This window comes from Streptomyces sp. NPDC016309 (assembly GCF_043077235.1).
Taxonomy (GTDB): Bacteria; Actinomycetota; Actinomycetes; order Streptomycetales; family Streptomycetaceae; genus Streptomyces.
The window spans coordinates 399,522-453,403 of record NZ_JBIBSG010000001.1; the positions used below are offsets into that span (position 1 = coordinate 399,522).

Genomic DNA, 53,882 nt, shown 5'->3' on the forward strand with positions numbered 1-53,882 from the left:
CGCAGTGCGGCGCCATCCGCGACGTGCACCCCACGGGCAACCCGCTGGAGGACCTGCCGGCGACGGAGCGCTTCGGCTTCACGATCTCGGACGTCGAGGTCACCTACCGGGGTGTCTGCCCGAACTGCGCCTCCGCCTGACATCCCGTTCCGTACGACAAGGCCCCCGGACGCCATCGCGCCGGGGGCTTCGTCATGACCGGGCCGGCGCACGGATGTGCCGATGCGCCGCCTCGTGTGCCGATGCCGCCGCCCGCCCGGGAACGCCGAAGGCCCGGATCCTGAGGATCCGGGCCTTCGGTTTCAGTAGCGGGGACAGGATTTGAACCTGCGACCTCTGGGTTATGAGCCCAGCGAGCTACCGAGCTGCTCCACCCCGCGTCGATGAACACAACCTTACGGGACCGCGTGGACCAGCGCAAATCCATAAGCCCGCCTTACCGAAGAGGCCCCCTGGCAGGGCCGCCCGCCTCTCCAGGGGCCCCGCCGGCGCCGGGGGCACCGCCCGGGGGCGGTCAGGCCGTGAGTTCCTGGTGCAGGGCCTCGCTGAGCCGGGCGGCGCGCTCGGCGACCTCCGCCGGGCCCAGCTCGACGGCGCGCGCGCACCAGCGGCGGCCCTCGGTGAGCTCGCCCCGGCGGGCGGCGAGCAGTGCCAGGCGCAGGGCGGCCCGGCCGTGGCCCGCCCGGGCGGCCCGGGACCACCAGAGCGAGGCCTCCCGCTCGTTGCCGTCGCGGGCCAGCAGCAGGCCCAGGTTGAAGGCGCCGTTGCGGCTGCCCGCCTCGGCGGCCTCGCGGTACCAGCGCGCCGCCTCGGCGCTGTCCCCGCGGGCGGCGGCCAGCATGCCGACCCGCACCTGGGCGCGGCGGTGACCCTGCTCGGCCGCGCGCTCGTACCACTCCTCGCACTCGCTCTTGGGCGCCTGGGGCTCGCCCAGCGCGGGCGGCCCGGCCGGCGCCTGGCGGGCGTCGAGCACGGTGGCGAGGCGGAACGCGGCCTCGGCGCTGCCCCCGCCGGCGGCGCACCGCAGGTGGCGCTCGGCCTCCTGCTCGTCGCCGTCCCGGAGGCGGGCGATGCCGACCTGGAGGGCGGCCTCGGTGTGGCCGGCCGCGGCGGCCCGCTCGTACCAGCTCAGCGCCGTCGCGTCGTCGTCCCGGCCCGCGTGGAGGATGCCCAGGTTGAACGCGGCGTCGACGCTCCCCGCCTCGGCGGCCTTGGAGAACCACGGTTCCGCGCCGTTCGGGTCGCCGCTCTGGAGGAGCAGGATGGCCAGGGCGTTGGCGGCCTCGCGGTGCCCCGCGTAGGCGGCGCGGCGGTACCACTGCTCGGCCTGGGCGACCCGGTTCTGGGCGGCGAACAGCAGCCCGAGGTTGTACGCGCCGTTCACGTCGCCCGCGTCGGTGGCCGCGCGGTACCAGCGCTCGGCCGTCTGGTGCTCGCCGCGGGCAGCGTGCAGGGCGCCCAGCGCGTTGGCGGCGTTGCCGTCGCCGTCCTGGGCGGCGCGCAGCCACCAGACGGCGGCGCTCTCCTCGTCGCCCGCGTCACGGAGCAGGAATCCGAGCGCGCAGGCGGCGCGGGACTCGCCGTCCTTGGCGGACGTCAGGTACCAGCGGCCGGCCTCCTTGAGCTCGCCGCGCCGTTCGAGGATCGCCCCGAGGTGCAGGGCGGCCCGGCGGTGACCGCGGGCGGCTGCCTGGCGGTACCACTGTTCGGCGGTCTCGGTGCCCGTGGCCGTGCCGGTGGCGGGGTCGTCGGCGGGGCGCGCCTGGGCCCTGCGCTCCAGGGACCTGGCCAGGCGGTACGCGGCCTCGCGGTGGCCCTGCTCGGCGGCGGCGCGCAGCCACCGCTCGGCGCCCACGTCGCTGCGGTGCTCCAGCAGGTCGGCGAGGGCGTACGCGCCGAGGGCGTGGCCCTGCTCGGCGGACTGGCGCAGCCAGTACTCGGCCGCCGGCTCGTCGCCGCGCTCGCGGTAGTGGCGGCCCAGGGCGTGGGCGGCGGCGGCGGACCCGGCCACGGCGGCGATGCGCCACCAGCCGGCGGCCTCGTCGGCGTACCCGCGCTGATGGAGGAGGACACCGAGGTTGTTGGCGGCGGCGCGGTCGCCCTCGGCGGTGGCGCCGCGCAGGTAGGGCTCGGCGCTGTCGAGGTCGCCGCGGCGCAGCAGCAGGGCTCCGAGGACGCTCATGGCGGCGGTGTCGCCGTTCTCGGCGGCGCGGCGGTGGCGCTCCTCGATCTCCACGGGGTCGCCGGACTCGGCGCTGTCCATGGCGGTGGTCTCCATGGCGGCGTCGCTCATCACATCCGCGGCGCTATCGGTGTACCGCTGCACAAACCGCCCTGTTTCCAACAGAGTTGCCCTGTCCCCCATAATTCCCATCGTCGCACCACCTGCTACCCGCGTACACCTGGTATACCGCAGCCAGTGAGGTCACTTCAGCGTTTTGTCGACATGCCCACAGGGAGACAAGTCAAACACGTCTCACCTCAACTGCCCCCCTCAGGGCCGTTCTTCACATGAGCCCCGGGACGTCCCCGCGACCGGATCCCACCCACCCGGACTCTCCTGCCCGGGGGAGGACGACGGACACGACAAAGGCCCGGATCCTGTGAAAGGATCCGGGCCCCTGTCTTCAGTAGCGGGGACAGGATTTGAACCTGCGACCTCTGGGTTATGAGCCCAGCGAGCTACCGAGCTGCTCCACCCCGCGTCGTTGTGTCACTACCGTATCACGACCCGGAGGGCCCCCCGCCCGCCCCTGGGGACGGGCGGGGGCGCCGGTGGTTCAGCCGCCCGTGGCGGGCTTGGCCGCCCCGGCCGTACCGGCGCCGGCCGCGGGCTTGGCCGCCCCGGCCGCGGGCTTGCCGTCGGCGTTCTTGCCGGCGTCGGCCTTGCGCTGGGCGTCGGCGTCCGCGACCCGCTGCAACGCGGCGGCCAGCTCGTCCTGCGCCTTGCCGTACGCGGTCCAGTCGCCCTTCTTCAGAGCCGCCTCACTGTCCGCGAACGCCTTCTGGGCGTCCGCGATCGCCTGGGCCAGCGCGGCGTCACCGGTGACCGGGGGCTTGGTCGGGTCGCTCGGCGGCGGCGTGGTCGGCGTCTCGCCCTCCACCCCGAAGACCGCGTTCAGCGCCTTGGCGAGGTTGTCCTCGAACACCGTGGTGTCCTTGGTGGTGTCGCCCTCCGGCTGGTCCGCGTCCACGTACGACACGGCCACCTTCCGCATCAGCGGGTAGAGAGCGTTGCGGCCCTGCGCGTAGATCGGCTCGACGTACAGGAAGCCGCCGTCCAGCGGCACCGTCAGCAGGTTGCCGTACTGGATGTCGGAGTCGGCACCCTTGAGGTCACGCACGAACTGGGCCACGGAGGGGAGGCTGTTGAGCTTGTTCTGCACCTGTGCCGGGCCGGGCACGTCCTGCGTGACCCTGAGCAGCCTTATCCGGCCGTAGTCCTTGCTGTTGGCGTCGGCGTCGACCGCCATGAAGCCGCCCAGGTTGGGCCGGCCGTTCGGCGTGAACGTCGTCGTCAGCGCGAACTCCTGCTTCGTGTCCCCGGGCATCTTCATGCTCAGGTAGTACGGCGGGACCGCGTTGCCGTCCTTGTTCGTCGGGTCGTCCGGCACCTGCCAGGCGTCACTGCCGCTGTAGAACTGCGCGGCGTCCTGGACGTGGTAGCGGGTCAGCAGCTCGCGCTGGACCTTGAACATGTCCTGCGGGTAGCGCAGGTGCTCCCGGAGGTCCGCCTTGATGGCGCTCTTGGGCTCGACCGTGCCGGGGAACGCCTTCATCCAGGTCTTGAGGACCGGGTCCTTGGTGTCCCACTGGTACAGCTTCACCGTGCCGTCGTACGCGTCGACGGTGGCCTTCACGGAGTTGCGGATGTAGTTGACCTGGTTCTGCTGGGCCACGACCGCGCGCGTCTGGTTGCCGGCGGTGAGGGAGTCCGTGGTGGTGTCCCCCAGCGTCGTACGGGACGCGTACGGGTAGCCGTTCGTGGTCGTGTAGGCGTCGACGATCCACTGGATGCGGCCGTCGATGACCGCCGGGTACGCGTCACCGTCGATGGTCAGCCAGGGGGCGACCGCCTCGACACGCTGCTTGGGCGTGCGGTTGTACAGGATCCGCGACCCGTCGCCGATGGCACCCGAGTAGAGGATCTGGGGCTCGCTGAAGGCCACGGCGTAAGCGGCCCGGTTGAACGCGTTGCCGAGGTTGACCCCGCTCTTGCCCTGGTAGCTGGTGGTCTTCTCGCCGTTCTCCTCGTAGTCGAGCTCCTTCTGCGGGCCGCCGACGATCGAGTACTGCTCGGTCTTCTCGCCGTAGTAGATCCGCTGCTCGTACTTCGGGGTCTGGCCGCTGGTGGGCAGGCCGGACTCGGTGAAGACCGGGGAGCCGTTGGCGTCGGTCGCCGTACCCGTGGCCATGATCGCGCCGTAGCCGTGGGTGTAGGTGAAGTGGTCGTTGATCCAGTTCCGCTTCGGGATGCCCCTGATGTTGAGCTCCCGCAGACCGATGACCGTGTCCTTGCCCTGGTACCGGTCGACGTCCAGCGTGGTCGGGAACTGGTAGTACTTCCGCCGCTGCTCGAGCTGCTGGAAGGTCGGCGACACGATGTTGGGGTCGACCAGGCGGTAGCTGGCGGCGGAGTCGGCGTCCGCCCGGAGCTTGTCCTTGGCCTTGACCGTGGACTTGCCGGAGTAGTTCTCCGGCTTGGTCTGGTCGATGTCGTACGCCTTGCGCGTCGCGTCGATGTTCTTCTCGATGTACGGCGCTTCCTTGGCCTGCTCGTTCGGCTGAACCTGGAACTTCTGCACGATCGCCGGGTAGAGGCCGCCGATCAGGATGGCCGACAGGACCATGAGGCCGAAGCCGATGACCGGGAGCTGCCAGGTGCGGCGCCAGAGCGTCGCGAAGAACAGCACGGCGCAGATGACGGCGATGCAGAAGAGGATGGTCTTCGCGGGCAGGTAGGCGTTGGCGTCCACGTACCGGAGGCCGGTCCAGTTGCCGGTCGCCTTGAAGTCGCTGGACTTCACCGCCAGGCCGTACCGGTCGAGCCAGTAGGCGACCGCCTTCAGCGAGACGAAGACGCCGAGCAGCACCGAGAGGTGCCCGGTCGCCGCCGCGGTGGCGCGGGCGCCGGGGCTGGTGATGCGCAGGCCGCCGTACAGGTAGTGGGTCAGCGCGGCGGCGATCAGCGACAGCACGGTCGCGGCGAAGCCGAAGCCCAGCAGGAACCGGTACCAGGGCAGGTCGAACGCGAAGAACGACACGTCCAGGCCGAACTGCGGGTCCTTCTGCCCGAAGGACACGCCGTTGACCCACATCAGCCAGGTGCGCCACTGACCGGAGGCGGAGGCACCGGCGATCAGCCCGATCAGGGCCGTCAGCGCCAGGAGCACCCACTTCTTGTACGGGGCGAGCCCCATCCGGTACCGGTCCAGGCTCTGCTGCTCCAGCGACATCGCGCTCAGCGGCGGGCGCAGCCGGTGCGCGAGCCAGATGTTCAGTCCCACCGCCACGGCCATCAGCAGGCCGAAGACGGCGAACAGGCCGATCTTGGTCCAGAGGGTGGTGGTGAAGACGGACGAATAATTGACCGACCTGTACCACAGCCAGTCCGTCCAGAACCCGGCGAACATGACGAAGAGCATGGCCAGGACGGCCAGCACACCCAGTGTCATGAGCAGGGTACGGGCCCGCCGGGACGGCCGGCCGACTCTGATCCGTGGCCCGGTCGGGCCTCCGCCGCGGTCCGGCATCTGGAAAGCCAACGTGCGCCCCTCGAGTTCGCGGTCGTGTGGTGTAGCAGGCCCAGCGATCGTAGAGCCCACTGATGCAACTTACTGAGGCTTTACCTAGTTCCCGCCTCGGGGTCGAAAGGAGGCAGGATATTGACCATGTCCAACGTTTCCCCCTCAGGCCCCCCGATGGCCGCCAGCCCGCTGACCCGCGCGGTGCTCGAGATCGACGAGTACGCGTCCGGCCTCGGCTGGGACCAGCCGGCCCGGCTCTTCGCCCTCGTCGACACCGCCCGGCTGCGCTCCCAGGAGCCCGGCCTGGCCGCCCAGCTCGGCCTCGGCGCCGATGAGACGGCCGCCCCGCTCACCCCGATCGAGCAGGACGAGATCCCGGCCGGCCGGCCGCTCGACGAGTTCCTCGGCACCATCGCCTGGCCCGACGCCGTGGCGGGCTGCGCGATGACGGTGGAGCGGCTGATGCTCCCGCCGTCCGCCGAGGCCTCCGTCCCGGACGGCCTCGACGAGGCGGGGCTGGCCAAGTGGGTCGCCGCCCACCCGGACCGCCAGGAGGTCCGGATGACCGTGGCGGTCCTCCGCGACGGTGCCCGCGAGTCGGCCCTCCGGCTGCGGGAGAAGGACTCCCCCACCGAGGTCCTCACCGGCGCCGACCTGGTCCCGGGCCTCGCGGAGGCGCTGGCCGCCACGTTCGAGTCCTGAGGCGGCGGCCCCCGGAGCCGGTCGGCGGGGGCCCGGCCGGCTCGGGGGGGGCGGCCCGCCCGCGGCGGTGCGGCATGGGGGCGGCCGCGCGGCGCGGCGGTGCCGTGCGGCCCGCGCGCCGGCCGTTCAGCTCTTGGAGCAGCCGGGCAGGCCGGTGGTGGTGCCCTTGCGGAGCTTCTCCAGGGACGTCATCGCGTCCTTGATCGTGTCGACCTTGACCAGGGTGAGTCCGTCCGGGATGTCGGACGCCGCCGCGGCGCAGTTGTCGGCGGGCGTCAGGAAGTACCTGGCGCCCGCGTTCCGCGCCCCGACGAGCTTCATCTCGATACCGCCGATCGGACCGACCTTGCCCGTGTCGTCGATCGTGCCGGTGCCCGCGACGAACTTGCCGCCGGTGAGGTCCCCGGGGGTCAGCTTGTCGACGATGCCGAGGGAGAACATCAGGCCCGCGCTCGGGCCGCCCACGTCGGCGAGCTTGATGTCGACGGCGAACGGGAAGGTGTGGTCGGTCCCGGCCTGGATGCCGACGATCGCCCGGTCGCCCTCGTCGGAGGTCTTGGTGGTGATGGTGACCCGCTCGGTCGTGGCGGGCTCCCGGCCCGCCTTCTCGGCGGCCGCCGCGTCCTTCGCCGGGACGATGGTGAAGACGACGGGTTCCTTCGGCCGGTGCTTGGTGACGAGCTTCGCCACGTCCTCCGGCGCCTTGACGGCCGTGCCGTCCACGGCCTTGATCACGTCACCCGCGTGCAGCGTGCCCTCGGCGGGGCTGTCCTTCTGGACGGAGGAGACGATCACGCGGGAAGCGACCGGGATGCCGAGCTGTCCGAGGGCGGCGACCTTGGCGCTCTCCTGGGACTGGCTGAACTCCTCGGCGTTCTCCTGGGTCGACTGCTCCTCGGTCTTGCCGTTGGGATAGAGCGTGTCGTGCGGCACCACGACGCTGTCGTGGGCCAGCCATCCGTAGACGGCCTCCACGAGGTTCATCCGGTAGTCCGCACCGGTGACCCTGACGGTGGTCATGTTGAGGTGACCGGTCGTGGGGTAGGTCTTGTGGCCGGAGATCTGGAGCACCGGCTCGCCGTCCGCCTCGCCGAGGGTGTTCACCGTCGGTCCCGGGCTCATCTCCGAGTAGGGCACCGGAAAGAACACTCCCGCGCAGAGCAGCGCGATGAGGACGAGGGTGGAGGCGAGCATCGTCGCGGTGCGGCGTGGCATGGAACGACAGTACGGGACGCGCGTGTCCGTGCACCCCCGGGGCCGGTCCGTACGGGGCGGCCGTGGGGGTCAGGCCGTACCGCTGCCGGTGTGGGACTTCTCCATCACCTCGCGGAAGCGCGCGTAGCCGGCCAGCTCGGCCACATCACCGGTGGTGCGGTCGCGGGAGGCCCAGCTTCCCCATATCGCAGCACCGATGGCGGCGAAGAGCGGAATCAGCAACCAGGCGAGAACTGCCATCGCGACCTCCCGTCCCCATGTTCACAACGCACTGACCGATCAGCAGATTAACCATCCGTCTGTTCAACGCTCGTGCCGGGGGTCGGGTTACGCAAATCGGACGCCTGCCCACCGTCCGGAACCGGACGGCCGTGGATTCCCGGGGCTCAGCAGGCGCCGACCCACTCCTCGGTGCCGTCGGAGAAGCGCTGGTGCTTCCAGATCGGCACCTCGTGCTTCAGGTCGTCGATCAGCTTCCGGCACGCCTCGAAGGCCTCCGCCCGGTGCGGGCACGACACGGCCACGACGACGGCCAGGTCGCCGACCGTCAGGTCGCCGACCCGGTGGACCGCCGCGAGGGCCCGCACCGGATAGTCCGCGACGACCTTCTCCGCCACCCTGCGCAGCTCGGCCTCGGCGGTGGGATGGCCGGAATACCCCAGGGCGTCCACGTCGGCGCCGCCGTCGTGATCGCGCACGGTGCCCACGAAGAGGGCGGTCCCGCCGGCCGCGTCGTCGCCGACGGCCCGGAAGACCTCGTCGAGGGAGAGCGGGGTGTCACGGATCGCCAGCAGCCGGATCGGGTCCGCCGCCGCGCGCTCGCCGGGGTGGTCGTACATGGGTGCCATACAGCCATCGTGCCGCACCGCACGGACATCACGGAATAGCGTTTTCCCCCGGCCCGGCCCCGCGCCCCTTGGAGCCTCCTACAGACACCCGCCCCGGCCCGGCCCCGGGCCCCCGGTGCACCCGGGGGCCCGGCCGCCCCGCCGGGACGGCCGCGCGGGGACTACAGGCCGCGGCGCTTGCGGGCGCGGCGGACCAGGGCGGCCGTGCCGAGCAGGGCGACCGTCGCGCCGGCGGCTCCCGCCGCGGTGGCGTCCTTGCGGCCGAGGCGTCGGCCGGCGACCGTGTGGCGGCCCTCGACCTCCTCCAGGAGCGCGGCGAGGACCTCCTCGTTGGTCCACCGCGGCCGCCAGCCCGCGTCGTGCAGCCGCCCGACGCTGACCACCCACGGGTGCATCGTGTAGGCCAGGTCACCGGCCGGCGAGGGGGTGAGCCCGATCCGGTGGAGCCGGGCGGCCGCGCCCAGGGCGACGGCGGAGGGCAGCTCCATGCGGCGGATGCCGCTCAGCTCCTCGACCTCCTCCTGCTCCAGCCAGCCGTCGCAGCCGACGGCGAACTCGCCCTCGACCTTCTCCAGCGCCGCGTACTCCAGGGCGCTGACCAGGTCCTCGACGTGGCAGAACTGCCAGGCCGGACGTGATCCGGCGACCACCAGCAGCCGGGGCGACTCGAAGTACCGGGTCAGGGCCGTGTCCGTGCCGCCCACCAGGACGGCGGGCCGGACGACGGTGACGTTCAGACCCGGGTGGGCGCGGGGCGCCCGGCGGGCCAGGCGCTCGATCTCCAGCAGGTCGCCCACACCGGTGGCCTCGGCGGTGGCCCGGAGCTCGGCGTCCTCGGAGAGCGGGATGTCGTTGTCGGGCAGCGCCCCGTACACCATGGCGGAGGTGCACAGCACCACCCGGTGCACGCCCGCGGCGGCCGCGGCGGTCAGCACCGTCTGCGTGCCGCGCACGTTGTACGCCGTACGGGCGGCCGCGTCGGTCTCCAGGTCGAGGTCGAGCGCCAGGTGCACCACGACGTCGGCGCCGCGCAGCTTCTCGGCGATCGCCGGGTCGCGCACGTCCAGGACGTGCCACTGGGCCTCGGAGACCTCGCCCCGGCGTTCGTCGATGGCGACGACCTGCTTGACCTCCTCGGACGCCGCGAGGCGCCGGGTGAGCAGGTCGCCGACGCCGGACGCGGCACCGGTGACCGCGACGACGGGGCCGCGGCCGGCGGACGGGATTCGGTTGTTTCGCCTCTGGCGAACTTCATCGTCGTGTGCTTCGGGAACCTGCGGATCTGGGGAACTCACCGGGCGTCTCCAGCGGTTGTCTTCAGTACGTACGTGTATGACGCGTACGTACCAGGTGGCGTCCATCCTGCCGCAGGCCATGAGCCGGTGGAGCACCGAGCCCACATCCGGCTCGGATGTCTACGCTGGTGGTGTTGTCGGGCAGCCGCCGTCGGCAGGAAGCCGGCGGCCCTACGAGCCGAGGAACCCCGTGAGTGACACCCCATTCGGATTCGGCCTTCCGCCGGAGGAGCCGGAGGACGGCGACGAAGGCAAGAAGAAGGGACCTGCCGAAGGTGGCAAGGGTGCCGGTGGCGACCCCTTCGGGATCGGCGGCATGCCGGGCGGCGGGGACAACCCGTTCGCCGCGATGTTCGGCTCCCTGAACCCCACGGACCTGGGGGCGGCCTTCCAGCAGCTCGGGCAGATGCTCAGCTATGAGGGCGGTCCCGTCAACTGGGACATGGCCAAGCAGATCGCCCGCCAGACGGTCTCGCAGGGCACGCCCGACGGCACCAAGGACGCGAGCGTCGGCCCGGGCGAGCGGTCGGCCGTCGAGGAGGCCGTGCGCCTGGCGGACCTGTGGCTGGACGGGGTGACGTCCCTGCCGTCGGGGGCGAACACCGCCGTGGCGTGGAGCCGCGCGGAGTGGGTCGAGGCGACGCTCCCCGCCTGGCAGCAGCTCGTGGACCCGGTCGCGGAGCAGGTCGGCGCGGCCATGGGGAACGTGCTGCCGGAGGAGATGCAGGCCATGGCGGGCCCGCTGATCGGCATGATGCGCTCCATGGGCGGTGCCATGTTCGGCCAGCAGATCGGTCAGGCCGTGGGCGTCCTGGCCGGTGAGGTGGTCGGCTCGACCGATGTGGGGCTGCCCCTGGGGCCGGCCGGCAAGGCCGCGCTGCTGCCGCTGAACGTGGCGGCGTTCGGCAAGGACCTGAGCGTCCCGCAGGACGAGGTGCGGCTGTACCTGGCCCTGCGCGAGGCCGCCCACCAGCGGCTCTTCGCGCACGTGCCGTGGCTGCGCTCGCACCTGTTCGGCGCGGTCGAGGGGTACGCGCGCGGGATCAAGGTCGACACCAGCAAGCTGGAGGACGCGGTCGGCGGGCTCGACCCGTCCAACCCGGAGCAGTTGCAGGAGGCACTCCAGCAGGGCATGTTCCAGCCGGAGGACACGCCGGAGCAGAAGGCCGCGCTGGCGCGTCTGGAGACGGCGCTCGCGCTGGTCGAGGGCTGGGTGGACGCCGTGGTGCACGAGGCCGCCAGGACCCGGCTGACGTCGGCGGACGCGCTGCGCGAGACGCTGCGCCGGCGCCGCGCCTCGGGCGGCCCCGCCGAGCAGACCTTCGCCACGCTGATCGGTCTGGAGCTGCGGCCGCGCCGGCTGCGGGACGCCTCGCGGCTGTGGGCGTCGCTCACGGACGCGCGCGGTGTCGACGGCCGGGACGGTCTGTGGGAGCACCCGGACATGCTGCCGACGGCCTCCGACCTGGACGACCCCGACGGCTTCGTCCACCGCGAGCACCTGGACTTCTCGGAGCTCGACAAGATGCTCGGCGAGGCCGCCGGCAACCAGGACCGGCCCGAGGGCGACGACAAGGGCGACAGCACGGACGACGGCAAGGACGACACGGACAAGTGAGCCTGCACGACGACGCCGTCCTCGTACTGAAGGCGTACGAAGGGCGGGAGGACCAGGCCGAGCTGCGGCAGGTCTACCTGGACCACCTGGCCGCCCACCCGGACGGGATGTGGAAGGCGTGCGGTGCCGGGCACCTGACGGCGAGCGCGCTGGTGGTCGACCCGGAGCGCGGCCGGGTCCTGCTGACCCTGCACAGGAAGCTGGGCATGTGGCTCCAGATGGGCGGGCACTGCGAGCCCGGTGACGGGACGGTCGCCGGGGCGGCGCTGCGGGAGGCCACGGAGGAGTCCGGGATCGCCGGGCTGACGCTGCTGCCCGGCGGGCCGGCCCGGCTGGACCGGCACCCGATCCCGGCGCCCTGCCACTGGCACCTCGACGTCCAGTACGTGGCGGTGGCCCCGGCGGACGCGGTGGAGGCGATCAGCGACGAGTCGCTGGACCTGCGCTGGTTCCCCTACGACGAGGTGGCGGCCGTGGCCGACACGTCGGTCGTGCGGCTGGTCGAGGCGGCCCGGGCGTCACTCTAGGCGGGTCTCCGGGCGCGGGTTCCGGGCGCGGGTTCCGGGCGCGGGTCTCCGGGCGCCGGTTCCGGGCGCGGGTTCCGGGCGCGCGTGAGGGGGCGGTCGCCGTGGCGGCCGCCCCCTCGTGGACGTCAGTTCCAGGCGTTGTTCTGGTTCTGGGCGTGGGCGCCGTGCTGGCCGACGCCGAACTGCGCGCCGAGGCCCTGCCCGATCTGGGCGTTCTGCGGCGGCATGACCTCGCTGGGCTGGACCAGCGCGAAGCCCTGGCCCAGGAAGCTCAGCTCCCAGCCCTCCCCGGTGCTGCCGCGCCGGCGGCGCACGTTGGACGAGTGGGTCTGCGCCTGCATCTGGACCCGCAGCGACGTCGACCAGGCGACGATCGCGTCGGCGTCGACGCTGACGTACTTGTCCGGCGTGACCTGCATCATCAGCGGCTGGCCGGAGGTCATCAGGGCCACCTTGCCCCGGCCGGAGATGTTCAGCTGGTACTTGCCGGAGCCGGAGATGCCGTACTGGCTGTCGACGGCGATCACTTCGGTGTGCAGCGTGGAGTCCAGCGCCAGGACGTAGGCGCTGTCCACGGTCAGGCCCTCTTGGTCGACGTCCACGACGTGGACGTACTGCGCCAGGTTGGCGAAGTAGACGGTGCCCTGCCCCGAGCAGCGCATGAGGTCCAGGCCCTCGCCGGTGTTGGCGCGGGCGCGGCGCTGGTTGTTGTTCTGGTACTCGCCGTCGAAGTCGATCAGGCCCTGGTACGCGACCATGGCGCCCTTGCGGGCGAGGACGTCGTCGTGCCCCGTGAGGGCGACCCGCAGGAGCTGCGGGTTCTGCACGACGTACCGGTCCTGGCTCTGCTGTTCGGCGTGGCTGAAAAGCGGGCTCTGCATGATGTGTTCTCGCTCCCCCTCAGCCCCGGACCCGCAGGCGGTCGGTGCTGTCCTCGCTCGGCTGTACGACGACGATGCCCTGTCCCGAGAAGGCCATCTGGTACGCCTCTCCGCTGCCCCGCCCGATCAGGGAGGAGGCCTTGAAGCTGCGCTTGCCCTTCACCTTGAGCGACGGCGACCAGGCCACGAGCGCGTCGGGGTCGACGTACGTCTCGTCCTCGCCCCGTCCGCAGTCGACGACGATCGGGGTGCCGCGCGAGGTGAGGGCGACCCAGCCGGTGCCGGCGAACTGGACGTTCCACAGGCCCTGGCCGGCGAACTTGGCCATGCCCTTGACGCGTTCGGCGCCCCACTGGAGGTGCGCGTCGAAGGCCAGCACATTGGTGCCGTTGACGGACAGGGCGTCGTTGTCGAGGTTGACGACGACGACGTCGGCGCCGTAGTCGGCGAGGTAGAGCAGTCCGTCGCCCGAGCACTTCATGACGGGCGCGCCCTCGCCGGTGACCCACTGGGAGGCGATCTGGCGGACGGCGGGCGGGTTGGGCTCGTACTGGACGAAGCCCTCGTAGGCGACGACGGAGCCGGTACGCGCGTACAGGTCCTGCCCGGAGGTCATGGCGACCTTGAGCATGGAGCGGCCGTGGTTCTCCATCCGGGCCACGACGGGGGTCGGGGCGTAGCCCGCGAGTTGCTGGTTCATTGTTCGGGCTCCCTCAGACCTCGTAGGGCTGGACGACGATGAAGTTGCCGGGTGCGCCCCGGAACTGGAGGTTGACCGTCTCCCCGCTGTGGCCGGGGTAGGCGTTGCGCCGGAGCCGGACCTGGCTGGAGAGGATCACCTGGGAGGCGGCCGACCAGGCGACCACCGCGTTGCAGTCGGCGAAGGTGGTCGGTGTCACCGGCAGGACGACCGGGACGCCGTGGGTCTTCACGACGACCGTGCCGGAGCCCTGGAACAGCATGGTGAACAGCGCCCCGCCGGGGATGCCGTGGCCCTCGATGCGGCGGACCTCGTACTGGAGCGACTCGTCGAAGGCGAGCACGTTCTCGGCGCTGACGCAGATGCCGTCGCCCTGGAGCTCGATCGGGTGCAGATGGGCGCCCTCCTCGGCGAGGAAGACCTGGCCGCGGCCGGTGCAGCGCATCAGCTGCATTTCCTGGCCGGTGGCGTTGCCGACGACGCGGCCGGCGAAACCGGCTCCCTTGTAGCCGAATTCGACCTTGCCCTGGTACATGACCATGCTGCCCTGGCGGGCCAGGACGGGGGTGCCGCCCATCGCGAGGTCGACCCGCATGAGCTGCTGGTTCTGCGGTGTCCAGCGCTGTCCGGTGGCCGTTTCGCGGTACTTCTGGAGTGCGGCGTCCAGTCCGGCGCCGCCCTGGGGCGCCCCGTGGGGCATGCCGCCCGGGGTCATGCCGGCGGGCGGCATTCCGGCGGGCGGCTGCTGACCGTAGGGCTGCGCGTACTGCTGCTGGCCGTAGGCGGCCGGGGCCTGCTGGCCGTACGGGGACGGGGCCTGCTGGCCGTAGGGCGGGGTCGTGCCGGGCGGGGGCGTCTGCCCGGGGACCTGACCGTACGGAGAGGGCTGGGACGGCTGGGGCGGCTGGCCGTACGGGGACGGCTGGTGCGGCGGGGCCGGCGCGGCCGGTGCCATGGGCGCGGCCAGTGTCGGCGCGCTGTGCACCGGCGCGGGCGCCGGGGCGGGAGCGGCCGGCGCGGGAGCCGGTGCCGGCGCGGGAGCCGGTGCGACGGGGGCGCCGAACGACGGGGCCGGCTGGGGCGCCTGGGGTGCGGCGGCCGCCGGGGCGCCGGGGGCCGCGAACGGGGGCGGGGCGAACGACGGCGCGGCGGCCTGCGGCTGCTGCTGCGGGGCGGCCGGCTCCTCCTCGGCGACCTCGCCGCCGAAGTTCTTCAGCAGCGCCTCCAGACCGCCGTCGAAGCCCTGGCCCACGGCGGCGAACCGCCAGACGTCCTTGAGGTAGAAGTCGCCGAGCATCACCGCGCGCTCGGTGCTGAACTCCGAGCCGTCGAACGCGTACCGGGCGACCTCCTCGCCGCCCGCGACGATACGGAGGTAACCGGGCCCCACTTGGGACATCTGTCCGGCACCGTCGATCGTCGCGGTGAAGGACAGCTTGTGGATCTGCGGCGGGACGCGGTCCAGCGTGACGCGGAAGGACTCGGTGTCCCCGGCCTGCGGACCCAGCAGCTGGATGGACTCCTCTGGCGACTTCGGCTGGTTGAAGAAGACGAAATACCGGTCGTCCGAGAGCTGCTCATTGGCGTCCAGGCCGAAGCAGCTGATGTCGAAGGTCAGTCCTGGAGCGGCGATCTGCACGCCCACGTACAGATCGGTTCCGGGTGTGAGATCGCTGATCTTGGCCTTGTGGCCCCGTTGGAATTCCCTGGCCATGCGTAACGACCGTCCCCCATCCCGATGTGTGAATCCGTCGCGCCAGGCTAACGGCTGGCGACGACAATGAGCCAAGTCGGGACTGTTTCGGTACAGGATCGGTGAACGTCACTCTCCGCGAGCGACCGGTGGGTGCGGCAGCCGGCCCGCCGCGACGACGCCCTCCAGGTAGCCGCGGGCGCGCTCGGTGCGCGGGTAGGCCTCGAGCAGCCGCCAGAACCGGGGCCCGTGACCGGGGACCAGCAGGTGCGCCAGCTCGTGGACGAGGACGTAGTCCACCACGTACTCCGGCATGCCCTGGAGGCGGTGCGACAGGCGGATGCTGCCCTCCGCCGGGGTGCACGAGCCCCATCTGGTGTTCTGATTGGTCACCCACCGGACGGAGGTGGGCCGCGCGCTGCCGTCGAAGTACTGGGCGGACAGGCGCTCCGCCCGCTCGGTCAGCTCCGCGTCACCGAGGACGCGCTTGCTCTCCTGCGCGGCCAGCTTGTCGAGCATCACGGTCACCCAGCGCCGCTCCTCCGCCTCCGACATCCGGGCGGGGATCAGCACGATCGTCCGGTCGCCCTCGCGGTACGCGGACACGGTCCTGCGGCGCCGGGAGCTCCTGCGGACCTCGACCGCACGCGTCCCCGAGGTGCGGGACGGGTCGCTGGTCGGACTGCGCTGTGGGTCGGCGGGCACGGCCCCGACGTTACCCGCTGTCAGCACGGGAAGTCCCGAGCCGGGAACGGTTCGCCGTTCATCCATCCACAGGCTGCACCATTTCAACGACTAATACCCCTGCCCTGTGGACAACTTTCCGCGACGACGACCGCGGCCGGGCATTCTGACGCCGAAAGATCGACGACCACCACGACCACCGGACCACCGCCGATCGCCGGGATGGCTGAGTTGGCCGATATGGCTGAGATCGCCGACGGCCGGGGCGGCGGGCCGGGCGGAGAGAGGCGGGGAGCGGAAATGATCACGGGGGCGGATATGCATCCGATGGTGAAGCCCGCGCTGCGGCGCGCCTGGCGGAATCTCCAGTACGTGCAGTTCGGCGCCGCACCGGCGCACGCGGTGGTGGTCGGCCCGGTGGACACGACGACGGGCAGCCTGCTCTCGCTGTTCGACGGCACGCGGGGGCTGGCGCTGCTGCGGGAGGAGGCGCGGGCCCTCGGACTGCCCGACGGCCGGCTGGAGGCGCTGCTGGACCGGCTGGCGGAAGCGGGGCTGCTGGACGACGCCACGGCCGGCGGCCCGGTGGCCGACGCGTCGTGCCGGGAGGACGACGCGGCCGACCGGCCGCGGGCCGACCTGGCGTCGCTGTCGGTCGTGCACCGTGAACCGGGCGCGGCGGCCCGGCGGTTGTCGGCGCGTCGGGGCATGCGGGTGCAGGTCAGGGGCGCCGGGCGGGTGGGTGCGGCCATCGCGGCGCTGCTGTCCGCGTCGGGGGTGGGCCGGGTGGAGGTGCTGGACGGTGGGCGGGTGGAGCCGTGGGACGTGGCGCCCGGCGGGCTGCCGGCGGAGGCGGTGGGCCGACGGCGTGACGCGTCGGCCCGGCGGCTGGTCGGGCTGTCGGCGCCGGGCGGGCGGGTGCCGCGGGCGGCGCCGGGCGGGCGGGAGGCCGGGTCGGAGCCCGGGCTGTCGCTGGTGGTGGTCGCTCCGCGGGACGGTCTGGCGGCGTACGCCCCGGACCCGGTGCCCGCGGACGACTGGGTGGCCACGGGCACGCCCCACCTGTACGCCGGGGTGATCGAGGCGACCGGGGTGGTGGGGCCGCTGGTGCTGCCCGGCGGCACGGCCTGCGCCGGGTGCGTGGAGCGGGAGCGGACCGACCGGGACCCGGTGTGGCCGAGAATGCTGGCACAGTGGCGGTCGGGCCGGCAGCACAAGGTGCCCGCGTGCGACCAGGGCCTCGCCGCCGCCGTGGCCGGGCTCGCGGCGGCGCACGCGCTGTCCTTCCTGGACGGGGACCTGCCGGCGAGCACGGGCGCCCGCTGGGAGGCGTCGCTGCCGACGCTGGAGTGGCGCTCGGAGCGGTTGCCGGCCCACGCGGAGTGCCCGTGCGGGGCGGCGAGGAGCGCGGAGTGGATGCGCCCCTCCGGGCCCGCGAGGGAGCAGGACACAATGGCCGGGTAACCGCGGTCGACGGTGCGACGCCGATGGCAGACGCGGCTCGGCAGTTCGGGAATTGGAGGGGCGCATGTCTGATCTTCCCCGGAAGGCGGTAACCCGTACCGTCAAGTTGGCCGCGTTGCCCCTGGGCTTCGCCGGCCGGGCCACATGGGGGCTGGGCAAGCGGATCGGTGGCAAGTCCGCCGAGATCGTGGGACGGGAGCTCCAGCAGCGCACGGCGGACCAGTTGTTCCGGGTGCTGGGAGAGCTCAAGGGCGGGGCGATGAAGCTCGGACAGGCCCTGTCCGTCTTCGAGGCGGCACTCCCCGAGGAGATAGCCGGGCCCTACCGGGCGGCGCTGACGAAGCTCCAGGAAGCCGCTCCGCCGATGCCGACCCGTACGGTCCACGCGGTGCTGGAGGAGCGGCTGGGCGGTGAATGGCGGGAGCTGTTCCTGGAGTTCGACGACAAGCCGTCGGCGGCCGCGTCGATCGGGCAGGTGCACCGGGCGGTGTGGCACGACGGGCGGGCCGTCGCGGTGAAGGTGCAGTACCCGGGCGCGGGTGAGGCCCTGTTGTCGGACCTGACCCAGCTGAGCCGGTTCGCCCGGCTGCTGGGGCCGCTGATGCCGGGCATGGACATCAAGCCGCTGATCACGGAGCTGCGCGACCGGGTGGCCGAGGAGCTGGACTACGGCCTGGAGGCGGAGGCCCAGCGGGAGCACGCCGAGGTGTTCGCCGCCGATCCGGACGTGGTGGTGCCGGGCGTGGTGCACCAGTCCGAGCAGGTGCTGGTGACCGAGTGGATCGACGGGATACCCCTGTCGAAGGTCATCGCCGACGGCACGCCCGAGCAGCGGGACCGGGCGGGGCAGTTGCTGGCGCGGTTCCTGTTCTCGGGGCCGGCCCGCACCGGGCTGCTGCACGCGGACCCGCACCCGGGGAACTTCCGGCTGCTGCCGTCCGGGGAGGACGACGGGGACGTGGCGGGCTGGCGGCTGGGCGTGCTGGACTTCGGCACCGTCGACCGGCTGCCGGGCGGCCTGCCGGAGACCATCGGGGTCTCGCTGCGCATGACGCTGGAGGGCGACGCCGAGGCGGTGTACGCGCTGCTGCGCGAGGAGGGCTTCGTCAGGGAGAACATCGATCTCGACCCGGACGCGGTGCTGGAGTACCTGCTGCCGATCATCGAGCCGGCGGAGGCGGACGAGTTCACCTTCACCCGGGAGTGGATACGGGGGCAGGCCGCCCGGATCGCGGACATCCGTTCCCCGGCCCACCAGTTGGGCAAGCAGCTCAACCTGCCGCCGTCGTACCTGCTGATCCACCGGGTGACGCTGAGCACCATCGGGGTGCTGTGCCAGCTGAACGCGACGGTGCGGCTGCGGGACGAACTCGAGTCGTGGCTGCCCGGCTTCCTGCCGGAGGACGACGTGGATCCGGCTCCCGCGGAGACGCGCGCCTGACCACGCCCCGGCCCGGTGGCCCTGTCCCGGGCCGGGCGCGGGCCGCCGGCCCGGGTCACCACCAGGAGGAGTCGAGTCTGCTCTCGATGGCTCTGAGGTGGGCCCGGGCGCAGTCGTCGCAGAAGTAGAGGCGGCCGCCGTTCTCCATGGAACAGGTCCAGGTGACCGGGAGGCTGTCGGCGGTCGCGCCGCAGCGGGAGCACACCACGCTCTGCGCTCCCGGCTGCGCGGGGGGAGGAGTCCGCTCGTTCACTACGAGACGATAACCCCGCCGGGTGGCCCGGGCCGTGCGCAACGCACCGCGGGGACCGGCCCGTGCGGACCGGTCCCCGTGTGGTGTTCAGTGCCGTGCCGGCACTGGGACGTGACTAGTTCATGACGGCCATGGCCAGCGCGCGGCGGGCGCGCATGGACACGCGCTCGGCGCGGCGCTGCATGCGCCGGGCGGCGACCAGGCGCAGGGCCTGGCGTTCCGCGTCGGCTTCCCGCAGGCGCTCGTGCATATGGGCACGGGCCAGGGCTTCTTGGATGAGTTGCATCTCACGGTTCCTGTTCTGACGCGAGGCGTTCGCGTTGATGGTGCTGACGGCTGGGGTCGCGGAGCCGAACGGCTCGCTGGCGGAAGAGGTCATCGGGGCCTGCTTCTGGGGATCGTGCGTGAGGGGGCGGTCGATGGTTCCGGCGCGGACGTTCATGCCGTGACCGGGTTCTTGCGCGGGCGGCCACGGGGCCGCTTGCGGGCGACGACCACGCCCTGGACGAAGAGCTCACCGCCCCAGACGCCCCACGGCTCACGCCGCTCCTTGGCGCCGGCGAGGCAGGCCTCCATGAGCGGGCAGGTGCGGCAGAGGGACTTGGCGTACTCCACGTCGGCCGGCGACTCGGCGAAGAAGACCTCGGGGTCGTACGAACGGCAGGGGACGGGTACGCCGAGGTTCTCGATGGCGTCGTCGAGCGCGGTGAGCGCGGTGAGGGGGGTCAAGGTGGGGTCCTCCGTGAGACCGGGCGGGGGGATCGTTTCGGAAGGCGGTACGGACGGGGCGTGCGCTTCGAGTTGCACGGTGTCTTTTTCCTCGTCTGGTCGGTCCGGCTGTTGGCCGGTGGGCTGGTACCGGGTACTGCGTCGTCCCGAGGCCCCTTCGGTCCGTTCCGCCCGTTCGGGCAAAACAGAAGGGCCGCGGATCCCGGGTGGGGTTCCGCGGCCCTGAAGGCGCCGGCCTGATCTGGGATCAGGCTGGATCACTCCAGGGTTCGAGCCCACGGAAGGCCCACATCGTGTGGTGCTGCTGCGTCTGCGTCTTGGTTTCGGCACCGGTCGCCGCAAAGGCATAGGCCTGGGCCTTGCCTGCTGCTACTCCTGCTTCCAGTGCCTCGGTCGGTCGCTCATTGCGCTCCAGGACGGGCAGGGCCGTCAGGAGGGCGGCGGGACGCACGGCTGCGAAGCCGGGCATACCGGTGCCGATGAGCGCCGAGCCGGAGAGGCCGAGCGAGCAGGCGGAGACGACCGAGCGATCGGTCATTTTGGCGGTGGTGCTGACGTTGCTGCTGGTGATGCTGATCACTGGAATCGCCTCCTCTCGGCGTCTCTGGGGGATCGGTCGGAACCGGTCCCGCGCGTATTCGGATAAGTACAGCACGAAGACGGGGCTTCGGAGAAGCCGCCGTTTCCGTGGTTAAGAACCTATGGGGCTTGACGGGGCGGGCGCAAACTATTTTTCCGACGAGTTTGGATCAGTCCTCGCCGTCACCCTCATCCACTTCCTGACCTGCGCAGATGGCGAGGACATCGGCGCCGAAGCGGTCGAGCTTGCGGGCGCCGACCCCGGAGATGCGGGCGAGCTCGCCGTCCGTGGACGGCACGGCCTCCGCGATCGCCATCAGGGTCTTGTCGGTGAAGACGCAGTAGGGCGGCTGGCCCAGCCGCCCGGCCTGCTCCGCGCGCCAGTCCCGCAGCCGCTCGTACAGGGCCTCGTCCATGTCGGAGGGGCAGTCCTCGCAGCGCATCAGCTTCATCTCGCCCGCGTCGGTGAGGGTCGCGCCGCACACTCGGCACCGCACCGGGCCGCGGCGCCCGCGCCGGGCGGTGGCCGTGCCTCCGCCGCCGCGCTCGACGCCCCCGCTCCCGCCCGCGCCCGCGGCACGGGCCCCCCGCGCGCCGGTGCCGGGGCGCAGCCCGGTCAGGAACCGGCTCGGGCGGCGCGAGGCGCGGCCGCCCGGGGAGCGGGCGAGCGCCCACGACAGCGTGAGGTGGACCCGGGCGCGGGTGACGCCGACGTAGAGCAGCCGGCGCTCCTCCTCGACCTGCTCGTCGGTCTTGGCGTACGTGATCGGCATCATGCCCTCGGTGAGGCCGACCAGGAACACCGCGTCCCACTCCAGGCCCTTGGCCGAGTGCAGGGAGGCGAGGGTCACGCCCTGGACGGTCGGGGCGTGCTGGGCGGCGGCGCGCTCGTCGAGCTCCGCGACCAGATCGCCGAGGGTGGCCCCGGGGCGGGCCCGGGCGAAGTCCTCGGCGAGCCGCACCAGGGCGGCGAGGGACTCCCAGCGGTCGCGGACCGCGCCGGAACCGGCCGGCGGCTCGGTGGTCCAGCCCTTGGTGGACAGCACGGCCCGCACCTGGGAGGGCAGGTCCTCCGCGTCGTCCAGCAGGGAGTCGTTGCCGCCCGCCCGGGCCGCGCCGCGCAGGGCGACGCCCGCCTCCCGGACCTCGGCCCGCTCGAAGAAGCGCTCGGCGCCGCGCAGCTGGTAGGGCACGCCCGCGTCGGCGAGGGCCTGCTCGTAGACCTCGGACTGGGCGTTGATCCGGTAGAGCACGGCGATCTCGCCGGCCGGGACGCCGGCGGCGATCAGGTCGCGGATGCGGCGGACGGTGCCCTCCGCCTCGGCGGGCTCGTCGCCGTACTCCGTGTAGACCGGCTCGGGGCCCGGGTCCCGCTGGGAGACCAGCTCCAGGCGGTGCTCGGCGGCGCGGCCGCGGGCCTGGGCGAGCAGCCCGTTGGCCAGGTGGACGACCTGGGGGGTGGAGCGGTAGTCGCGGACCAGCTTCACCACGGTGGCGTTCGGGTGCCGGGTCCGGAAGTTCAGCAGGTGGTCGGGGGTGGCGCCGGTGAAGGAGTAGATCGTCTGGCTGGCGTCGCCGACGACGCAGAGGTTGTCGCGGTCGCCGAGCCACAGGTCCAGCAGGCGCTGCTGGAGCGGGGAGACGTCCTGGTACTCGTCCACCACGAAGTGCTGGTACTGGCCGCGGATCCGGTCGGCGATGTCGTGCCGGTCCTGGAGGATGCCGACGGTCAGCAGCAGGACGTCCTCGAAGTCGATCGCCCCGCGGTCCCGCTTGAGCTGTTCGTACATCGCATAGATCTGGCCAATTTCCGCGGGGTCGCGCGGGGCGTCCCGATGGGCCTTGGCGACCGCGGCCGGGTAGTCGGCGGGGACGGTCTGGGTGACCTTGGCCCACTCGATCTCGGCCGTGACGTCCCGCAGCTCGTTGCGGTCGAGCCGGACCCGGCAGCGGGCACCGGCCTCGGCCACCAGCTGCACCTTGCGCTCCAGCAGCCGGGGCAGCTCGCCACCCACGGCTTTCGGCCAGAAGTACTGGAGCTGGCGGAGGGCGGCCGAGTGGAACGTGCGCGCCTGGACGCCGCTCGCGCCGAGCTGCCGCAGCCGCCCGCGCATCTCGCCCGCGGCCCGGTTGGTGAAGGTGACGGCCAGCACGCTGCTGGGCTGGAGGATGCCCGCGCGGACGCCGTACGCGATGCGGTGGGTGATCGCCCGCGTCTTGCCCGTACCGGCGCCCGCGAGCACGCACACCGGACCGTGCAGGGCGGTCGCCACCTCGCGCTGCTCGGGGTCCAGCCCGTCGAGCACCGCGTCGGCGTCCCGGGGCGGGGCCATGATCTGGCCGGCGCCCGGGGCCTGCGGGAAGAGAGTGGAGTGCGTTGCTGCTGTCACCCTGCCATGCTGCCAGGTCGCCCGGGGCGGACGGGACGGTCGTCCACAGGGCCCGCCCTCCGGTCGTACTTATCGGGAATGGTGGCGCCGCCCGGTACGTTCTGATTCCTGGTGCCCCGAGGCACCCCACCCGGAAGCGACCCCCGAGGAGCGACGACGATGCAGGGCAACCTGACGATGTACAGCACGACGTGGTGCGGCTACTGCCGTCGGCTGAAGAGCCAGATGGACCGCGAGGGCATCGCGTACACCGAGATCAACATCGAGCAGGACCCGGAGTCGGCCGCGTTCGTCGAGAAGGCCAACGGGGGCAACCAGACCGTCCCGACCGTCCTCTTCGCGGACGGGACGACCCTGACGAACCCCTCGCTGGCCCAGGTCAAGCAGAAGATCGGCGCCTGAGCGGACGGCCGGCGCCGGTGTGACGCCGCCCGAGGTCCGGCGTCACACCGCGCTGCCGGACCCCGGGCGGTGTCAGGCCGCGCTGCCGGGCCCGGGCGATGTCAGGCCGCGGTGCCGGGCCTCGGCAGCGGCTTGCCGTACCAGAGCTCGATCAGACGGGCCGCGATCGAGATCCCGTAGGGGGGAAGCACCTCGCCGGACTCGAACGCGGCCCCCAGCTCTTCCCGGGAGAACCAGCGGGCCTCCTCGATCTCGTCCCCGTCGACGTCGATCTCCGACGACGTGGCCCGCGCCATGAAGCCCAGCATCAGGCTCGACGGGAACGGCCACGGCTGGCTGGCGACGTACTCCACCTCGCCGACCGTCACCCCGGCCTCCTCGAAGACCTCCCGCGCCACCGACTGCTCGATCGACTCGCCCGGCTCCACGAAGCCCGCCAGGGTCGAGAAGCGGCCCTCCGGCCAGTGCACCTGCCGGCCCAGCAGCGCCCGGTCCTCGTCGTCCGTCACCAGCATGATCACCGCCGGATCCGTGCGAGGGTAGTGCTCGGCGCCGCACGCCGGGCAGCGGCGGATGTGGCCGGCGGCCGCGATCACCGTGCGCTCGCCGCAGCGGGAGCAGAACCGGTGCAGCCGCTGCCAGTTCTCCAGGGCCACCGCGTGCACCATCAGCCCCGCGTCACGCGGGGACAGCAGCAGCCCCGCCTCGCGCAGCCCGGCCGGCCGCGCGGACTGGTCCATGCGGCCCGGCAGGGAGTCCTTCTGGAGCGCGAAGTACCGGACGCCGTCCTCGTCCGTGCCCAGGAAGTACCGGTGGGTCTCGGTGACCGGCGCCTCGAAGGCGGGGGTCATGACCAGCTCGGTGCGGCCGTCGGGGGTGTCGTCGATCAGGACCTGACCGCCGGACACGACGAAGACCCGGGTCGTCGGGTGGCTCCACGCCGCCGCCAGCCAGGCCTCGTCGAGCCGGTGGTGGGCCGCGCGGTCGATGCCGCTCGGAGCGGTGAGGCTGATCGGCCGGTGCCCGGCCTCGTTACTGATGGTGCTCACTGGTACTTCCAACTCCCCCGGGTGGATGGGTTGTCCTGGGTGCCTGTCCAGCCGCTCGCCGTACGGCTCAGCGGAGCGCGGCGGACAGGTCGCCCCACAGGTGGGCGGTCGCCTCCACGCCCTTGAACAGCAGGTCCAGTTCGATCTTCTCGTTCGGCGCGTGCCACCCGTCGGACGGTACGGACACGCCCAGGAACAGCACCGGCGCGTCCAGCACGTCCTGGAGGTCGGCGGCGGGGCCCGAACCGCCCTCCCGGGTGAAGCGGACCTTCGCGCCGTCGAAGGCCCTGCTCATCGACCGTACGACCGACTGGAGCGCCGGGTGGTCCAGCGGTGTGAGGCAGGGACGGGTCGGCGCCCCGAAGGTGATCTTGTGGCGGATGCCGGCGGGGATCCGGGCGGCGACCCAGTCGCGCACGGCCGCCTCGATCACGTACGGGTCCTGGCCGGCCACCAGGCGGAACGACAGCTTGACCTGGGCGGACGACGGGACGATCGTCTTGCCGCCGGGCCCCTGGTAGCCGCCGCCGATGCCGTTGACCTCCGCGGTCGGGCGCGCCCAGACCCGCTCCAGGGTGGTGTAGCCGGCCTCGCCGAGCGTCCCGTAGGACCTGGCGGTCGCCAGCCAGGAGTCCTCGTCGAAGGGCAGCTCCGCGATCAGCGCCCGCTCGGCGTCGGTGAGCTCCGCGATGCCGTCGTAGAAGCCGGGGACCGTGACGCGCTCGTCCTCGTCGTGGAGCGCGGCGACCACACGGGCGGCGACGGCGGCCGGGTTCGGCACGGCGCCGCCGAAGGAACCGGAATGGATGTCCTGGTCCGGGCCGTACAGCTCGATCTCGCAGTCCGCGACGCCCCGCATGCCGGTGCACACCGTGGGCGTCGTCTCCGACCACATGCCGGTGTCCGAGACGATCACGGCGTCGGCGGCGAGCCGGTCGCGGTGCCGCTCGACGAGCGCCCGGAAGTGCGGGGAGCCGGACTCCTCCTCACCCTCGACGAGGAGCTTGAGGTTGACGGCGGGGGTGGTCCGGCCGGTCAGCGCGAGGTGCGCGCGCACCCCCAGGGTGTGGAAGAACACCTGGCCCTTGTCGTCGGCCGCCCCGCGCGCGTGGAGCCGGTCACCGCGGACCACCGGCTCGAACGGGTCGGTGTCCCAGCCGTCCTCGCGGGCGGCCGGCTGGACGTCGTGGTGCCCGTAGACCAGGACCGTGGGGGCGTCCTGCTCGCCGGAGGGCCACTCGGCGAAGACCGCCGGGGCGCCGTCCGTCTCCCACACCTCGGCCACCGGGAAGCCGGTCTCCCGGAGCTTCGCCGCGAGCCACTCGGCACTGCGCCGTACGTCCGGGGCGTGCGCGGGCTGCGCCGACACGGAGGGGATGCGCAGCCACTCGACGAGGTCGTCGAGGAAGGCGTCGCGGTGCTGCTCGACGTACGTACGTACGGTCTGGACGGCGCTGTCCGGGGTGTCGCTCATGCCTCTGAGCCTATCCGGCATCCGGGGCCGTCTCGTCGGCCGTCCCACGGAGCAGGACGCGCTCGATCCCGTCGCGCCCGGGCAGGTCGCCGGGGCGGACGACCTCACCCGTCCGTACGTAGACGAAGGCGGCCGTGACCGCGTCGAGGGGCAGCCCGTGCTGCTCGGCCCAGGCGAGCCGGTAGACGGCGAGCTGGAGGGGGTCGGCGGTGTGCGAGCGGCCGGTCTTCCAGTCGACGATCTCGTACGTCACCGCGCCGGTGTCCGGGTCGACGTCGCGGTACACCGCGTCGATGCGGCCGCGGACCACCCGGCCCGCCAGCGCCAACTGGAAGGGCGCCTCGACCCGGTGCGGGGTGCGGTGGGCGTACGCGGTGTTCTCGAACGCCTCCTTGAGCGCGGCCAGGTCCCGCTCGTCGGCGATCTCCGGCTCGTCGGCGTACACCTCGCCGCCGGGCAGCTCGTCCGGGCCCAGCATCGGCAGGGGCAGCTCCTCGAACCGGGCCTCCACCCACGCGTGGAACCGGGTCCCGCGCCGCGCGGCGGGCTGCGGCGGGCGCGGCATGGGGCGGGCCAGCTCCTGCGCGAAGCCCTCGGGGTCGGCGGCGAGGCGCAGCACCTGGGAGGCGGACAGGGACGCCGGGAGGAGGACGTCCCGGGTGGTGGCGCGGGCGCGGAGGAGCTCCCCGGTGAGGGCGTCCAAATCCCGGTCCCAGGAGGCGATGGTGCGGGCCTCCTCGGGCGTGAGGCGCTCCCCCGGGTCCGGGTCCGGGTGCGGGTGCGGGGCCTCGCCCGGGTGGCCGGGCACGCCCGCGTCACGCGTGCGGGGAGCGCCCGCGTCGGTGTCGCCGTGGCGCGGGGCGGGGACGGCGGGGTGGCGGGCCGGGGCGTGCGGATGCCCCGAGGGTGCGACCGCGGGGCCCTCGGTGGGCGGCTCGGCCGGCCAGTCGTCCCAGTCCGCCCAGTCGGCGGGGTCCTCCGGGGCGCCGGGATCGTCGGGCCAGGGCTCGTCCGGGTCCGGGTGGCCGGGGACGTCCGGTGCGTCCGGGTCGTCCGCCACCGGGTGACCGTGGTCCAGGTCCAGGTCCAGGTCCAGGTCCCGGCCGGGCTCCGGGCCCGGGCCCGGGTCCCGAGCGTCGTGACCCGCGGGGTACCGGGGGTCCTCGGTGCCGGCCTCCGGCAGGGCGGCCAGGTACGCCAGGACCTGGTCGGCGGCCGCGCGGCGACGGGCCAGGGATGCGGGGTCCAGGGGCAGCGGCCAGGCATGGTCGGCCGCCGTCTCCTGGAGCATGGGGTTGCCGGCGTCGCCGTCCGGTTCGTCCGCCCACGCCTCGACCTCGCCGAAGCCCGCGGAGCAGTGGTCGTACAGCGCGTGGAGGAACGCCGACGGGCCCCGGGGGCGCTTTTGGGAGGGGCCCCACCAGTGGGCCGACCCCAGGAGCAGGGAGCGGGGGCGGGTGAAGGTCACGTACCCGAGGCGGAGCTCCTCGGTGTGCTGGTGCTCCTTCATGGCTGCCTTGAAGGACGCGAGCGACCGGGCGTCCCAGTCGTCGATCACGGGGAGCGTCGGGGCGTCGCCGCGCAGCGCGTGCGGGAGGACCTGGGGCTGGGAGGTCCATGACTCGCGGGACCTGGTGCTGGGGAACTGGGACGTGACCAGTCCCGGGACGGCGACCACGTCCCACTCCAGGCCCTTGGACTTGTGGGCGGTCAGCACCTTGACCGTGTTCTCGCCGCCCGGGAGGGCGTTGTCCAGGCCCTTCTCGTACTGGGCGGCCGTGCGCAGGAAGCCCAGGAAGGCCAGCAGGGTCGCCTCGCCGTCCAGGGAGGCGAAGCCTGCCGCCGTGTCGAGGAAGTGGGAGAGCGTCTCCCGGCGCCGGGCGGCCAGCGCGTGCGGGGAGGCGGACAGCTCGACCTCCAGGCCGGTGGTGGCCAGGATCCGGTGCAGGACGTCCATCAGGGGGTCGGCCAGGGAGCGGCGCAGGTCGCGCAGCTCGGTGGCGAGGCGGGCGAAGCGCACCCGGGCCTCTCCGGAGAACGGCAGGCCGTCGTCGTGGCCGGCCGGCTCCAGGAAGGTGTCCAGGGCGTCCGCGAGCGAGACCACCTCGGCGGGGTCCACGCCCTCGACCGCCGCCGCCAGCCGCTCGTCCGCGTCCGCCCCGGCGTCGTCCCGGGAGCGGTGGACGAGCAGCCGTGCGCGGCGTCCCAGCAGGGCGAGGTCGCGGGCGCCGATCCGCCAGCGGGGTCCGGTGAGCAGCCGTACCAGGGAGGCGTTGGCACCCGGGTCCTGGAGCACCTCGCAGACCGCGACCAGGTCGGCGACCTCCGGCAGGTGCAGCAGCCCGGACAGGCCCACCACCTCGACCGGGACGTCCCGCGCCACCAGGGCGGCCTGGATCTCGGGGAAGTCGGTGGCCGTGCGGCACAGCACGGCGATGTGGCCGGGTTCCTTGCCCGTGCGGACGAGATGGGCGATGGAGTCGGCCAGCCAGGCGATCTCCTCCGCCTGGGTGGGCAGCAGCGCGATCCGCACGTTGCCGTCGCGTTCCGCGCCGGGCGCCGGGCGCAGCGCCTCCACGCCCTCGTGCATGGCGCGCAGCGGCTCGGCGAGGCCGTTGGCGAGGTCCAGGAGGCGGCCGCCGCTGCGGCGGTTCTCACTGAGCGAGAAGCGGGTGGCGGGGGTGCCGTCCGCGTACGGGAAGTGCTCGGGGAAGTCGTCCAGGTTGGCGACGGACGCGCCGCGCCAGCCGTAGATCGCCTGGCACGGGTCGCCGACGGCCGTGACCGGGTGTCCGGTGCCCCCGCCGAAGAGTCCGGACAGCAGCAGCCGCTGCGCGACGGACGTGTCCTGGTACTCGTCCAGGAGCACGACCCGGAACTCGTCCCGGAGGATCGCGCCGACCTCGGGGCGGGTGAGGGCCAGCTCGGCGGAGAGGGCGATCTGGTCGCCGAAGTCCAGCAGGTCGCGCTCGCGCTTGGCCGCGCGGTACCGGACGACGAGATCGGTGAGCTCCCGGCGGGCGTCGGCCGCCTCGGGGACCTTGCGCAGGTCGGCGTTGGTGAGCCGGGCGTCCGCCAGGGCGGCGAGCAGGCCGGTGTCGTGCCGGAGGAGGTCGGCGGGGCGTACGAGGTGTTCGGCGAGTTCGGCGTCCAGGGCGAGCAGGTCGCTGACGAGGGTGGGGAAGGACTTGGTCAGGGCGGGGTACGGTCCGGGCGCCTCGCGCAGCACCCGGGCGGCGAGCTGGTAGCGGGTGGCGTCGGCGAGGAGGCGGGCGGTGGGCTCCAGGCCGATGCGCAGGCCGTGGTCGGTGAGGAGCTGACCGGCGAACGCGTGGTACGTGGAGATGCGCGGCTCGCCGGGCGGGTCGTCCGGGTCGATGACGTCCGGGTCGGTCACCCCGGCCCGCACCAGGGCCGTGCGGACCCGTTCGGCCAGTTCGCCGGCGGCCTTGTTGGTGAACGTCAGGCCGAGGACCTGCTCGGGTGCGACCTGCCCGGTGCCGACCAGCCAGACCACCCGGGCGGCCATCACCGTCGTCTTGCCGGAGCCCGCTCCGGCCACGATGACCTGCGGGGCGGGCGGCGCGGTGATGCAGGCCGTCTGCTCCGGGGTGAACGGGATGCCGAGGAGCTCCTTGAGCTGCTCGGGGTCGGTGAGGCGAGTGGTCACGGTCAACGAGGCTAACCGGCCCCACTGACAGCCCCCGGCCGTCCACGGTCCCCGGTGCCCCGGCCGCCCCGCTCCCCAGTGCCCGGCCGCGCCCGGTCCCCGGTGGCCCGGCCGGGCTCACTCCACGATGTGGCGGCCCTCGGGCCGGGCACTGCACGAGGCCCGGAAGGCGCAGTGGTCGCAGTGCTTGCCGGTGGACGGGGTGAACCGCTCGTCCAGCACGCGCCCGGCGGCGGTGGCGAGCAGGTCACCGACCCACTCGCCGCCGAGCGGCTCCTGCGCCTGCACCTTGGGCAGCCGTTCGCCGCCCTCCTTCTTGGGGGCGGCCTGCCGGAGCTGGACGAGTTCGGCGCCACCGGGCTCGGGACGGCGACCGTCGAACACCTCGTCGACGGCGCCCTCGCGGACGGCGAGCTGGTATACGGCGAGCTGCGGGTGGTGGGCGACCTCGTCCTTGGTGGGGGCCGACTTCCCGGTCTTGAAGTCCACGACGTAGGCGCGGCCGTGCTCGTCGGCCTCGACGCGGTCCATGGAGCCGCGGATCCGCACCTCGTACTCCCCCGCCTCCAGGGTGACATCGAACGCGTGCTCGGTGGCCGCGGATGTGCGGCCACCGCGGTCCATGACGTGCCAGCGCAGGAACCTCTCCAGCGCCACGCGCGCGTGCTCCTTCTCCTGGGCGGACTTCCAGGGGGCGTCGAAGGCGAGCGCGTCCCAGACCGAGTCGAGGCGTTCCATGAGGACGGCCAGGTCGGCGGGGGTGCGGCCGGAGGCCACCTCGTCGGCGAGGACGTGCACCACGTTGCCGAAGCCCTGCGCGGCGGTCGCGGGGGCGTCCGCCTTGACCTCGCGGCCCAGGAACCACTGGAGGGCACAGGTGTTGGCGAGCTGGTCCAGGGCGCTGCCGGAGAGCGCCACGGGACGGTCGCGGTCACGGAGGGGGGTGGTCGAGTGGGTGGGCTCGTACAGACCCCACCAGCGGTACGGGTGGGCGGCGGGGACCAGCGGCTGCCCCTCGTCGTCGGTGAGCGCGGCGAGCCGGGCCAGGCGCCGGGCGGCGGCGTCGCGCAGCGCGGGGGTGGCGTCCGGGTCGACGGTGGTGGCGCGCAGCTCGGCGACGAGCGCGGCCACGGCGAGGGGGCGGCGGGGGCGGCCGGTGACGTCCTTCGGTTCGACGCCGAGTTCGGTGAGGAAGCGGGACGGCTGGTCGCCGTCGTCGGCGGGCGCCTTGACGGCGGTGACGACGAGCCGGTCGCGGGCGCGGGTGGCGGCCACGTAGAAGAGCCGACGCTCCTCGGCGAGCAGGGCGCCGGGGCTGAGCGGCTCGGCGATGCCGTCGCGGCCGATGCGGTCGGCCTCCAGGAGGGAGCCCCGGCGGCGCAGGTCGGGCCAGAGGCCTTCCTGTACGCCGGCCACGACGACCAGGCCCCACTCCAGGCCCTTGGAGCGGTGGGCGGTCATCAGGCGTACGGCGTCGGGGCGTACCGGCCGCTTGGACAGGGTGTCGGCGGCGATGTCCTGGGCGTCGAGCTCCTCCAGGAAGTTCAGGGCGCCCCGGCCGCCGGTGCGCTCCTCGGCGCGGGCGGCGGTGTCGAACAGGGCGCACACGGCGTCCAGGTCGCGGTCGGCGTTGCGGCCGGCCGCGCCGCCCCGGAGGGCGGCCCGCTGGAGTCGGGCGGGCCAGGGCGTGCCGTTCCACAGCAGCCAGAGGGCCTCCTCGGCGGTCCCGCCGCCGGCCAGCAGCTCGCGGGTGCGGCGCAGCAGGTCGCCCAGCCGCTGGGCACCGCGCGCGTAGGCGGGGTCGTGCGCCACCAGCCGTTCGGGCTCGGCGAGGGCGCGGGCGAGCAGGACGTCGGAGGGCGGCGGGACCTTGTTGCCCCCGGCCCGCTCCTCGTCCCGCAGGGCCCGGCCGAGGCGGCGCAGGTCGGCCGCGTCCATGCCGCCCAGCGGGGAGGCGAGCAGGCCGATGGCGGTCTCGGTGTCCAGCCATGGCCGAGGCCCCGCCGGGGTGTCGTCCACCGGGACACCCGGCCCCGCCGGGGTGTCGCCGGTCGGGGCGTCGGCGTCCGGGGCGTCGGCGGCGGCGCCTGCCGGGGCATCGTCGTCGTCGGCGCGGGGACCGGCCCCGGCGCTCCCGTCACCCTCGCGGATGTCGTCGCCGTCACCCACAGGAGTGAGCGCTCCGGATCCCACGGCCCCCTCGGACCTCTCGGATCCCTCGGCCCCCTCGGCCCCCTCGGACCCCTCGGACCCCTCGGAGGATCCCCCCGCCTCCACCCGTCCCGCCTCCGGGGTCGCCGCCGCGCGGAGGGCGGCGAGCAGGGGGGCGACGGCCGGTTCGTGGCGCAGCGGGACGTCGTCGCCGTCCACCTCGACCGGGACGCCCGCCGAGGTGAGGGCGCGGCGCAGGGTGGGCAGGGTGCGGCCGCCCGCGCGGACCAGGACGGCCATGTCGTTCCACGGGACGCCGTCCTCCAGGTGGGCGCGCCGCAGGATGTCCGCGATGTTGTCCAGTTCCGTGGAGGAGGTGGGGAAGGTGTACGTCTCGACCCGGCCGCCGCCCCGGCCCGCCGTCAGGTCCCGGTGCGCCCGGGCCTTGTCGGCGGGCAGGCGCGGCAGCGGCATCCGGGTGGTGAGCAGCCGGGTGGCGGACAGCAGGGCGGCGCCCGACCGGCGCGAGGTGGTGAGGACGGCGACCGGCGCGGGGGCGCCGTCCGCGCGGCGGAAAGCGCCGGGGAAGTCGAGGATCCCGTTGACGTCCGCGCCCCGGAACGCGTAGATCGACTGGTCCGGGTCGCCGAACGCGTACAGCGTCCGCCCGCCCCCCGCCAGCGCCCGCAGCAGCCGCACCTGGGCGGGGTCGGTGTCCTGGTACTCGTCGACGAACACGGCGTCGTAGCCGGGCAGCGCCGCCGAACCGGCGAGCAGCACCGCCCGGTGCACCAGCTCCGCGTAGTCCAGGACGCCCTGCATGTCGAGCACGTCCAGGTACTCGGCGAGGAACTCGGCCGCCGCCGACCAGTCCCGCCGCCCGGTGCGCGCGGCGAAGTCGGCGAGCGCGCGCGGGCCGAGGCCCAGTTCCCGGGAGCGCGCCAGGACGGCCCGTACCTCGTCGGCGAAGCCGCGCGTGGTCAGGCAGGCCCGCAGCTCGTCGGGCCAGTGGATACGGGCCAGGCCCTCCCGCTCCAGGTCGAGCTGGCCCGCCAGCAGCTCGCGCACGGCGAGGTCCTGCTCCGGGCCGGACAGCAGGCGCAGCGGCTCCGCGAAGAGGTCCGCGTCCTGGTGGGCGCGGACCAGGGCGTAGCAGTAGGAGTGGAACGTGGTCGCCTGGGGGGCGCGCGTCCCGCCGATCCGGGCGGCCATCCGGTCGCGCAGTTCCACGGCGGCCTTGCGGCTGAAGGTGAGGACCAGCAGCCGCTCCGGGTCGGCGCCCCGGGCGATCCGGGCCGCGACCGCCTCCACCAGCGTCGTCGTCTTGCCGGTGCCCGGGCCGGCGAGGACCAGGAGCGGTCCGCCGGGATGGTCAACCACGGCACGCTGCGATGCGTCCAGGAGAGGGGGGCTCACGGGAGCCGGCGGGGTACGCACCAGTCGGTACGCGCCCGGGGTCCGCCCACGAGATGGCGTACGCCCGGTGGTAATCGAGGAGGAGCTCACGTGGATCGCCGGTCCTGGTGGGTGTGCTGGTGCTGAGGATGCTGGGTGGGGGGCGCGGGGAGCACGCCACGCGGGACGACGTTACGCGTACTCCGTACGGTCGTGCCCGCGATGCCCACCACGTCCGCCGCGCGGCCGCGTGGCCGAAGCTGTCACCTGTGAGACATCGCACTCGCACCGCCGCCGGAACCGCCGCCGCCGGACCCGTCCCCGCCGTCCCAGCGCGCCCGGCGCATGTCGAGCCGCGGGAGGTGGCCCTCGGCCTGCCGCGCGGCCTCGCGCAGCGGGGTGCCCTCCGCCCGGTAGTGGCCGAGGGCGCGCAGCTCGTGGCCGGGGAGGAGCTGCCCGTCGGCCCGCACGACCCGCCACCACGGCACCGCGCCGCCGTAGAGCGCCATGACGCGCCCGACCTGGCGCGGGCCGCCCACCCGTCGCCCACCACCATCCTTGTCCGAGAGCGCTTCGCGCTCCCCCTCCTGCGCGAGCCATTCGGCGACGTCCCCGTATGTCATCACCCGGCCGGACGGGATCAGCTCGGCGACTTCCAGCACCCGTTCCGCGTACTCCGGAAGCTCCTCAGCACTCATCCGGTCCATCCTGCACCACACCACCGACAACGCGGGCAATGCACCCTGCTGGCCCCCGCCGCCGCCCGGTCATGCCACCATCTTCCGGGCGGTGACCGGTGATACGAGATCAACAAGACACAGACACGGCGAAGGGGCGGGATGTGCGGCCTCCCGAGGTGGAGTCCACTTCGGGGCCTCCTGAGACGATGGAGACGAACGAGACGAAGGAGACGGTATGCGTGAACGCGGAGAGGCACATCGACCGCGTCTCCGGTGACGAGCCGCTGCTCGCCGCCCGCGTCCACCGGCCGTCCGACCTGCTGCGGCTGCTCATCGGCATCCTCGCGATCGGTGTCGTCATCGCCATCGCCGCCTTCGCCCACGCCACGACCACGGGCCTGGAGGAGGACATCAGCAAGGGCACCGGCCAGGCTCCCGACGTCTTCGTCAAGGTCGCCGGGCTCGTGTCCAGCATCGCGGTCCTGCTCGTCCCGGTCGCCTTCGCCATCGAGCGGCTGATCAAGCGGGACGGGCTGCGCATCGCGGACGGCGTCCTCGCCGCCGTACTGGCGCACGGGGTCACCCTGGCCACCGACCTGTGGGTCGCCAGGGCCGCGCCGGGCACCATTCAGGAGGCGCTGACGCAGCCCCAGGCGGGCGGCGGGCTGTCCGACCCGGTCCACGGGTACCTCGCCCCCGTCATCGCCTACATGACGGCCGTGGGCATGGCCCGCCGGCCTCGCTGGCGGGTGTCGCTGTGGGTGGTGCTGCTGCTCGACGCGTTCGCGATGCTGGTGGCCGACTACACCACCCCGTTCTCGATCGTCCTGACCATCCTGATCGGCTGGACCGTCGCCTACGGCACCCTCTACGCGGTCGGTTCCCCGAACGTGCGGCCCACCGGCCAGACGCTCCTGGCCGGGCTGCGCCACGTCGGCTTCCGCCCGGTCACGGCGATGCGCGCCGAGGACGTCGTCGACTCCGCCGAACAGGGCGACCGCGGCCGCCGCTACCTGGTCACCCTGGAGGAGGGCCCGCCGCTCGACGTCACCGTGGTGGACCGCGAACAGCAGGCGCAGGGGTTCTTCTACCGGGTGTGGCGCAGGCTCACCCTGCGGGGCATCACCACCCGCCGCTCCCTCCAGTCGCTGCGCCAGGCCCTGGAACAGGAGGCGCTGCTGGCGTACGCGGCGATCGCCGCCGGCGCCAACGCGCCCAAGCTGATCGCCACCTCCGAGCTCGGCCCGGACGCCGTGATGCTGGTGTACGAGCACCTGGGCGGCCGTTCTCTGGACGCGCTGGACGACGAGGAGATCACCGACGAGGTCGTCCGGGGCGCCTGGCTGCAGGTGAAGGCGCTCCAGTCGCGCCGTATCGCGCACCGCCGGCTGACGGGCGACGCCCTTGTGGTGGATCGTTCCGGCAGGGTGATCGTCACGGATCTCCGGGGTGGCGAGATCGCCGCCGGGGACCTCGTCCTGCGGATGGACATCGCCCAGCTTCTGACCACCCTGGGGCTGCGCGTCGGCGCGCGGCGGGCGGTGGCGGCCGCGGTCGACGCGCTCGGCCCCGACCGGGTCGCCGACTGCCTGCCGCTGCTCCAGCCGATCGCGCTGAGCCGTTCGACCCGGGCGACCCTGCGCAGACTGGCGCGGGAGCGGGCGCAGCGGGAGCGGGAGGCGGTCCTCGCCGCCTCCGAGGCGGCCAAGCAGGCCCGGCTGGAGGGGCACGCCGCCGGCAGCGAGGAGGAGAGGAAGGCGGACCGCAAGGCGGTGCGCGCCGAGAAGCAGGCCGAGAAGCGGGCGCTGGACGAGGCGATGGACGAGGTCCGCGAGGAGGACCTGCTGGCCCAGATCCGGCAGCAGGTGCTGCTGATCCGGCCGCAGGCCCCGGTGGAGCCCGTACGGCTGGAGCGGATCAGGCCGCGGACGCTGATCAGCATCATTGCCGGCGCCATCGCCGTGTACTTCCTGATCTCGCAGATCTCCAAGGCGTCGCTGTCGGTGTCCACGTTCGCCGGCGCCGACTGGGCGTGGATCACGGTCGCGCTGCTGTTCTCCGCGGTGAGTTACGTGGCGGCGGCGATGAGCCTGCTGGGCTTCGTCCCGGAGCGGGTCTCCTTCGGCCGTACCGTGATCGCCCAGGTGGCGGGGTCGTTCGTGAAGATCGTCGCTCCGGCGGCGGTCGGCGGGGTGGCCCTCAACACCCGCTTCCTCCAGCGCTCGGGCGTACGTCCCGGCCTGGCGGTCGCCAGTGTCGGCGCCTCGCAGCTCTTCGGGCTGGGCGCGCACATCCTGCTGCTGCTGTCCTTCGGCTACCTCACCGGCACGGAGAAGACCCAGGACTTCACGCCCTCCCGGACGGTGATCGCGGGGCTGCTGACGGCCGCGGTGCTGGTGCTGGTCGTCACGGCGATCCCCGCCCTGCGCAAGTTCGTCTCCACCCGGCTGCGGTCGCTGTTCGCCGGTGTGGTGCCGCGCATGCTGGACGTGCTCCAGCGGCCGGGGAAGCTGCTCACCGGGATCGGCGGCATGCTGCTGCTGACCGGTGCGTTCGTGCTGTGCCTGGACGCGTCGATCCGGGCGTTCTCCGACGGTGCCCAGCCGCTGAGCTACGCGAGCCTCGCCGTGGTGTTCCTGGCCGGCAACGCCCTGGGGTCGGCCGCTCCGACACCGGGTGGTGTGGGGGCCGTGGAGGGCGCGCTGACCTTCGGCCTGGTGGCCGTGGGCGGTCTGCCGGCGGAGGTCGCGGCACCGGCGGTGCTGCTGTACCGCGTGATGACGCTGTGGCTGCCGGTGCTGCCGGGGTGGTTCTCGTTCAACTTCCTGACCCGCAAAGGCGCCCTCTGACGCGGGAGGGCCCCTGACCGGTCCGGGGCGCCGGGCACCCGGGAGCGGCCGTGTGCGGCGCCCGCGGGCCGCCGTCCCCCGGTGCCCGGAGGCCGCCGCCCCCGGTACCCGCCCCGGCCACCCGCATGGACGCGGGCACGGGCGCCGGGCGGGCGCCGGGCGCACGATGGAGCCATGACCTCCCGCGCCGCCCGGTCCGCCGCCATCCGCACGCCACGGCGTGCGGCCGTGCTCGCCGCCGCGACCGCCGCCCTGGTGATGGCCGCCGGCTGCTCCGGCGACGGGGACGAGGGCGGCGAACCGGCCCGTCCCAGGGAGCTGGCCACCCAGAAGCTGACCTGGGAGCCCTGTGCCGCCCCGTCCGTCCAGGAGGGCGAGGGCACCGCCCCGTCCCCGCTGCCCGGCGGCACCAAGTGGGAGTGCTCCTTCATGCAGGCGCCGCTCGACTACGAGGACCCCGACGGCGGGACCATCGAACTGGCGCTCATCCGGGCGAAGGCCTCCCGCCCGGCCGGCCGGATCGGCTCGCTCATCTTCAACTTCGGCGGCCCCGGCGGCTCCGGCATCACAGCCCTGCCCTCCTTCGCCAAGGACTACGAGTCGCTGCGCACCCGCTACGACCTGGTGAGCTTCGATCCGCGCGGGGTCGGCCGCAGTGAGGGCGTCGAGTGCGAGGACGACCCGGAACTGGACGCCTTCTTCGCGCTGGACTCCACCCCCGACACCGCGCAGGAGGAGCGGGACTACCAGGAGGGCCTGAAGAAGTTCGCCGAGGCCTGCGAGGAGAACTCCGGTGACGTGCTGCCGCACGTCGGCACCACCAACGCCGCCCGCGACCTGGACCTGATGCGCCAGGTGCTGGGCGACAGCAAGCTGCACTACTTCGGCATCTCGTACGGCACCGAACTCGGCGGCGTCTACGCCCACCTGTTCCCCAAGACCGTCGGCCGTGCCGTCTTCGACGCCGTCGTCGACCCGGGCGGAACCACCGAACAGGGCGCCCTGGGGCAGGCCAAGGGCTTCCAGCTCGCGCTGAACAACTTCGCCGAGGCCTGCGCCGCGCGCGGCGACGCCTGCAAGCTGCCGGGCAGCGACGCCAAGGAGATCGAAGGCTTCATCACCGGTCTGCTCGCCCGGCTCGACAAGAAGCCCATCCCCGGCATCGGCGACCGGAAGCTCACCCAGTCCCAGGCCACCAACGGCATCGCCCAGGCCCTGTACTCCAAGGAGTACTGGCCCTATCTGGAACAGGGCCTCGACGAGGCCGACGGCGGGGACGGGGGCCTGCTCCTGGCCCTGTCGGACTCCATGAACGGCCGCGACCAGAACGGCGACTACAGCAACCTCCAGGCGGCCAACGCGGCCATCAACTGCGTCGACGACAAAGAGCGGTTCACCGTGGAGCAGGCCAAGGCGAAGCTGCCCGAGTTCCGCAAGGCGTCCCCCGTCTTCGGCGGCTTCCTCGGCTGGGGCCTGATCAGTTGCTCCCAGTGGCCCGTGCCCGGCACCTGGGACCACCCCGACGTCAGCGCCCCCGGCTCGGCGCCCATCCTGGTCATCGGCAACACCGGGGACCCGGCCACCCCCTACGCCGGGGCGAGGGCGATGGCCGCCGCGCTCGGCAAGGGCGTCGGCGTGGAGCTGACGTACGAGGGCGAGGGCCACGGCGCGTACAACAGCGGCGACGCGTGCGTGAAGCGCACGGTCGACGCCTACCTGCTGAACGGCACGGTGCCGAACTCGGGGACCGTGTGCCCGTAGGGCGCCGTCCTCCCGGGGAGTGCCGCCGGGGGCCGTGCCTAGGATGGCTGTTCGGCACAGGAGTTGGGGGGACACATGTCCATTCGGGTACGGCCGGCCGGGCTCGCGGTCGCGGCGGCGCTGGTGGCGGGGCTGGTCACCGGCTGCGACGGCGGAGGCGGCGGCACCCCCGGCGGTACGGACGGCGGCACCGGCCGGACCTCGGCGGGCGCCCCGATGGCGTCCCTGCCCGCCGCGCTCACCGGCCAGAAGCCGGACTGGCGCGGCTGCGAGGCGCCGCGGGGCGCCGAGGAGCCCGGCCCGGAATGGCGCTGTGCCACCGTGCGGGTCCCCCTGGACTACGCGAAGCCGGGCGGCGCGACCCTGCCCATCGCGCTGATCCGCAAGGAGGCCCGCCACAAGGACCGCCGGATCGGCTCCCTGCTGTTCAACTTCGGCGGCCCGGGCGCCTCCGGTGTGACCGCCATGCCGCAGGCGGCCGAGCAGTTCGAGGAGCTGGGCAGCCGCTACGACCTGGTCGGCTTCGACCCGCGCGGGGTGGACCGCAGCTCCGGGGTGGTGTGCCGGGACAACGAGGAGCAGGCCGCCTCCGTGGCACGGATCGACCTCACCCCGGACACGCCCGCCGAGGAGGCCGCCTTCCTCGCGGACGGGGCCGCCTTCGGCGCCGGCTGCGCCAAGCGGTCCGGCACGGTCATCCGCCACGTCACCACGACCAACACCGCACGGGACCTGGACCTCGTCCGGTACGTGCTGGGTGACGACAAGCTCCACTACATGGGCTTCTCCTACGGCACCCAGCTCGGCGGGACGTACGCCCACCTGTTCCCGCGCAACGTCGGCCGGACCGTCCTGGACGCGGTCGTCGACCCGACCGCGGACACCGCCGGCCACGCCCGCAACCAGGCGATCGGCTTCCAGCGGGCACTGAACAACTACTTCGCCTCCACCGGCGAGGGCGCGGCCGCGGGCAACGCGCGCGTGACGGCCCTGCTGGAGCGGCTGGACCGCGCACCGCTGCCCGCCGCGGACGGCCGCGAACTCACCCAGAGCCTGGCCCTGACCGGCATCGCCCAGACCCTGTACTCGGAGCGCATGTGGTCGTACCTCACCGAGGGGCTGAAGGAGGCGGAGGGAGGCCGGGGTGACGCGCTGCTGCGACTGGCCGACATGTACAACGGCCGCGGCGAGGACGGCACCTACGACACCCGCGCGCACTCGCAGCGGGCCATCTCGTGCGCCGACAGCAGCAGCCGGCCCACGGCCGCCGAGGCCAAGGCGCTGCTGCCGGAGTTCCGGCGGATATCGCCGGTCTTCGCCGAGTTCATGGCCTGGGACACGGCCGGGTGGTGCGCGGACTGGCCGGTGAAGGGCGAGAGCGCCACCCCCGAGACCAGCGCCCCGGGCGCGGGCCCGATCCTGGTGGTCGGGACGACGGGCGACTCCGCGACGCCGTACGAGGGCGCCAAGAAGATGGCGGACGAGCTGGGGGCGGGCGTCGGCGTCCTCCTCACCTTCAAGGGCGAGGGGCACGGCGCGTACACCGGCGACAACCGTTGCGTGCGGGACACCGTCAACGCCTACCTGCTGGAGGGCAAGGTCCCCCCGAACGGCACGACCTGCTCCTGAACATCCCGCCCGGGCAAAAGGGCCGGACCCCCGCACGGGGTCCGGCCCTTGTTTTCCGCCGTGGTCTAGTAGACCGGCTTCTCCGGCTCGATCTGGTTGACCCAGCCGATGACGCCGCCGCCGACGTGCACCGCGTCCGCGAAGCCCGCGGACTTCAGCACGGCGAGCACTTCCGCACTGCGGACACCCGTCTTGCAATGCAAGACGATCTTCTTGTCCTGGGGCAGGCCCTGGAGGGCGTTGCCCATCAGGAACTCGTTCTTCGGGATCAGACGGGCACCGGGGATCGAGACGATCTCGTACTCGTTCTGCTCACGGACGTCGATGATGTCGATGTTCTCGCCCTCATCGATCCACTCCTTGAGCTGCTTGGGAGTGATCGTCGCGCCGAGCGCCGCCTCCTGGGCCTCCTCCGACACGACGCCGCAGAAGGCCTCGTAGTCGATGAGCTCGGTGACGGTGGGGTTCTCGCCGCAGACCGCGCAGTCGGGGTCCTTGCGGACCTTGACCTGGCGGTACTGCATCTCCAGGGCGTCGTAGATCATCAGCCGGCCGACCAGCGGGTCGCCCACGCCGGCCAGGACCTTGATCGCCTCGGTGACCTGGATGGAACCGATGGACGCGCACAGCACGCCCAGCACGCCGCCCTCGGCGCAGGAGGGGACCATGCCCGGCGGCGGGGGCTCCGGGTACAGGCAGCGGTAGCAGGGGCCGTACTCGGACCAGAAGACGGAGGCCTGGCCGTCGAAGCGGTAGATCGAGCCCCAGACGTACGGCTTGTTCAGCAGCACGCAGGCGTCGTTGACCAGGTAGCGGGTGGCGAAGTTGTCCGTGCCGTCGACGATCAGGTCGTACTGGGCGAAGATGTCCATCACGTTGTCGGCCTCGAGCCGCTCCTCGTGCAGGACCACGTTCACGTACGGGTTGATGCCGAGCACGCTGTCGCGCGCGGACGCGGCCTTGGAACGGCCGATGTCGGACTGGCTGTGGATGATCTGGCGCTGGAGGTTCGACTCGTCGACCTCGTCGAACTCCACGATGCCGAGCGTGCCCACGCCGGCTGCGGCGAGGTACATCAGGGCGGGCGAGCCGAGGCCTCCGGCGCCCACACAGAGCACCTTGGCGTTCTTGAGCCGCTTCTGCCCGTCCATCCCGACATCCGGGATGATCAGGTGGCGGGAGTACCTGCGGACCTCGTCTACGGTGAGCTCGGCAGCCGGCTCGACCAGGGGTGGCAGCGACACGGAGACCTCATCAATACAGCTGGTCGGTAGTCAGTACGGTTGTTCTTCCGTAACACTGCCATGGCGCTCCTCATTCCGAGACACCTCGTCCGATCTGCGAGACGATTTCGTCCCAGTAGCCGGGCAGAGCCGCGAATGGGCTGTTTTGTCCGCTGTCGTCGCCCGTCCGGTCGGTGAAGAAGATCGTCCCCGCGCCCTGCCAGCGCGCGATGCGCGTCGCCTCGTCGAGATGGGTGCGCGGTACCCCGTGGACGAGATGGACGAACCGCTCCGGCGGATGGTCGGCGGTCCACTCGGCCACCTGTGACCAGCGGTACTCGGCCCAGGGCCCGGAGAAGGTCACCAGCTGGTCGGCGACCTCGGCGTAGCCCGGGTGCGGATGGGTGCCGTGCCCCAGCACCAAGTGCCCGCCGTCGGCGTGCTCCAGGACCACCTCCAGGGTGGCGGTGACCCGCCGTACGGCGGCCAGGTCGGCCCGGTCGGTGGGGCAGCGGTCCAGCAGGAAGCCGTCCACCAGGTACCAGTCCAGGAACCGGTGCGCGTCGGTGACGAGGTCGCCGAAGGGGCGGGAGCCGTGGCGGAGGTCGAGGTGGCCCAGCACCCGGCCGCCCGCGTTGCGCAGCTTGCCCACCGCCTCCAGGCAGTGCGGGTCGGGCCGGGCCCCGGGGCCGTCCGCGACGTTGAGGACGGCCCAGTGCAGGGGCGTTCCGGGCCGGGTCAGCTCCGCCCACTCGACCGGCGCGATCAGGGGATGGGCGTAGCCGGGCACACCGAAGCCGAGCCGTTCGGCGCCGGTGGCGGAGAGCCCCGTGTCCGTACGGGTCAGATGCGGCACGCCGCCTCCATCCAGATGTCGGCCAGGGACTCCTCCAGGTTGATGCGCGGCCGCCAGCCGAGCCGGTCGCGAGCGGTGCGCACGTCGGCCTGCTGCCAGTTGCCGCACCCGTCGGGATACGGGTGCGGGGCGGGCACCACATGGTCGGGGACGCTCTCCCCGCGCTGGGCGCCGATGGACGCCATGGACCCCACCGCCGACAGGGCGGGCCGGGCCGGCGCCTCCAGTTCGTGCAGCGACCCGGCGTACCCGGCGACCCTGGCCAGCACGGCGGCCGCGTCGCGGAGCCGTACGGCCCGGCCGGTGCCGATGTTGACGATGCCCTGCGCCGCGGAGAGGGAGGCGGCGTGCACGGCGCGCGCCACGTCGCGTACGTCGACGAAGTCGCGCTGCACGCCGAGGCCCCCGAGCTTGAGCTCGCCGTCACCGGTCTGCATGGCCCGCCGCATGGCCTCGGCGAGCCGGCCGAGCGGCGAGCCGGCGGGGGTGCCGGGTCCGACGGGTGAGAAGACCCGGAGGACGACGGCGTCCAGTCCGGAGCCGAGGACGAGCTCGGTGGCGGCGAGCTTGGACACGCCGTACGGCCCGCCGGGGCGCGGCACCGCGTCCTCGGCGGTGGACGAGCCGGGCTGGGACGGCCCGTACTCGGAGGCGCAGCCGACCTGGACCATGCGCGCCCCGCAGCCGCTGCGGCGCAGCGCCTCGCAGACGGTGGCGACGGCGACGGTGTTGTGCCGGGTCAGCTCGCGCGCGCCGCCCCGGGTGGTGCCGGCGCAGTTGATGACGACGCCGGGGTGGACGGCGTCCAGGAACCGGGTGAGCGCGCCGGGGCTCCCGCCCGCGAGGTCGAAGCGCACGTCGGCGTCGTCGCCGCGTCCGAGGGCGGTGAGGTGGACGGCCGGGTCGGCCAGCAGCCGGTCGGCGACGAAGCGGCCGATGAATCCATTGGCACCGAGCAGCAGCACCCTCATCGCGCGCCCCCTTCGCGCCGAGTGGCCGTTGCGGGGATCTGGGGGGTCATGTCCGTTGTCTCCTTGGAGTGTGTGCCGGTGGGGAGGCGTACCCGGGTACCGGCGGGGGTCACGGGGGGGGTGGGGGTCTCAGGTGGTGGTGTCGTCCGCGTGGGCGGAGGCCCGGGCCAGTACGGCGGTGGCGTACACCAGCAGGGCGAGCGCCGCCGCGCCGCACGCGGACGCGGGCACCACGGCCGGGCCCCCGGCGGCCACGGCCGCCTCGACGGGGCGGCCGAGCAGGTCGCAGCCGGGGAGGCGGCCGGCCAGGACGGAGGCGAGCGCGACCGCCTCCGCGGCGCACGCGGCGAGCAGCCCGGCGGCGGCGGCCCGGGCGAAGCCATGGGCCGTGAGCAGCCGGGCGAGCAGGAGCAGGCTGCCCAGGGCCAGGGCACCCCCGCCGGGCGAACCGTCCCCGGGGGCGGTGCCGCCGAGGGCGGTGTCCACGAGGACGAGCAGTCCGGTCAGCGCGGCCGTGTACAGCGCCACCGTGCCGAGGAGCAGCGGGCGGGTCCGGGCGGCGAAGTCCGCCAGGCCGCGGCTGGCGGTGAGCTTGCGCCGGGCCCGTACGGCGAAGAGGCGGGCGCACCAGACGGCGGGCGCGGCGGCGAGGGCGAGGCCCAGCAGCGGTGGCGCGTCCAGTGGCCAGGGCCCGTCGGGTCCGCCGGTCAGGAGCTCGTCCAGGAGGCCGTCGCCGAACAGGGCGTACAGCAGCAGGAAGCCGGTGCACGCGCGCGTGCCCCGCCGTCCGCGCGGGCGCCCGGCCGTGACCGCCAGGGCGAGCGCCACGACACCGATCAGCCCGACCGCCGCCCGCGCCGGCCCGTCCGTCAGCGCGAGCCCCGCGACGGTGAGCCCGCCCAGGGCGCCGGGCAGCAGCGCCAGGACGACGGCCCGGGCGGCCCGGCCGCTCCGCCCGGCGTCCGCCCCGGGAGCGGGCGCGGCGGGCCGGGGCGGGTCGCCGTCATCACCGCGCGGCACGCGCGCGTAGAGCTCCTCGGCGAGGGAGAAGACGTCCCGGTGCCGGAACCGGGCGGCGGTCCGGTCGGTGACCCCGTGGGCCTCCAGGCCGGCGGCGATCTCCAGCGGATCGACCGCCCGTTCGCACAGGTCCCGGTGCCGGTGCAGCAGCGCCTTCACCGGATCGGCCGACCCTCGGCGGGCGGGCCCCGGGAGGCCGCTCGCCGTGTACCCGCCCGCCGTGTACCCGCCCGCCGGGAGTCCTGCCACCGGGAGCCCGGCCGCGGTGGGCCCGGCCGCGGTGGGTCCGGACGCGGTGGGCCCGGACGCGGTGGGCCCGGCCGCGATGGGCCCGGACGCGGTGGGCCCGGACGGCCGGGCGCCGGCGGGTGCGCCGGTGGCCCCGAGGGCGGGCCGGGACAGCAGGGCTTCCGCGCGGCTGTCCCAGGCGGTGGCCCCGGGCTCCGGGTGCGGGCCCCTGGCGTGGCCGTCCGTGATGGGTGTGGCGCCCGGTACGGGTGTGCCCGTGTCAGACATGTCCGTCCGCCCTTCCCGCGACCGGGTACGCGGCCGCGACGGGGAACGAGGCCGCGACCGGGAGCGACGCGACCACGGGCGCCTGGGCGTCCGCCGTCGTCACCAGGGCGGCCGCCGGGGCGGCCCGGAACGCGGTCGGGGCCGGGGTGGGGGTGGAGGTGGGGGTAGGGGGCAGGTCCGGGTCCGGAGCCGGGGGCCGGTTGCGGGCCGGGGCGGCGGCCGGGACGCCGGGGGCGCCGCCCGGGTGCGGTGCGGTGGCCCACGCTGGGGCGGTCACGCCGCCGGAGCCGCGGCCCGTCCAGTGCCCGGGCACATGGGCCTCGGCCGGGTGGGCGAACAGCCGGGGCTCGCCGTCCGCGCCGACGGCCTCCGCCGCGCGACGGACGGGCGCCCGGGAGATCAGCTCCAGGTAGAGGGCGCGGAACGCCGCCAGGTTCTGCTCCACGGTGAACAGTTCGAGGGCGCGGGCCCGGGCCGCGGCGCCCAGCCGTTCCCGGCGCGCGGGGTCGCGCAACAGCGCCAGGCAGGCGTCCGCGAGCGCCCGCGGGTTGCGCGGGGGCACGACCAGCCCCGTACCGCCGATGACCTCGACGACGGCGCCGACGTCGGTCGACACGGTGGCGCGCCCGCAGAACATGGCCTCGACGAGCCCGACCGGGAAGCCCTCGACCACGCTGGACAGGACGACCACGCCGGCCGCCGCGTAGGTGCCGGCGAGATCGGGCGCCTCCGGGCCGCCGAGCTCCTCGAAGGAGACGGGGTTGTCGCCCACGGCGTGCGCGCCGGTGGCCTCGTCGGGGAAGAGCTGGGCGGCCAGGGCCTGGCAGTGCGCGCGGTACGTGGCGGACTCGGCGTCCCGGACGGGCGCGGAGACGATCCGCAGCCGGGTCGCCGGTTCCCGCCGCCGGACCTCCGCGAAGGCGTGCAGCAGACCGACGAGGTCCTTGGCCGGCTCGACGCGGCCCACCCACAGCAGGGTGCGGGGGTCTCCCCCGTCGCCGCCCTCGCCGACGGCCGCGAACCGCTCGGCCTCCATGCCCGGGTGGACGGTGCGCAGTTTGGCGCGGTCGGCGCCGCACTTCTCCTGCCAGCGCCGGGCGTGGCCGTTGCCCGGGGTGATCGCCGCCGCCTGGTCGTACACCTCGGCGGCCAGGCAGCGGTGGAAGGCGGCGAGCAGGGCGCGTACGGGTGCGCTCAGCGGGGCCTCGGCGGCCGCGAGGTAGTGCGCGCGCAGCCGTACGCCGTACTCGGTGACCAGCAGCGGAGTGCCGAAGAAGCGTTTGGCCAGCAGGCCGGGCAGGGCCGCCGTGCCGGCCGACGCCGCATGGCAGAGGTCGACCGCGCCGAGGTCGTTCTCGCCGTACCAGTCGAGGGAGAAGGGCCGCAGGGCGCGCTCCACCTGGCCGGCGAAGGCGAGGTGGTCCGAGACGGTGGCGCCGTGCACGCCCCGGCGCACGCCCCCGGCGCGGCAGGCGCTCTCCAGGACGCGGACGGCGTCCTCCGAGCGGAGGGCGGTGGAGAGGCCGCCGCATTCCCGGGCCAGGTCGGCGAGCCCGTACAGACCCTCCGCGAACGCGGCCGACACGGCCGGTGCCGTCGACGCGGCCGGTGCCGTCGATGCCGCCGGTGTGCCGCAGACGGCGGCGGCGAGGGCGGTGAAGCCGGTGGTGAAGCGCCGGCGCTCACGCCGGCCGTACGCGCGCCCGGCTCGCGCCGTGTCCTCGGGCCCCCACAGGGGAGCCGTGCGCACCCGCCGCACCTGGGGCGGGAGCGGGAGCCAGCCGCCGTCCTCCTGGCGGGCGCTGCGGCTCAGCGCGTAGACGTCGAACTCATGCTGCGCGAGCCCGTGTACGAGCCGGTCGCACCAGACCCTGGACTCACCCGACGCATACGGGTATCCACCGTCGGTGAGCAGTCCGATCCGCACGAGTACACCCCCGATCTCCCTTGTGCGCGGCCACCGTTGGTCCGGCGGCTCACAGCGGGAAGAACGTAAGCGGATCCGCCGGTGGCGCGATGGACGGTTGTCCGTTGCGCCACCGGAAGGGGTGAAAGCTCGTAACTTTCCTGTACGCGCCGCGTTTCGACGCGCTAGAAGTGGATCGGCCCCATCAGCCGGTGGGGAACACCCAGGGGTTGGGGCGGCACTTGACGCCCTCGATCTCCAGGGACTTCGTCTGCTGCTGCATCACCGGCGCGAGAGCGCCCGGCGTGCGGCAGTTCACGTGGTTGTGCCCCAGCCGGTGCCCGACCTCGTGGTTGATCAGCATCTGCCGGTAGGTGTACATGGCGTCGACCCCGTACGTCTGCGAGCCCTGGGCCCACCGGTACGCGTTGATCATCACGCGCTCGGTGGCGGCGGAGTCGCAGGAGACGTTGTCGACCGTCGTGTCCAGCCCCGACTTGGCGCACCAGACGCCGGTGGTCACCGGGCTCGCCAGCGTGACCACGAACTCCGGCTCGCCGCTGGAGATGCGCTCGAAGGTCATGGCACCGCCGTGCGCCCAGCTCCGGTCGTCGTTCAGGGTCTCCTGGACCGCCCGCGCGAACAGCGCCGGGTCGAGACCGAGCCCCTTCTCCACGTCGATCCGGTACCGCACCTTGCGCCCCTTGCCGGGGGCCGGGTCGGTGCCCGGCACGACCTCGAACGCGCCGGAGCCCTTCGTCCCCGGGTCGAGCGGGAAGCGCTTGGCCATCGCCTGCGCGTACGTCACCGGGGCCGGGGCGGCGCGGCGGGCCGCCCCGGGCGGGACGGCGCGCTCGTCGGAGCGGTCCGACCGGGACCCGGTGCCGCCGTCGGCGGCGCGGCCGGCGGCCTCGCCCGGCGGGCGGGCGGCGGCGCTGTCCGGTCCGGTGCCGGTGACCTGGCCAGCCACCACGACGGCGAGGACGGTGGTGACCGCCGCGGCGGCGATGCCGGTGAACGTACGTCCCTTGCCGCCGCTCCGGCCGCCGCCCGCGGGGGGCCCGGCCTCCCGCAGCGGGGGCCGGCCGGGCCCCTCGGGCAGCGGGCCGTCGTGCGGGGCGCGGTCGAAGGCCTCGACGAACTCGCGGCGCGGTCCCGGTATCCGGGCCCCGGCGCCCACCCCGGTGGCCGGCCCCCGCGCGGCGGGACCCGCGGGCGCGGGGCCGGCCGGTCCAGAACCCGCGCCCGCGGGGCCGGTGGGCGGTGCGGGGCGGGCCGGTACGCCGCGCCAGTCGCCGTAGCGGCCGGGCTCGCCCCAGCCGCCGCCCGGCTCGCGCTGCTCAGGGTGGCCGCCGCGTACGTGCTCCGCGCCGTGGGGGTGGTGCGCCTCGGGAGGTGGGCCGGAGGACTTGCGCCGGCGCCCGCTGCCGGGGCGCGCGCCCTCCCGCACCGCGCCCCTGGCCTCGCCCTTGGTCTCTTCGGAGCCCTGAGGTGCGGGGCCTTTGCGGCTGTGTCGTCCCACGCCCCGGATCAGCTCCCGCCGTCGTGTTCGTCGTCCTGTGCGCCGTCGCGGCCGTCGCGTCGGTCGTGCTGCGCGATCAGCTCCCGTACGGCCTGCGCGACCGTCTCGGGGTACTCCATCATCGCCACGTGCCCGGCGTCCGGAAGCGCCAGCAGCCGCGAGTCGCGGAAAGCGGCCGCCGCCCGGCGGGCCATCCGGAACGAGACGAGCTGGTCGCGGCCCCCGTACACCAGCAGGGTGGGGGCGAGCACCCGTTCCGCCTGCCGCCACAGCCCGTGCTGCCCGCCCAGGGTGTACGCGTCGACGATGCCGCGCGCCGACCGGGCCATCGCGTCCCAGAAGTACGGCAGCTTCAGCCGCCGCTCCATCTCCTCCACGGCGTTGCGGAAGCCCTCGTCGGTGACCTGACCCGGGTCGCCGTAGCAGAGCGCCAGCACTCCGCGTACGCGCTGCTCGGCCGTCCAGTCCCTGGTGAGCCGGGTGAAGAGGGAGGCGACCCCCGGCAGCGCCAGCAGCGCCGTCGGCCAGGCGCCGCGCTGTGCCCGCAGCTCCGGAAGGGCGGGCGAGACCAGGGTCAGCGTGCGGACCAGGTCGGGGCGGACCGCCGCGACCCGGGTGGCGACGGCACCGCCCAGGGAGTTCCCGATCAGGTGCACCGGCCCGCGCTCCCCGGCGTCCAGCAGGCGGATGACCGCGCGGGCGTGCGCCGTCAGGGAGTAGTTGCCGTCGTCGGGCGGCGGGGAGTCGCCGAAACCGGGCAGGTCGACCGCCTCGCCGTCCACGACGTCCTCGAGCAGCGGCATCAGGGCCGACCAGTTCTGCGAGGAACCGCCGAGCCCGTGCACGTACAGCGCGGGCGGCAGTCCGCGCCGCTCCGACGGCCGGCAGCGCACGTTCAGCGTCAGGCCGGGCAGCGTGACGGAACGCAGCCGCTCCCCCTCCGCGACCCGTACGGCGCTCACCCGGGGCCCCGCCGCGGTGGCGGCGATGGATTCCGGCAGCTCGGTCGAAGACATGCGCCAATGTTACGAGACGATCACGCGCGCTCCGGTGTGTTCGCCGTCACAGATCGCATAGCGCTGGAAGGGGGTACCTCCTAGGCTCGTACCTGAGGGCAGTACGCCCAGGCCCCCGCACACGATGTGGACCAGCCCAGTGAAAGGGAGCCCATGACCGTCGATCCGACCGACCCCGAGACCTTCGACGCCACCGAGAACGGCGAGGCGGCGGCCGCCGCGCTGGACGAGGAGACGCCCGAGGCCGACGCGGCCGAACAGCACCGCGAGCTCAGCCCCGACGCGGACGACCCGCTCACCCGTATCGACCCGACCGTGGCGAACGAGGCCGACGCCGCCGAACAGACCCGAGTGGTGACGCTGGACGAGGACGACTACCGATGATTTGGTCGGTTTAACGTTGAATCTCCGGCTACCCCGGGCGTCCGGTACATGAAATTCTGCGCTCGCACCGCGCACAGCCGGGTTACCCAAAAGTACGATGGCGGGCGCGGCGCACTGCGCGCAAGGATCGATTTTGGGAGGCGGCGTGACAGCCATCGAGCAGACAGAGGCGGCGCGCCCGCGGGGCACGCGCCTGCCGCGCCGAGCCCGACGCAACCAGCTCCTGGGCGCCGCCCAGGAAGTGTTTGTCGCACAGGGGTACCACGCGGCCGCGATGGACGACATCGCGGAGCGCGCGGGTGTGAGCAAGCCCGTGCTCTACCAGCACTTCCCCGGGAAGCTGGACCTGTACCTGGCGCTGCTGGACCAGCACTGCGAGTCGCTGCTCCAGGCCGTGCGCACCGCGCTCGCCTCCACCACGGAGAACAAGCTGCGCGTGGCGGCCACCATGGACGCCTACTTCGCGTACGTCGAGGACGAGGGCGGCGCCTTCCGTCTCGTGTTCGAGTCGGACCTGACCAACGAGCCGGCGGTGCGCGAGCGCGTCGAGCGGGTATCGCTCCAGTGCGCCGAGGCCATCTCCGACGTCATCGCCGAGGACACCGGGCTGTCCAAGGACGAGTCGATGCTGCTGGCCGTGGGCCTGGGCGGCGTCTCCCAGGTGGTCGCGCGGTACTGGCTGTCCAGCGAGTCGCCCATCCCGCGCGACAAGGCGGTGCAGCTGCTGACATCGCTGGCCTGGCGGGGCATCGCCGGCTTCCCGCTGCACGGCTCGGAATCCCACTGATGATCGGTGTGGTCTCTCCGGGCTAATGTGTGCAGCGTACGGCGCGGCTGACCGCGCAACGCTGACCGTTCGGAGGGACATAGCCGTGGAGGTCAAGATCGGCGTGCAGCACGCGCCCCGGGAGATCGCTCTGGAGAGCGGGCAGTCCGCCGAGGAGGTGGAGCGCGCGGTGGCCGATGCGCTGGCCGGCAAGACGCAGCTGCTCAGCCTGACGGACGACAAGGGCCGCAAGGTCCTGGTGCCGGCCGACCGGATCGCCTACGTGGAGATCGGCGAGCCGGCCAAGCCCCGGGTCGGTTTCGGGGCGATCTGAGCAGCACGGACGCACGACGCGAAGGCCCGGCGGGATGATCCCGCCGGGCCTTGTCCGTGTGTACGGTCCCGCGTCCGCGGTCCCGCCCCACGAGGATGATTGCGTTTCGTGCGCATCGGGTAGTACGGGCTGTGACCGTTTTGCCCGGCCCGCCGTCCGCGAGGTGATCCGCGTGTTCTGGGAAGCTTTCGGCTCCGTCGTGTTCGGATTCGCACTGTCCTGGGCCGCCGCCCACCGACTCGCCGGCCGGCTCCCGTCACGCCGCGTGGTCCTCGGCGCGGGCGTGCTCGGTGCGCTCTTCGGTTCGCTGATCACCCATGCCGCGCTGGGCCCGGGCCACGCGCCCGGCACCGTACTGGGCGCGGTCGCCGTCGCCGCGGTCGTGCTCTCGCTCCTGCTGCGTCCGAGCCGCCGGCTGCGCCGCTCCGCCGCCACGCCGACCTGACCGGGGCGTGTGCCCCGCCCCCTGGGGGCGGGTGTCGCCTTTCGGAAGCGGGTGCCGGGTGCCCCGGCACCCCTGGAGCGGCCCCCGGCGGGGTGAACCCGACGGGGGACACCGGGGCACCGTGGGCGTCAGGCGGCCAGCCCCAGCGCGGCCATGCGCTTGGTGTGCGCCTTCGTGATCCGGGAGAACATCTCGCCCACCGCCGCCAGGTCGAACCCGTCCGCGACGCCGCCCACCAGCATCGTCGACAGCGCGTCCCGCTCCGCGACGACCCGCTGGGCCTGCGACAGGGCCTCGCCCATGAGCCGGCGCGCCCACAGCGCGAGGCGGCCGCCCACCCGCGGGTCGGCCTCGATCGCGGCGCGCACCTTCTCGACGGCGAAGTTGCCGTGCCCGGTGTCGTCCAGCACCGTCAGCACCAGCGCGCGCGTGTCGGAGTCCAGGCGGACGGCGACCTCCCGGTAGAAGTCGCTGGCGATCGAGTCGCCGACGTACGCCTTGACCAGGCCCTCCAGCCAGTCGGACGGGGCGGTCTGGCGGTGGAAGTCGTCCAGCGCCTTGGCGAAGGGCTCCATCGCGGCCGTCGGCTCGGCGTCGATCGCCGCCAGCCGGTCCCGCAGCCGCTCGAAGTGGTGGAACTCGGCCGACGCCATCTTCGCCAGCTCCGCCTTGTCGGCGAGCGTCGGCGCCAGCTTCGCGTCCTCGGCCAGCCGCTCGAAGGCCGCCAGTTCCCCGTACGCGAGCGCGCCGAGCAGGTCCACGACGGCTGCGCGGTACTGCGGCTCGGCGGAGGCTCCGGCCCAGTCGAGGGCGGCGATCCCGGTAGGTGCTTCTTCGGCTGCGGACGAGGCGGTGGCGTTGTCAGGCGTCTCCATGAAGCGCACAATAGCCCGCCCGCCGGACGTCGGAAGGTCCTGGTCATCCACTGTGACCTCCCCCTCCTTATGAATCGGCCCGACACACCTGCGCGGATCCGGGGTACAGTGATATTGCGCCTGCTGAGCACTCAGTCATGTTCGTACGTACTCGGCGGGCCATCTCATGAATGAGGATGCCCGGTCGGTGGCCCGATCGGCTCCGACCCGACAGCCCTCCGTGCGCATGAGCCGCACATGAGGGGCCCCTCAGCGGTATGACGCTCGAGCGACGGAAGTGGTCCCGCGCCACCCGGCAGCGGTCTTGACGACCCGCGGCCGGCCGCTACCGGCACGGTAAGACCCCCAGCGTTCGCCTCATGCCGCGTCTCACAGAAGAGGCAGCACCCTGACTACGACTTTCCGAGAGCTCGGGATCCTTCCCGAGACGGCCGAGGCCCTCGAAGCCGTCGGCATCACGTCCCCCTTCCCCATCCAGGAGATGACCCTCCCGGTCGCCCTCTCCGGCACCGACGTCATCGGCCAGGCCAAAACCGGCACCGGCAAGACCCTCGGGTTCGGCCTGCCGCTGCTGGAGCGCGTCACCGTCCCCGCGGACGTCGAGGCGGGCCGGGCCACGCCCGAGCAGCTCACCGACGCTCCGCAGGCGCTCGTGGTCGTCCCCACCCGCGAGCTGTGCACCCAGGTCACCAACGACCTGCTCACCGCCGGCAAGGTCCGTAACGTCCGCGTCCTCGCGATCTACGGCGGCCGCGCCTACGAGCCGCAGGTCGAGGCCCTGAAGAAGGGCGTCGACGTGATCGTCGGCACCCCGGGCCGCCTGCTCGACCTGGCCGGCCAGCGCAAGCTGGACCTGTCCAAGGTCAAGGCGCTCGTCCTCGACGAGGCCGACGAGATGCTCGACCTGGGCTTCCTGCCCGACGTCGAGCGGATCATCAACATGCTTCCGGCGAAGCGCCAGACCATGCTGTTCTCGGCCACCATGCCGGGCGCGGTCATCGGCCTGGCCCGCCGCTACATGTCGCAGCCGACGCACATCAGCGCCACCTCCCCGGACGACGCGGGGGCGACGGTCGCGAACACCAAGCAGTACGTGTACCGCGCGCACTCCATGGACAAGCCCGAGATGGTCTCGCGCATCCTCCAGGCCAATGGCCGCGGACTCGCGATGATCTTCTGCCGTACGAAGCGGACGGCGGCCGACATCGCCGAGCAGCTCGAACGGCGGGGCTTCGCCTCCGGCGCGGTCCACGGCGACCTCGGCCAGGGCGCCCGTGAGCAGGCGCTGCGCGCCTTCCGCAACGGCAAGGTGGACGTGCTCGTCTGCACCGACGTCGCGGCACGGGGCATCGACGTCGACGGCGTCACGCACGTGATCAACTACCAGTCGCCCGAGGACGAGAAGACCTTCCTCCACCGCGTGGGCCGCACCGGCCGCGCGGGCAAGAAGGGCATCGCCGTCACGCTGGTCGACTGGGACGACATCCCGCGCTGGCAGCTCATCAACAAGGCGCTGGGGCTGGACTTCAACGACCCGGTCGAGACGTACTCGACGTCCCCGCACCTGTACGCGGACATGGACATCCCCGAGGGCACGAAGGGCATCCTGCCGCGTGCCGAGCGCACCCGGGCCGGTCTGGACGCGGAAGAGGTCGAGGACCTCGGCGAGACGGGCGGCCGCGGGTCGCGCGGACGGCGCTCGGAGCGTCCGGAGCGCGCGGGCCGTACGGAGGAGCGCCCGGAGCGTACGCGTACGCCGCGTCAGCGCCGGCGCACCCGGGGCGGTACGCCGCTGGCCGCCGACGAGGCGGCGACGACCGCCGAGACGGTCACCCCCGCGCCCGACGCCGCCCCGGAGCCGCGCACCCCGCGCCGTCGCCGGACGCGCACCCGTGCGGGCGCCCCGTCGGTGACGGAGGCCGTGGCCACCGCACCGGTCACGCCGGCCGAGACGGTCACCGAGCCGGCCGCGGAGCCGATCGCGGAGGAGCCCACCAAGCCCCGCCGCACCCGCACCCGCAAGGCCGCCGAACCGGTCGCCGAGGCCACCGAGACGGTCACCCAGCCGGTCACGGAGGAGCCCACCAAGCCCCGCCGCACCCGCACCCGCAAGACCGCCGAACCGGCCGCCGAGGCCACCGAGACGGTCACCCAGCCGGTCACGGAGGAGCCCACCAAGCCCCGCCGCACGCGCACTCGCAAGACCGCCGAACCGGTCGCCG

General features: G+C 73.6%; 43 protein-coding genes and 2 tRNA genes (1 of these 45 only partly in view). 15 read left to right on the forward strand and 30 right to left on the reverse strand.

Annotated features, from left to right (window positions below; genetic code table 11):
* Window positions 1-140, forward strand: the end of a protein-coding gene (locus tag ACF068_RS01770) for a Fur family transcriptional regulator (RefSeq protein WP_392272157.1). 277 nt of this gene lie to the left of the window's left edge; the window shows 140 of its 417 coding nt (coding positions 278-417); its start codon lies beyond the left edge, outside the window; it ends in the stop codon at window positions 138-140.
* 166 nt (window positions 141-306) lie between these two features.
* Here ACF068_RS01770 and ACF068_RS01775 read toward each other — a convergent pair.
* The 4 genes from ACF068_RS01775 to ACF068_RS01790 all read right to left on the reverse strand — a co-directional run bounded on the left by ACF068_RS01775 (window position 307) and on the right by ACF068_RS01790 (window position 5,753).
* Window positions 307-380, reverse strand: a tRNA-Met gene (locus tag ACF068_RS01775).
* 134 nt (window positions 381-514) lie between these two features.
* Window positions 515-2,374 (reverse strand): tetratricopeptide repeat protein, encoded by a 1,860-nt coding sequence (locus ACF068_RS01780; protein ID WP_392272158.1) that lies wholly within the window; start codon window positions 2,372-2,374, stop codon window positions 515-517.
* Between the two features lie 257 nt (window positions 2,375-2,631).
* Window positions 2,632-2,705: transfer RNA gene (locus ACF068_RS01785), tRNA-Met, on the reverse strand.
* A 75-nt stretch (window positions 2,706-2,780) separates the two neighbouring features.
* A complete protein-coding gene (locus ACF068_RS01790) occupies window positions 2,781-5,753 on the reverse strand; it encodes a UPF0182 family protein (protein ID WP_392272674.1) in 2,973 nt (990 codons plus the stop codon).
* Between the two features lie 138 nt (window positions 5,754-5,891).
* On the opposite strand from ACF068_RS01790, the gene ACF068_RS01795 reads away from it, so the two are divergent.
* Window positions 5,892-6,449 (forward strand): PPA1309 family protein, encoded by a 558-nt coding sequence (locus tag ACF068_RS01795; RefSeq protein ID WP_392272159.1) that lies wholly within the window; start codon window positions 5,892-5,894, stop codon window positions 6,447-6,449.
* A gap of 126 nt (window positions 6,450-6,575) precedes the next feature.
* On the opposite strand, the gene ACF068_RS01800 is transcribed toward ACF068_RS01795, so the two are convergent.
* The 4 genes from ACF068_RS01800 to ACF068_RS01815 all read right to left on the reverse strand — a co-directional run bounded on the left by ACF068_RS01800 (window position 6,576) and on the right by ACF068_RS01815 (window position 9,807).
* Window positions 6,576-7,664: a PDZ domain-containing protein gene (locus ACF068_RS01800; protein ID WP_392272160.1), complete on the reverse strand. Its 1,089-nt coding sequence runs from the start codon at window positions 7,662-7,664 to the stop codon at window positions 6,576-6,578.
* A 69-nt stretch (window positions 7,665-7,733) separates the two neighbouring features.
* Window positions 7,734-7,904, reverse strand: a complete 171-nt coding sequence (locus tag ACF068_RS01805) for a hypothetical protein (RefSeq protein ID WP_392272161.1) — start codon at window positions 7,902-7,904, stop codon at window positions 7,734-7,736.
* 146 nt (window positions 7,905-8,050) lie between these two features.
* Window positions 8,051-8,512, reverse strand: a complete 462-nt coding sequence (locus tag ACF068_RS01810; RefSeq protein WP_392272162.1) for a molybdenum cofactor biosynthesis protein MoaE — start codon at window positions 8,510-8,512, stop codon at window positions 8,051-8,053.
* A 161-nt stretch (window positions 8,513-8,673) separates the two neighbouring features.
* A complete protein-coding gene (locus tag ACF068_RS01815) occupies window positions 8,674-9,807 on the reverse strand; it encodes an SDR family oxidoreductase (RefSeq protein ID WP_392272163.1) in 1,134 nt (377 codons plus the stop codon).
* A 190-nt stretch (window positions 9,808-9,997) separates the two neighbouring features.
* Here ACF068_RS01815 and ACF068_RS01820 point away from each other — a divergent pair, with 190 nt between their 5' ends.
* A complete protein-coding gene (locus ACF068_RS01820) occupies window positions 9,998-11,425 on the forward strand; it encodes a zinc-dependent metalloprotease (RefSeq protein WP_392272164.1) in 1,428 nt (475 codons plus the stop codon).
* Entirely contained in the window at window positions 11,422-11,952 is a 531-nt protein-coding gene (locus ACF068_RS01825; RefSeq protein WP_392272165.1) for an NUDIX hydrolase, read from the forward strand. Before ACF068_RS01820 ends, ACF068_RS01825 begins: the two co-directional genes overlap by 4 nt.
* 125 nt (window positions 11,953-12,077) lie before the next feature.
* Here the strand turns inward: ACF068_RS01825 and ACF068_RS01830 are convergent, their stop codons facing one another.
* From ACF068_RS01830 to ACF068_RS01845, 4 genes are all read right to left on the reverse strand, one after another.
* Window positions 12,078-12,833: an AIM24 family protein gene (locus ACF068_RS01830; protein WP_392272166.1), complete on the reverse strand. Its 756-nt coding sequence runs from the start codon at window positions 12,831-12,833 to the stop codon at window positions 12,078-12,080.
* Between the two features lie 19 nt (window positions 12,834-12,852).
* Window positions 12,853-13,533: an AIM24 family protein gene (locus tag ACF068_RS01835; protein ID WP_392272167.1), complete on the reverse strand. Its 681-nt coding sequence runs from the start codon at window positions 13,531-13,533 to the stop codon at window positions 12,853-12,855.
* Between the two features lie 13 nt (window positions 13,534-13,546).
* The gene (locus ACF068_RS01840) at window positions 13,547-15,247 is read right to left on the reverse strand and encodes a TerD family protein (protein WP_392272168.1); all 1,701 of its coding nucleotides are present in this window, start codon (window positions 15,245-15,247) and stop codon (window positions 13,547-13,549) included.
* A 108-nt stretch (window positions 15,248-15,355) separates the two neighbouring features.
* Window positions 15,356-15,931, reverse strand: a complete 576-nt coding sequence (locus ACF068_RS01845; protein ID WP_392272169.1) for a M48 family metallopeptidase — start codon at window positions 15,929-15,931, stop codon at window positions 15,356-15,358.
* A 297-nt stretch (window positions 15,932-16,228) separates the two neighbouring features.
* On the opposite strand from ACF068_RS01845, the gene ACF068_RS01850 reads away from it, so the two are divergent.
* Both ACF068_RS01850 and ACF068_RS01855 read left to right on the forward strand, forming a co-directional pair.
* Window positions 16,229-17,374, forward strand: coding sequence for a ThiF family adenylyltransferase (locus tag ACF068_RS01850; RefSeq protein ID WP_392272170.1), 1,146 nt, complete (start codon window positions 16,229-16,231; stop codon window positions 17,372-17,374).
* A 64-nt stretch (window positions 17,375-17,438) separates the two neighbouring features.
* Window positions 17,439-18,815, forward strand: coding sequence for an ABC1 kinase family protein (locus ACF068_RS01855; RefSeq protein WP_392272171.1), 1,377 nt, complete (start codon window positions 17,439-17,441; stop codon window positions 18,813-18,815).
* A 55-nt stretch (window positions 18,816-18,870) separates the two neighbouring features.
* On the opposite strand, the gene ACF068_RS01860 is transcribed toward ACF068_RS01855, so the two are convergent.
* From ACF068_RS01860 to ACF068_RS01880, 5 genes are all read right to left on the reverse strand, one after another.
* Window positions 18,871-19,068, reverse strand: coding sequence for a hypothetical protein (locus tag ACF068_RS01860; protein WP_392272172.1), 198 nt, complete (start codon window positions 19,066-19,068; stop codon window positions 18,871-18,873).
* 115 nt (window positions 19,069-19,183) lie between these two features.
* Complete coding sequence (locus ACF068_RS01865) at window positions 19,184-19,510, reverse strand: hypothetical protein (protein WP_392272173.1); 327 nt, start codon at window positions 19,508-19,510, stop codon at window positions 19,184-19,186.
* Complete coding sequence (locus ACF068_RS01870) at window positions 19,507-19,875, reverse strand: WhiB family transcriptional regulator (protein ID WP_073754157.1); 369 nt, start codon at window positions 19,873-19,875, stop codon at window positions 19,507-19,509. The genes ACF068_RS01865 and ACF068_RS01870 overlap by 4 nt, the downstream gene beginning before the upstream one ends.
* Before the next feature lie 169 nt (window positions 19,876-20,044).
* A complete protein-coding gene (locus ACF068_RS01875) occupies window positions 20,045-20,377 on the reverse strand; it encodes a hypothetical protein (protein ID WP_392272174.1) in 333 nt (110 codons plus the stop codon).
* A 169-nt stretch (window positions 20,378-20,546) separates the two neighbouring features.
* Entirely contained in the window at window positions 20,547-22,766 is a 2,220-nt protein-coding gene (locus tag ACF068_RS01880) for an ATP-dependent DNA helicase UvrD2 (RefSeq protein WP_392272175.1), read from the reverse strand.
* A gap of 159 nt (window positions 22,767-22,925) precedes the next feature.
* On the opposite strand from ACF068_RS01880, the gene ACF068_RS01885 reads away from it, so the two are divergent.
* Complete coding sequence (locus tag ACF068_RS01885) at window positions 22,926-23,168, forward strand: mycoredoxin (protein WP_392272176.1); 243 nt, start codon at window positions 22,926-22,928, stop codon at window positions 23,166-23,168.
* 101 nt (window positions 23,169-23,269) lie between these two features.
* Here the strand turns inward: ACF068_RS01885 and nudC are convergent, their stop codons facing one another.
* The 5 genes from nudC to ACF068_RS01910 all read right to left on the reverse strand — a co-directional run bounded on the left by nudC (window position 23,270) and on the right by ACF068_RS01910 (window position 33,614).
* Window positions 23,270-24,217 (reverse strand): NAD(+) diphosphatase, encoded by a 948-nt coding sequence (gene nudC / locus ACF068_RS01890; RefSeq protein WP_392272177.1) that lies wholly within the window; start codon window positions 24,215-24,217, stop codon window positions 23,270-23,272.
* A 67-nt stretch (window positions 24,218-24,284) separates the two neighbouring features.
* Window positions 24,285-25,691, reverse strand: a complete 1,407-nt coding sequence (locus tag ACF068_RS01895) for a dipeptidase (RefSeq protein ID WP_392272178.1) — start codon at window positions 25,689-25,691, stop codon at window positions 24,285-24,287.
* A 10-nt stretch (window positions 25,692-25,701) separates the two neighbouring features.
* Window positions 25,702-29,361: an ATP-dependent helicase gene (locus tag ACF068_RS01900; RefSeq protein ID WP_392272179.1), complete on the reverse strand. Its 3,660-nt coding sequence runs from the start codon at window positions 29,359-29,361 to the stop codon at window positions 25,702-25,704.
* Window positions 29,362-29,478: 117 nt separating this feature from the next.
* Window positions 29,479-33,003, reverse strand: a complete 3,525-nt coding sequence (locus ACF068_RS01905; protein WP_392272675.1) for an ATP-dependent helicase — start codon at window positions 33,001-33,003, stop codon at window positions 29,479-29,481.
* Between the two features lie 167 nt (window positions 33,004-33,170).
* Window positions 33,171-33,614 (reverse strand): MGMT family protein, encoded by a 444-nt coding sequence (locus ACF068_RS01910; RefSeq protein WP_392272180.1) that lies wholly within the window; start codon window positions 33,612-33,614, stop codon window positions 33,171-33,173.
* 179 nt (window positions 33,615-33,793) lie between these two features.
* Between ACF068_RS01910 and ACF068_RS01915 the strand changes: the two genes are divergently transcribed.
* The 3 genes from ACF068_RS01915 (at window position 33,794) to ACF068_RS01925 (ending at window position 39,826) form a co-directional block, all read left to right on the forward strand.
* Window positions 33,794-36,436: a lysylphosphatidylglycerol synthase domain-containing protein gene (locus tag ACF068_RS01915; protein WP_392272181.1), complete on the forward strand. Its 2,643-nt coding sequence runs from the start codon at window positions 33,794-33,796 to the stop codon at window positions 36,434-36,436.
* A gap of 174 nt (window positions 36,437-36,610) precedes the next feature.
* Window positions 36,611-38,197: an alpha/beta hydrolase gene (locus tag ACF068_RS01920; RefSeq protein WP_392272182.1), complete on the forward strand. Its 1,587-nt coding sequence runs from the start codon at window positions 36,611-36,613 to the stop codon at window positions 38,195-38,197.
* 75 nt (window positions 38,198-38,272) lie between these two features.
* Window positions 38,273-39,826 (forward strand): alpha/beta hydrolase, encoded by a 1,554-nt coding sequence (locus ACF068_RS01925; protein ID WP_392272183.1) that lies wholly within the window; start codon window positions 38,273-38,275, stop codon window positions 39,824-39,826.
* A gap of 65 nt (window positions 39,827-39,891) precedes the next feature.
* Here ACF068_RS01925 and moeZ read toward each other — a convergent pair whose 3' ends face one another.
* The 7 genes from moeZ to ACF068_RS01960 form a co-directional block, all read right to left on the reverse strand.
* The gene (moeZ, locus tag ACF068_RS01930; RefSeq protein ID WP_392272184.1) at window positions 39,892-41,070 is read right to left on the reverse strand and encodes an adenylyltransferase/sulfurtransferase MoeZ; all 1,179 of its coding nucleotides are present in this window, start codon (window positions 41,068-41,070) and stop codon (window positions 39,892-39,894) included.
* A 70-nt stretch (window positions 41,071-41,140) separates the two neighbouring features.
* A complete protein-coding gene (locus ACF068_RS01935) occupies window positions 41,141-41,905 on the reverse strand; it encodes a spherulation-specific family 4 protein (protein ID WP_392272185.1) in 765 nt (254 codons plus the stop codon).
* Complete coding sequence (locus ACF068_RS01940) at window positions 41,893-42,876, reverse strand: NAD-dependent epimerase/dehydratase family protein (RefSeq protein ID WP_392272186.1); 984 nt, start codon at window positions 42,874-42,876, stop codon at window positions 41,893-41,895. Before ACF068_RS01940 ends, ACF068_RS01935 begins: the two co-directional genes overlap by 13 nt.
* Before the next feature lie 129 nt (window positions 42,877-43,005).
* Window positions 43,006-44,412, reverse strand: a complete 1,407-nt coding sequence (locus ACF068_RS01945) for a hypothetical protein (protein WP_392272187.1) — start codon at window positions 44,410-44,412, stop codon at window positions 43,006-43,008.
* Window positions 44,405-46,339, reverse strand: coding sequence for a DUF3492 domain-containing protein (locus ACF068_RS01950; RefSeq protein ID WP_392272188.1), 1,935 nt, complete (start codon window positions 46,337-46,339; stop codon window positions 44,405-44,407). The genes ACF068_RS01945 and ACF068_RS01950 overlap by 8 nt, the downstream gene beginning before the upstream one ends.
* A 184-nt stretch (window positions 46,340-46,523) precedes the next feature.
* The gene (locus ACF068_RS01955) at window positions 46,524-47,840 is read right to left on the reverse strand and encodes a DUF3152 domain-containing protein (RefSeq protein ID WP_392272189.1); all 1,317 of its coding nucleotides are present in this window, start codon (window positions 47,838-47,840) and stop codon (window positions 46,524-46,526) included.
* Window positions 47,841-47,848: 8 nt separating this feature from the next.
* Entirely contained in the window at window positions 47,849-48,856 is a 1,008-nt protein-coding gene (locus ACF068_RS01960; protein WP_392272190.1) for an alpha/beta fold hydrolase, read from the reverse strand.
* Window positions 48,857-49,009: 153 nt separating this feature from the next.
* Between ACF068_RS01960 and ACF068_RS01965 the strand changes: the two genes are divergently transcribed.
* The 4 genes from ACF068_RS01965 to ACF068_RS01980 all read left to right on the forward strand — a co-directional run bounded on the left by ACF068_RS01965 (window position 49,010) and on the right by ACF068_RS01980 (window position 50,785).
* Window positions 49,010-49,240, forward strand: a complete 231-nt coding sequence (locus ACF068_RS01965) for a hypothetical protein (RefSeq protein WP_392272191.1) — start codon at window positions 49,010-49,012, stop codon at window positions 49,238-49,240.
* Between the two features lie 145 nt (window positions 49,241-49,385).
* The gene (locus ACF068_RS01970) at window positions 49,386-50,027 is read left to right on the forward strand and encodes a TetR/AcrR family transcriptional regulator (RefSeq protein WP_392272192.1); all 642 of its coding nucleotides are present in this window, start codon (window positions 49,386-49,388) and stop codon (window positions 50,025-50,027) included.
* A gap of 85 nt (window positions 50,028-50,112) precedes the next feature.
* Window positions 50,113-50,340, forward strand: a complete 228-nt coding sequence (locus tag ACF068_RS01975) for a DUF3107 domain-containing protein (RefSeq protein WP_392272193.1) — start codon at window positions 50,113-50,115, stop codon at window positions 50,338-50,340.
* 172 nt (window positions 50,341-50,512) lie between these two features.
* Complete coding sequence (locus ACF068_RS01980) at window positions 50,513-50,785, forward strand: hypothetical protein (protein ID WP_392272194.1); 273 nt, start codon at window positions 50,513-50,515, stop codon at window positions 50,783-50,785.
* 128 nt (window positions 50,786-50,913) lie between these two features.
* Here ACF068_RS01980 and ACF068_RS01985 read toward each other — a convergent pair whose 3' ends face one another.
* Window positions 50,914-51,660: a ferritin-like fold-containing protein gene (locus ACF068_RS01985; protein ID WP_392272195.1), complete on the reverse strand. Its 747-nt coding sequence runs from the start codon at window positions 51,658-51,660 to the stop codon at window positions 50,914-50,916.
* Between the two features lie 481 nt (window positions 51,661-52,141).
* Here ACF068_RS01985 and ACF068_RS01990 point away from each other — a divergent pair.
* A partial coding sequence (locus ACF068_RS01990) for a DEAD/DEAH box helicase (RefSeq protein WP_392272196.1) occupies window positions 52,142-53,882 on the forward strand: 1,741 nt, incomplete at its 3' end.

Coding starts and splice junctions, on each gene's coding strand:
- ACF068_RS01780 (WP_392272158.1), bottom strand. CDS start 2,374: ATGGGAATTATGGGGGACAGGGCAACTCTGTTGGAAACAGGGCGGTTT.
- ACF068_RS01790 (WP_392272674.1), bottom strand. CDS start 5,753: ATGCCGGACCGCGGCGGAGGCCCGACCGGGCCACGGATCAGAGTCGGC.
- ACF068_RS01795 (WP_392272159.1), top strand. CDS start 5,892: ATGTCCAACGTTTCCCCCTCAGGCCCCCCGATGGCCGCCAGCCCGCTG.
- ACF068_RS01800 (WP_392272160.1), bottom strand. CDS start 7,664: ATGCCACGCCGCACCGCGACGATGCTCGCCTCCACCCTCGTCCTCATC.
- ACF068_RS01805 (WP_392272161.1), bottom strand. CDS start 7,904: ATGGCAGTTCTCGCCTGGTTGCTGATTCCGCTCTTCGCCGCCATCGGT.
- ACF068_RS01810 (WP_392272162.1), bottom strand. CDS start 8,512: ATGGCACCCATGTACGACCACCCCGGCGAGCGCGCGGCGGCGGACCCG.
- ACF068_RS01830 (WP_392272166.1), bottom strand. CDS start 12,833: ATGCAGAGCCCGCTTTTCAGCCACGCCGAACAGCAGAGCCAGGACCGG.
- ACF068_RS01835 (WP_392272167.1), bottom strand. CDS start 13,533: ATGAACCAGCAACTCGCGGGCTACGCCCCGACCCCCGTCGTGGCCCGG.
- ACF068_RS01840 (WP_392272168.1), bottom strand. CDS start 15,247: ATGGCCAGGGAATTCCAACGGGGCCACAAGGCCAAGATCAGCGATCTC.
- ACF068_RS01850 (WP_392272170.1), top strand. CDS start 16,229: ATGCATCCGATGGTGAAGCCCGCGCTGCGGCGCGCCTGGCGGAATCTC.
- ACF068_RS01855 (WP_392272171.1), top strand. CDS start 17,439: ATGTCTGATCTTCCCCGGAAGGCGGTAACCCGTACCGTCAAGTTGGCC.
- ACF068_RS01865 (WP_392272173.1), bottom strand. CDS start 19,510: ATGAACGTCCGCGCCGGAACCATCGACCGCCCCCTCACGCACGATCCC.
- ACF068_RS01885 (WP_392272176.1), top strand. CDS start 22,926: ATGCAGGGCAACCTGACGATGTACAGCACGACGTGGTGCGGCTACTGC.
- ACF068_RS01895 (WP_392272178.1), bottom strand. CDS start 25,691: ATGAGCGACACCCCGGACAGCGCCGTCCAGACCGTACGTACGTACGTC.
- ACF068_RS01910 (WP_392272180.1), bottom strand. CDS start 33,614: ATGGACCGGATGAGTGCTGAGGAGCTTCCGGAGTACGCGGAACGGGTG.
- ACF068_RS01915 (WP_392272181.1), top strand. CDS start 33,794: ATGGAGACGAACGAGACGAAGGAGACGGTATGCGTGAACGCGGAGAGG.
- ACF068_RS01920 (WP_392272182.1), top strand. CDS start 36,611: ATGACCTCCCGCGCCGCCCGGTCCGCCGCCATCCGCACGCCACGGCGT.
- ACF068_RS01925 (WP_392272183.1), top strand. CDS start 38,273: ATGTCCATTCGGGTACGGCCGGCCGGGCTCGCGGTCGCGGCGGCGCTG.
- ACF068_RS01940 (WP_392272186.1), bottom strand. CDS start 42,876: ATGAGGGTGCTGCTGCTCGGTGCCAATGGATTCATCGGCCGCTTCGTC.
- ACF068_RS01945 (WP_392272187.1), bottom strand. CDS start 44,412: ATGTCTGACACGGGCACACCCGTACCGGGCGCCACACCCATCACGGAC.
- ACF068_RS01960 (WP_392272190.1), bottom strand. CDS start 48,856: ATGTCTTCGACCGAGCTGCCGGAATCCATCGCCGCCACCGCGGCGGGG.
- ACF068_RS01965 (WP_392272191.1), top strand. CDS start 49,010: ATGACCGTCGATCCGACCGACCCCGAGACCTTCGACGCCACCGAGAAC.
- ACF068_RS01985 (WP_392272195.1), bottom strand. CDS start 51,660: ATGGAGACGCCTGACAACGCCACCGCCTCGTCCGCAGCCGAAGAAGCA.